At 51.1% G+C, this 57,671-nt stretch carries 50 protein-coding genes, 1 tRNA gene and 2 pseudogenes (1 of these 53 running past the window's edge); 22 read left to right on the top strand and 31 right to left on the bottom strand.

Features of this window, described 5'->3' with window-relative positions:
* Nucleotides 1-114: 114 nt before the first annotated feature.
* Nucleotides 115-1,497 (top strand): LCP family protein, encoded by a 1,383-nt coding sequence (locus C1752_RS11095; protein ID WP_233501525.1) that lies wholly within the window; start codon nucleotides 115-117, stop codon nucleotides 1,495-1,497.
* A 124-nt stretch (nucleotides 1,498-1,621) separates the two neighbouring features.
* Nucleotides 1,622-1,693: transfer RNA gene (locus tag C1752_RS11090), tRNA-Asn, on the top strand.
* 34 nt (nucleotides 1,694-1,727) lie between these two features.
* On the opposite strand, the gene C1752_RS11085 is transcribed toward C1752_RS11090, so the two are convergent.
* Nucleotides 1,728-2,210, bottom strand: a complete 483-nt coding sequence (locus tag C1752_RS11085; protein ID WP_110986122.1) for a cytochrome b-245 chaperone 1/Eros family protein — start codon at nucleotides 2,208-2,210, stop codon at nucleotides 1,728-1,730.
* Between the two features lie 339 nt (nucleotides 2,211-2,549).
* Here C1752_RS11085 and C1752_RS11080 point away from each other — a divergent pair, with 339 nt between their 5' ends.
* Nucleotides 2,550-4,199: a serine/threonine-protein kinase gene (locus C1752_RS11080; protein ID WP_110986121.1), complete on the top strand. Its 1,650-nt coding sequence runs from the start codon at nucleotides 2,550-2,552 to the stop codon at nucleotides 4,197-4,199.
* Nucleotide 4,200: 1 nt separating this feature from the next.
* Here the strand turns inward: C1752_RS11080 and C1752_RS11075 are convergent, their stop codons facing one another.
* The 8 genes from C1752_RS11075 to ppk2 all read right to left on the bottom strand — a co-directional run bounded on the left by C1752_RS11075 (nucleotide 4,201) and on the right by ppk2 (nucleotide 14,455).
* On the bottom strand, nucleotides 4,201-4,791 hold the full coding sequence (locus C1752_RS11075) for a Uma2 family endonuclease (RefSeq protein ID WP_110986120.1): 591 nt from the start codon (nucleotides 4,789-4,791) through the stop codon (nucleotides 4,201-4,203).
* A 37-nt stretch (nucleotides 4,792-4,828) separates the two neighbouring features.
* Nucleotides 4,829-5,764: a homogentisate phytyltransferase gene (locus tag C1752_RS11070; protein WP_110986119.1), complete on the bottom strand. Its 936-nt coding sequence runs from the start codon at nucleotides 5,762-5,764 to the stop codon at nucleotides 4,829-4,831.
* Nucleotides 5,761-6,600 (bottom strand): methyltransferase domain-containing protein, encoded by an 840-nt coding sequence (locus C1752_RS11065; protein WP_110986118.1) that lies wholly within the window; start codon nucleotides 6,598-6,600, stop codon nucleotides 5,761-5,763. Before C1752_RS11065 ends, C1752_RS11070 begins: the two co-directional genes overlap by 4 nt.
* A gap of 115 nt (nucleotides 6,601-6,715) precedes the next feature.
* Nucleotides 6,716-8,137: a type I glutamate--ammonia ligase gene (glnA, locus tag C1752_RS11060; RefSeq protein WP_110986117.1), complete on the bottom strand. Its 1,422-nt coding sequence runs from the start codon at nucleotides 8,135-8,137 to the stop codon at nucleotides 6,716-6,718.
* Nucleotides 8,138-8,402: 265 nt separating this feature from the next.
* The gene (locus C1752_RS11055) at nucleotides 8,403-10,574 is read right to left on the bottom strand and encodes a glutamine synthetase III family protein (RefSeq protein WP_110986116.1); all 2,172 of its coding nucleotides are present in this window, start codon (nucleotides 10,572-10,574) and stop codon (nucleotides 8,403-8,405) included.
* A 215-nt stretch (nucleotides 10,575-10,789) separates the two neighbouring features.
* Nucleotides 10,790-12,373 carry an ammonium transporter gene (locus C1752_RS11050; protein ID WP_110986115.1) on the bottom strand — a complete coding sequence of 528 codons (1,584 nt, stop codon included), beginning with the start codon at nucleotides 12,371-12,373 and terminating at the stop codon, nucleotides 10,790-10,792.
* Nucleotides 12,374-13,429, bottom strand: coding sequence for a potassium channel family protein (locus C1752_RS11045; RefSeq protein ID WP_110986152.1), 1,056 nt, complete (start codon nucleotides 13,427-13,429; stop codon nucleotides 12,374-12,376).
* Between the two features lie 144 nt (nucleotides 13,430-13,573).
* The gene (gene ppk2 / locus C1752_RS11040) at nucleotides 13,574-14,455 is read right to left on the bottom strand and encodes a polyphosphate kinase 2 (RefSeq protein WP_110986114.1); all 882 of its coding nucleotides are present in this window, start codon (nucleotides 14,453-14,455) and stop codon (nucleotides 13,574-13,576) included.
* Nucleotides 14,456-14,836: 381 nt separating this feature from the next.
* On the opposite strand from ppk2, the gene C1752_RS11035 reads away from it, so the two are divergent.
* Nucleotides 14,837-15,754: a malate dehydrogenase gene (locus tag C1752_RS11035; protein ID WP_110986113.1), complete on the top strand. Its 918-nt coding sequence runs from the start codon at nucleotides 14,837-14,839 to the stop codon at nucleotides 15,752-15,754.
* A 69-nt stretch (nucleotides 15,755-15,823) separates the two neighbouring features.
* Here the strand turns inward: C1752_RS11035 and C1752_RS11030 are convergent, their stop codons facing one another.
* Nucleotides 15,824-17,248, bottom strand: a complete 1,425-nt coding sequence (locus tag C1752_RS11030) for a sodium/proline symporter (protein ID WP_110986112.1) — start codon at nucleotides 17,246-17,248, stop codon at nucleotides 15,824-15,826.
* A gap of 159 nt (nucleotides 17,249-17,407) precedes the next feature.
* Between C1752_RS11030 and C1752_RS11025 the strand changes: the two genes are divergently transcribed.
* The 7 genes from C1752_RS11025 (at nucleotide 17,408) to C1752_RS10995 (ending at nucleotide 27,022) form a co-directional block, all read left to right on the top strand.
* Entirely contained in the window at nucleotides 17,408-17,749 is a 342-nt protein-coding gene (locus tag C1752_RS11025; protein WP_199464355.1) for a cupin domain-containing protein, read from the top strand.
* Between the two features lie 154 nt (nucleotides 17,750-17,903).
* A complete protein-coding gene (gene fbp / locus C1752_RS11020; RefSeq protein ID WP_110986110.1) occupies nucleotides 17,904-18,965 on the top strand; it encodes a class 1 fructose-bisphosphatase in 1,062 nt (353 codons plus the stop codon).
* A gap of 120 nt (nucleotides 18,966-19,085) precedes the next feature.
* On the top strand, nucleotides 19,086-20,228 hold the full coding sequence (gene tal, locus C1752_RS11015) for a transaldolase (protein ID WP_110986109.1): 1,143 nt from the start codon (nucleotides 19,086-19,088) through the stop codon (nucleotides 20,226-20,228).
* Nucleotides 20,229-20,413: 185 nt separating this feature from the next.
* Complete coding sequence (zwf, locus tag C1752_RS11010) at nucleotides 20,414-21,943, top strand: glucose-6-phosphate dehydrogenase (RefSeq protein ID WP_110986108.1); 1,530 nt, start codon at nucleotides 20,414-20,416, stop codon at nucleotides 21,941-21,943.
* Nucleotides 21,944-21,988: 45 nt separating this feature from the next.
* Nucleotides 21,989-23,338 carry a glucose-6-phosphate dehydrogenase assembly protein OpcA gene (gene opcA / locus C1752_RS11005; protein WP_110986107.1) on the top strand — a complete coding sequence of 450 codons (1,350 nt, stop codon included), beginning with the start codon at nucleotides 21,989-21,991 and terminating at the stop codon, nucleotides 23,336-23,338.
* A gap of 489 nt (nucleotides 23,339-23,827) precedes the next feature.
* On the top strand, nucleotides 23,828-24,271 hold the full coding sequence (locus C1752_RS11000; protein ID WP_110986106.1) for a hypothetical protein: 444 nt from the start codon (nucleotides 23,828-23,830) through the stop codon (nucleotides 24,269-24,271).
* A 300-nt stretch (nucleotides 24,272-24,571) separates the two neighbouring features.
* Nucleotides 24,572-27,022 (top strand): two-partner secretion domain-containing protein, encoded by a 2,451-nt coding sequence (locus tag C1752_RS10995; RefSeq protein WP_233501520.1) that lies wholly within the window; start codon nucleotides 24,572-24,574, stop codon nucleotides 27,020-27,022.
* Between the two features lie 58 nt (nucleotides 27,023-27,080).
* On the opposite strand, the gene C1752_RS10990 is transcribed toward C1752_RS10995, so the two are convergent.
* Entirely contained in the window at nucleotides 27,081-27,464 is a 384-nt protein-coding gene (locus C1752_RS10990; protein ID WP_233501518.1) for a DUF423 domain-containing protein, read from the bottom strand.
* Nucleotides 27,465-27,599: 135 nt separating this feature from the next.
* Between C1752_RS10990 and C1752_RS10985 the strand changes: the two genes are divergently transcribed.
* Complete coding sequence (locus C1752_RS10985) at nucleotides 27,600-28,190, top strand: type III secretion system chaperone family protein (RefSeq protein WP_110986104.1); 591 nt, start codon at nucleotides 27,600-27,602, stop codon at nucleotides 28,188-28,190.
* Nucleotides 28,191-28,399: 209 nt separating this feature from the next.
* Here the strand turns inward: C1752_RS10985 and C1752_RS10980 are convergent, their stop codons facing one another.
* From C1752_RS10980 to C1752_RS29705, 3 genes are all read right to left on the bottom strand, one after another.
* Nucleotides 28,400-29,137, bottom strand: a complete 738-nt coding sequence (locus C1752_RS10980; RefSeq protein WP_110986150.1) for an NnrU family protein — start codon at nucleotides 29,135-29,137, stop codon at nucleotides 28,400-28,402.
* The gene (locus C1752_RS10975; protein WP_110986103.1) at nucleotides 29,130-29,942 is read right to left on the bottom strand and encodes a YaaW family protein; all 813 of its coding nucleotides are present in this window, start codon (nucleotides 29,940-29,942) and stop codon (nucleotides 29,130-29,132) included. Before C1752_RS10975 ends, C1752_RS10980 begins: the two co-directional genes overlap by 8 nt.
* Nucleotides 29,943-30,088: 146 nt before the next feature.
* The gene (locus C1752_RS29705) at nucleotides 30,089-30,223 is read right to left on the bottom strand and encodes a hypothetical protein (protein WP_274704510.1); all 135 of its coding nucleotides are present in this window, start codon (nucleotides 30,221-30,223) and stop codon (nucleotides 30,089-30,091) included.
* On the opposite strand from C1752_RS29705, the gene C1752_RS10970 reads away from it, so the two are divergent.
* Nucleotides 30,218-31,027, top strand: a complete 810-nt coding sequence (locus tag C1752_RS10970) for a sulfotransferase domain-containing protein (protein WP_110986102.1) — start codon at nucleotides 30,218-30,220, stop codon at nucleotides 31,025-31,027. The two genes, C1752_RS29705 and C1752_RS10970, sit on opposite strands and share 6 nt — an antisense overlap.
* Before the next feature lie 94 nt (nucleotides 31,028-31,121).
* Here C1752_RS10970 and C1752_RS10965 read toward each other — a convergent pair whose 3' ends face one another.
* Both C1752_RS10965 and C1752_RS10960 read right to left on the bottom strand, forming a co-directional pair.
* Nucleotides 31,122-32,480 carry a DUF3747 domain-containing protein gene (locus C1752_RS10965; protein ID WP_110986101.1) on the bottom strand — a complete coding sequence of 453 codons (1,359 nt, stop codon included), beginning with the start codon at nucleotides 32,478-32,480 and terminating at the stop codon, nucleotides 31,122-31,124.
* Nucleotides 32,481-32,770: 290 nt separating this feature from the next.
* The gene (locus C1752_RS10960; RefSeq protein ID WP_110986100.1) at nucleotides 32,771-33,313 is read right to left on the bottom strand and encodes a gamma carbonic anhydrase family protein; all 543 of its coding nucleotides are present in this window, start codon (nucleotides 33,311-33,313) and stop codon (nucleotides 32,771-32,773) included.
* A gap of 365 nt (nucleotides 33,314-33,678) precedes the next feature.
* On the opposite strand from C1752_RS10960, the gene C1752_RS10955 reads away from it, so the two are divergent.
* The 5 genes from C1752_RS10955 to C1752_RS10935 all read left to right on the top strand — a co-directional run bounded on the left by C1752_RS10955 (nucleotide 33,679) and on the right by C1752_RS10935 (nucleotide 38,279).
* Nucleotides 33,679-34,494: a hypothetical protein gene (locus tag C1752_RS10955; RefSeq protein WP_110986099.1), complete on the top strand. Its 816-nt coding sequence runs from the start codon at nucleotides 33,679-33,681 to the stop codon at nucleotides 34,492-34,494.
* 148 nt (nucleotides 34,495-34,642) lie between these two features.
* The gene (locus C1752_RS10950; RefSeq protein WP_110986098.1) at nucleotides 34,643-35,155 is read left to right on the top strand and encodes a TIGR02652 family protein; all 513 of its coding nucleotides are present in this window, start codon (nucleotides 34,643-34,645) and stop codon (nucleotides 35,153-35,155) included.
* 7 nt (nucleotides 35,156-35,162) lie between these two features.
* Nucleotides 35,163-35,609 carry a VOC family protein gene (locus tag C1752_RS10945; protein ID WP_110986097.1) on the top strand — a complete coding sequence of 149 codons (447 nt, stop codon included), beginning with the start codon at nucleotides 35,163-35,165 and terminating at the stop codon, nucleotides 35,607-35,609.
* A gap of 43 nt (nucleotides 35,610-35,652) precedes the next feature.
* Entirely contained in the window at nucleotides 35,653-36,195 is a 543-nt protein-coding gene (locus C1752_RS10940) for a hypothetical protein (RefSeq protein ID WP_110986096.1), read from the top strand.
* 422 nt (nucleotides 36,196-36,617) lie between these two features.
* Complete coding sequence (locus C1752_RS10935) at nucleotides 36,618-38,279, top strand: matrixin family metalloprotease (RefSeq protein WP_110986095.1); 1,662 nt, start codon at nucleotides 36,618-36,620, stop codon at nucleotides 38,277-38,279.
* A gap of 252 nt (nucleotides 38,280-38,531) precedes the next feature.
* On the opposite strand, the gene rpe is transcribed toward C1752_RS10935, so the two are convergent.
* The 4 genes from rpe to C1752_RS28065 all read right to left on the bottom strand — a co-directional run bounded on the left by rpe (nucleotide 38,532) and on the right by C1752_RS28065 (nucleotide 42,476).
* Nucleotides 38,532-39,227 carry a ribulose-phosphate 3-epimerase gene (rpe, locus tag C1752_RS10930; protein ID WP_110986094.1) on the bottom strand — a complete coding sequence of 232 codons (696 nt, stop codon included), beginning with the start codon at nucleotides 39,225-39,227 and terminating at the stop codon, nucleotides 38,532-38,534.
* 102 nt (nucleotides 39,228-39,329) lie between these two features.
* Nucleotides 39,330-40,814, bottom strand: coding sequence for a site-2 protease family protein (locus C1752_RS10925; protein WP_199464354.1), 1,485 nt, complete (start codon nucleotides 40,812-40,814; stop codon nucleotides 39,330-39,332).
* A 72-nt stretch (nucleotides 40,815-40,886) separates the two neighbouring features.
* Nucleotides 40,887-42,263 carry an EAL domain-containing protein gene (locus C1752_RS10920; protein ID WP_110986092.1) on the bottom strand — a complete coding sequence of 459 codons (1,377 nt, stop codon included), beginning with the start codon at nucleotides 42,261-42,263 and terminating at the stop codon, nucleotides 40,887-40,889.
* 30 nt (nucleotides 42,264-42,293) lie between these two features.
* On the bottom strand, nucleotides 42,294-42,476 hold the full coding sequence (locus C1752_RS28065) for a hypothetical protein (RefSeq protein ID WP_233501515.1): 183 nt from the start codon (nucleotides 42,474-42,476) through the stop codon (nucleotides 42,294-42,296).
* 98 nt (nucleotides 42,477-42,574) lie between these two features.
* Between C1752_RS28065 and C1752_RS10915 the strand changes: the two genes are divergently transcribed.
* Nucleotides 42,575-43,237, top strand: a complete 663-nt coding sequence (locus tag C1752_RS10915; protein ID WP_199464353.1) for an NAD(P)H-dependent oxidoreductase — start codon at nucleotides 42,575-42,577, stop codon at nucleotides 43,235-43,237.
* 42 nt (nucleotides 43,238-43,279) lie between these two features.
* On the opposite strand, the gene C1752_RS10910 is transcribed toward C1752_RS10915, so the two are convergent.
* The 5 genes and pseudogenes from C1752_RS10910 to bchM form a co-directional block, all read right to left on the bottom strand.
* Nucleotides 43,280-45,256 carry a tetratricopeptide repeat protein gene (locus C1752_RS10910; protein ID WP_110986091.1) on the bottom strand — a complete coding sequence of 659 codons (1,977 nt, stop codon included), beginning with the start codon at nucleotides 45,254-45,256 and terminating at the stop codon, nucleotides 43,280-43,282.
* Between the two features lie 8 nt (nucleotides 45,257-45,264).
* Nucleotides 45,265-46,527 carry a P-loop NTPase family protein gene (locus tag C1752_RS10905; RefSeq protein WP_233501513.1) on the bottom strand — a complete coding sequence of 421 codons (1,263 nt, stop codon included), beginning with the start codon at nucleotides 46,525-46,527 and terminating at the stop codon, nucleotides 45,265-45,267.
* Between the two features lie 159 nt (nucleotides 46,528-46,686).
* Complete coding sequence (locus C1752_RS10900; RefSeq protein ID WP_110986089.1) at nucleotides 46,687-47,223, bottom strand: DOMON-like domain-containing protein; 537 nt, start codon at nucleotides 47,221-47,223, stop codon at nucleotides 46,687-46,689.
* A gap of 22 nt (nucleotides 47,224-47,245) precedes the next feature.
* A pseudogene (locus C1752_RS30250) lies at nucleotides 47,246-47,371 on the bottom strand (Rpn family recombination-promoting nuclease/putative transposase); the annotation flags it as partial.
* Nucleotides 47,372-47,503: 132 nt separating this feature from the next.
* Nucleotides 47,504-48,184, bottom strand: a pseudogene (gene bchM / locus C1752_RS10890) (magnesium protoporphyrin IX methyltransferase); the annotation flags it as partial.
* Nucleotides 48,185-48,372: 188 nt separating this feature from the next.
* On the opposite strand from bchM, the gene C1752_RS10885 reads away from it, so the two are divergent.
* A complete protein-coding gene (locus C1752_RS10885; RefSeq protein ID WP_233501512.1) occupies nucleotides 48,373-48,741 on the top strand; it encodes a DUF2614 family zinc ribbon-containing protein in 369 nt (122 codons plus the stop codon).
* A 231-nt stretch (nucleotides 48,742-48,972) separates the two neighbouring features.
* Entirely contained in the window at nucleotides 48,973-49,899 is a 927-nt protein-coding gene (locus C1752_RS10880; RefSeq protein WP_233501509.1) for an alpha/beta hydrolase, read from the top strand.
* Here C1752_RS10880 and hpnA read toward each other — a convergent pair.
* From hpnA to C1752_RS10860, 4 genes are all read right to left on the bottom strand, one after another.
* Nucleotides 49,896-50,891, bottom strand: a complete 996-nt coding sequence (gene hpnA, locus C1752_RS10875; RefSeq protein ID WP_110986086.1) for a hopanoid-associated sugar epimerase — start codon at nucleotides 50,889-50,891, stop codon at nucleotides 49,896-49,898. The genes C1752_RS10880 and hpnA overlap by 4 nt on opposite strands.
* A 70-nt stretch (nucleotides 50,892-50,961) precedes the next feature.
* Nucleotides 50,962-51,732 (bottom strand): ABC transporter ATP-binding protein, encoded by a 771-nt coding sequence (locus tag C1752_RS10870; protein ID WP_110986085.1) that lies wholly within the window; start codon nucleotides 51,730-51,732, stop codon nucleotides 50,962-50,964.
* Nucleotides 51,733-51,802: 70 nt separating this feature from the next.
* A complete protein-coding gene (locus tag C1752_RS10865; protein WP_110986147.1) occupies nucleotides 51,803-52,978 on the bottom strand; it encodes an FtsX-like permease family protein in 1,176 nt (391 codons plus the stop codon).
* 125 nt (nucleotides 52,979-53,103) lie between these two features.
* Entirely contained in the window at nucleotides 53,104-55,056 is a 1,953-nt protein-coding gene (locus C1752_RS10860) for a DNA polymerase III subunit gamma/tau (RefSeq protein WP_110986084.1), read from the bottom strand.
* A 466-nt stretch (nucleotides 55,057-55,522) separates the two neighbouring features.
* Here C1752_RS10860 and C1752_RS10855 point away from each other — a divergent pair, with 466 nt between their 5' ends.
* On the top strand, nucleotides 55,523-56,377 hold the full coding sequence (locus C1752_RS10855) for a hypothetical protein (protein ID WP_110986083.1): 855 nt from the start codon (nucleotides 55,523-55,525) through the stop codon (nucleotides 56,375-56,377).
* 760 nt (nucleotides 56,378-57,137) lie between these two features.
* Here C1752_RS10855 and arsC read toward each other — a convergent pair.
* Together arsC and arsB are read right to left on the bottom strand one after the other, a co-directional pair.
* Nucleotides 57,138-57,527: an arsenate reductase, glutathione/glutaredoxin type gene (arsC, locus tag C1752_RS10845; RefSeq protein ID WP_199464351.1), complete on the bottom strand. Its 390-nt coding sequence runs from the start codon at nucleotides 57,525-57,527 to the stop codon at nucleotides 57,138-57,140.
* Between the two features lie 20 nt (nucleotides 57,528-57,547).
* Nucleotides 57,548-57,671, bottom strand: the final stretch of a protein-coding gene (arsB, locus tag C1752_RS10840) for an ACR3 family arsenite efflux transporter (protein ID WP_110986081.1). It continues 1,028 nt past the right edge of the window; the window shows 124 of its 1,152 coding nt (coding positions 1,029-1,152); the start codon falls outside the window, past its right edge; the stop codon is at nucleotides 57,548-57,550.

The following is a 57,671-nucleotide window of genomic DNA, read 5'->3' as shown; positions in this document are numbered from 1 at the left end:
ACTTAATTGTGTAGGATCATACCGTCATCTTCCAGGGAACTGGAAGTATTCAGTCACGTCACCACAATAGGCACCGCCCCAACGATCAACGGCGGTCAAGGAGTCATCACAGCGATGGGGTCTAATTCATCCAGTTCGGGCCAGAGAAAGCCACGACCACAGGGCGCAGCACCCGCTCGCATGGGCACAACCATGCGGCTACTCACCTGGGGTCTAACCTTTACCTTTGTCACCAGCCTGTCCGCCGGTATTGGAGCCACTATTGCATTAGTCACGCCCCTCCGATTTATTCCAGGCTTATCTAACGATGGCGCCGTCCCCATTGCCGATTTATTCCGGTCTGGTCTGCAATATGGCCTATCGCGCCCCGTCAATGTCCTGGTCATGGGCGTTGATCTCAATCTTGAAGACGAAGAAGAAGACGGCTCCCTTGATCCCTTCAAAAGCCGCAGCGACACCATGCTGCTTGCCCGCATCGACCCCAAAGCCAAGAGCGTGAGCCTGCTGTCCATTCCCCGCGATACCCGCGTCAGAATTCCCGATGTGGGCATTGATAAAATTAATGCCGCTAATTACTATGGCGGTGCCGAACTCGCAAGCGAAGTGGTAAGTGAGACCCTCAATGAGGTCACGATCGATCGGCACGTGCGGGTGAGTACGGGCGCTTTTCGAGAACTCGTCGATGTCGTGGGCGGCGTGGAAGTATTTGTGCCTCACCGCATGGTCTATGAAGACAAGACCCAGGGATTGAGCATTGACTTAGAGCCAGGGCTGCAAACCTTAGATGGCGATCAAGCCGAAGGCTTCACGCGCTTTCGCAACGATAATTTAGGTGATATTGGACGCGCTCAGCGACAGCAGGTCTTAGTCAAAGCGCTGCAGAAGCAATTAGCCAACCCCGTTACTTTGACAAAACTGCCCCAACTGCTTGAGGTAGTGAAAAAGAATGTAGATACGAACCTGAGCGTAGGAGAGATGCTAGCGCTGATGCAGTTTGGACTACAGCTCAAGCCAGAACAACTCAAAATGGTCCTGCTTCCTGGTCGCTTCAGCCAGCCAGAGGAGTACGAATACAGCTACTGGATTATGAGCAACAACGGTCGAAATCGGATTATGGAGTCCTATTTCGATATCCTGCCCGATCCAGATGCTTACCAAGCGGATGAAATCGAGCGATCCTTTGTGGACAGCGTAAAGATCTCCATTCAAAATGCATCGGGCGACCCTGAGGGCGGCGCTAAAATGCTTGAATACCTAAATGAGCAGGGATTCTACCGCGTGTATCTTGCGGATGAATGGCCACAGGTTTTAAAAACGACGCAGGTTATCCCCCAGTGGGGCGACTTGGAGGCGGCTAAGTATGTGCAGCCTTTAGTAGAAGAAAGTGAGCTGGCCGTCAACTCCACCGGAGATCTGCGCTCAGATCTGACCATTCGCGTGGGTAAGAGCTGGCTGTCGTCAAGCCAATCACAGCCCGTCGAGCCATCTGACTTTTAGGCTGAGAGCGTCACAGGAAGCGGCTTCGTCCCCAAAATGAGCGAAGGACACTAAAGTTTTTTGCCTTTGATGGCCCTAATATCTTGCCAAAGGGTGCTAGTTATCGTTAGGATAAGATTCGCTATCCTCAGTAGCTCAGTGGTAGAGCGGTCGACTGTTAATCGATTGGTCGTAGGTTCGAATCCTACCTGGGGAGTTTAGTAGTAACCATTGAGCTGTTTGCAATTTTTCTACCGCGTCGCAACGGCAGCGGAGAGAGAATTTTGCTTGAGGCTTAAAAAGTGTTGGATATGCTGGGCAAGGTGCTGCTGGGCAGCTCTGTCAGTGCTAGCTGAGCGGGTCAATGCAATCGTCTGGCCTGAGGACAACACGAGACTGACTCGAAAAAACTGAGTTCCCATCACCGTATACGGCTCCACCATTACGTCAGCAATCTGGGCGATATTTTGCTGCTGAATGCGGTGACTAAACCATCGCTGTCGTCGCAGTGTAATCAGGCGAGTTGTTTTATCAAAGATACAGGTTTCAGTGGGGCTGAGCGTGGCCACTAGAGCTGCGATCGCAATACAAACTCCGCCAAACAAATCAACAGGAGACTCAAAAGACATAACGATAAAAAAACCCGTTGCCGCAGTCCCTAACCCCAAAATCCAGATTCCCAGCAGTTTTTCCTGTAAAACTAAAGTATCGGATGTTTTTTGAATGATTTTCATAGCGCTCCTAAGGAGGATAAGGCAAGTCTGCTCTTGACCTTAGTATTGACACCGAAGAGAGTGAGGTTAACGTGTGTCCCCGTTTTTAGACGTTCAATTTAGAAACGAAGGAATCTCTGACTACAATTGAAATAGAAGCCTTGCAGCTCATTGCGCAACGTAGTCGGCCACCCTTTCACGGCGCTATACACCCATTTGCAATGGATAAAGTGAGCACAATAGCAAGGCTAGTCTCAACGAAATCTAGTAAGCATGCTTGTGATCCAGTAAAAACAGGGAAGAATAAAGAGTAGGAAGCAGCTCCCTGTAATTTTTGATTGACCCCGCGAGATATTTTGAATGAGCTACTGCTTGAATCCGGCCTGTACTAATCCCAACAATCCCAACGAGAATGTAGACTGTCAGGCTTGTGGCTCTCAGTTACTGCTGCGAGATCGCTACCGATCAAGCCGCATTCTAGGCAGAGGGGGATTTGCGACCACGTTTCTAGCCATCGATGAAAGTCTGCCAGGGGAGCCGACCTGCGTGATCAAGCAGCTCAGACCTGTGTTGACGGCTGAGCATATTTTAGAAATGTCGCGGGAACTGTTTCAGCGAGAAGCTGCCACCCTCGGAAAAATTGGCAATCACCCCCAACTTCCTCGCCTGCTGGACTACTTTGAACTCAAGAATGACTTCTATCTCGTGCAGGAGTACGTGAGTGGTGCGACACTGCAGCAAGATGTGCGGCGATCGGGTGCCTTCGATGAAGCTCGGGCAAAGCAGGTGTTGCTTGAGGTATTGCCCCTCTTAGATTACCTACACCAGCAACAGGTCATTCATCGAGACGTGAAGCCCGCCAACGTCATTCAGCGCTCCCTCGACAGCAAGTATGTTTTGATTGATTTTGGAGCGGTGAAGGACCAAGTGAGCCAAACTGCGATGCTGGGAAGTGATCCAGATGAGGCGTTTACTACCTTTGCGGTGGGCACTCCTGGCTTTGCTCCGCCAGAGCAGATGGCAATGCGCCCCGTCTACGCCAGCGATATCTATAGTTTGGGCGTCACCTGTCTCTATCTGCTCACGGGCAAGTCACCCAAAGATTTGAACTATAACCCGACAACGGGAGAACTAGACTGGCAGAACCTGGTAAACATCAGTCCTGCATTTGAGAAAGTCTTAACCACAATGATGGCAACCTCTCTACGTGATCGCTATCAATCAGCCAAGCACGTCCTACAGGCGTTGGAGCAGCTAAATCAGCCGACACACTCGCCACTTGCCCCCTATCAAACGGCACCTTCAACCCCCTCTTCTGGCCTCCAAAGAACACCCCCACCGTTGACGACGCCTCGATCGCAGATCAGCTCTCGTCAAGAGAGTGCGGCTGCCAGAAGACAGAAGTCGTCTCCTACCTCTCGGATTGCATCTCGAATTCGTGCCCAGAACCAGCGCTTGGGCGATCCGCTAGATGAGTCTGTCGGATCGCTATCCCGTGGACACAATCGCGCGGGTTCGTTCACTGCGGGCCAACCTCGTTCAGAGGTTACCGCTGCTCGCTCGAAGCAGGCAAAGGTTACGCCGAAGGGACTGCTGCATGCCTACAGTCGGGGGAGTCGAGATTTTAGCGGCCGTGATTTAAGAGATCTTGATCTACGTAAAGCCATCCTCCCGGAAATTAATTTCCATGAGGCAAAGCTGCAGGGAGTTAATTTTAAGGGTACTGAGCTGCACAAGGCCAATTTTGGGCGAGCAACTTTGACCAATGCCAAGTTTACAGATGCCAACCTGAGCGAAGCCTACCTCAGCTATGCCGATTTAGAGGGGGCTGATCTGCGAGGCGCCAACCTCATTGATGCCCACCTCACCAATGCCAATTTGCGCGGGGCCAATCTTTGCGGGGCAAACTTGACGGGGGCTTCCGTGTCTGTGTCTCAGCTTGCCTTTGCTCAGGTGAACTGGCTAACGGTAATGCCTAACGGCAAGCGCGGCAAGAAGGGACTACGGTAAGTCAATTCCCCGCGTTCAGAACTTTTGCCGCCGTTAGACTCAGTTCTGAGAATGTTAGAGAAGCAATCTTGTTATTCCCAGTGAAACCTTGAAACTGATACGCACCATCTATCAAATTGCCCACCTTGACCAGCGCTAGATCGGGGTCAATAATCCAGTACTCAAGAATGCCGATCTCCGCATATTCAACGGGCTTTTCAAGATAATCTCGATCGTGCGATCGCTTGTCTTCCTTGCTATTAGAAACCACCTCCACCACTAGCAAGGAGGGAGGCGATCCGGCTCTAAGGAGTTTTCCATCCGCCACAATTGCTGCATCCGACTGATCGCTATGGACAATCAAATCCGGCTGCCGTGCAGTGGCCTTCGTCGAACTCACGCCAATCTGATGCCCGATGGCTAAACGAGAATAGGGAAAGTCCATTTCTTGAAGGAAGTAGGCCAGCAGGAAGACAGCAATTTTTACATTGAACGGATTTTCAGCACCCATTTCGGCTAACATTCCATCCACTAACTCGTAGCGAGTATTGGTGCCGTCGTCATAGAGCAGATACTCCTCAAGGCTCATGCGTTTCTGCGTGGCGACAGTCATGGGGGCCTCTCCATTTTTTCACCTGGGTAGCTCTATTTTATCCTCCCCAGAAGCAGGCTAGGGGGAACAAGATATATTCGGCAAAAAAAAGCTTCCAGATCAGCTGATAAAACTGACGGACTGTGTTTTGCTCTCGCAAATTTACGTTCTTGCTGGATCGCCATAGGATGAGCAGCAGCCCTATGTGGGAGACGCCAATTAAAAGTGCGGGATAGAGAGAAAGTATCAAGCTGGCGGCGATAATCATGCCGCTGTAGCAAAAGATGATGGTAGCTAGGGCAAGCTTGAAAACGGTCTGACTGCCCAGACGGACGGTGAGGGTACGAATGCGAAACTTGAGATCGCCTTCTAAGTCAGGGATATCTTTAAAAATTGCGATCGCAAAGGTATATACAACAATAAACGCCGTCAGCATCCACACCTGCGGTGGCACCACACCGGCCTCCCCGGTCCAGCGCTGATGAAAATGCCAAAACAGGCCCAGATTCACGATCACACCCCGCACCCCAAAAATGCAGAGAGCAGCCCAAAAGGCAAACCGCTTGAGACGAATAGGCGGCAGTGAGTAGGCTGTCCCAATCGCTAAACTAGCAGCGACCATTCCCAACAAGTACGGTCCCTGGAAACCGGCAAGCAGCAGCGCCAGCAGGCCCGCGATAGAGACAATGCCAACCCCCTCACGCTGGGAAAACGCACCAGAAGCGAGCGGTAGATTGGGCTTATTGATCCGATCAATGCCGACATCCGTGAGCTGGTTCAGGCCAACGATGTATACATTGCCACATAGGCAAGGAATCCAGGCTCCAATAATTAGCGGTAGCCATTGCCCTAGAGTCTCTAAAAACCCTTGAGAGAGAGACAACACGGATAGGGTAATGAGCGCGAGTCCCCAAACGCTCAGAGAGGTTCCAATAATGGTGTGAGGCCGCGAAAACTTCCAAAGAGCAGCCAGCCACTGACGCATCTGCTTCATTCTTTAGTGCCGCACAGCAGGCCAAACCGGACGATGCCCCGCCGGTAGCCCTGGGACATATAGCGCATGGCGAGCGCCCCCTGCAGCGTTCCCCAACCCGCCTTGAGGATGCCCCAGATCACTTTGGGATTTAAAGAAGAGCGGATCACTTCACCCCAAAAGGGAGCCACAGCATCAGACCAGTCGGTGGTGCGAACGTTTTTGAGCGGGAGTTGAGTTGCGATCGCAGCGTATTCCGGCAGCGAAACAATATAGGGCAGGTGATAGACCTTATAAATTTTGTTCAATAAAGCCTGCTCTTGAGGCTCAAGAGGCTTCGCCTCAATCGAACGGTGGCACCAAGTCGCCATCAGCAGCGTTCCACCCGGCTTCAGAACCCGGTAACATTCCTGCAAAAACTTGGGTTTCTCTGGCATGTGCTCACCACTCTCTAGCGTCCAGACCAGATCAAAAGACTCATCGTCAAAAGGCATGTGAAGGGCATCCGCCACTTTGAACGTTGCCGGAAGATTAGCTTCTTCCGCCCGTTCAGTCGCACGTCCAGCCTGCACAGGACTGAGAGTAATTCCCGTCACACTCGCCTGAAATTTCTCAGCGAGATAGAGCGTACTGCCCCCAATCCCACAGCCTACATCTAAAATTTGCTGGGCTTCTTGGACCTGTCCCCACTGCAGCAGCTCCTCAATCAGATCGATCTGCGCTTGGCGACGTTCCGTCGTTCGCTTCCCCTCCAAGCCATAAAACCCATGATGCATATGCTCGCCCCATACGCCTTCCCAGAGCAGTGAGGAGGCATCATAGAACTGGCGAATATTTTCAGAAAGAGTTGCGGTCATTTAAAGTTTTCCGGGGTAAGCCATGCTCTTGATTTTGACATCCTGGCCTTCTTCTTGCATAAAAATAGCTGCCCGCGAAGGCAGCTATCACTAAATTAGGGCAAAACAGAGCACCCTAACAGTCGTAGTAAAGCGCCACCTCATAGGGGTGAGGCCGCAAACGCATAGGATTCACTTCATTATCTAGCTTGTACTCAATCCAATTTTCGATAAAATCTGCGGTAAACACACCAGAATCCGTTAAGAAAGAATGATCGTCCCGCAGAGCTTCTAGCGCATCTAACAGAGAACCTGGCGTAGACGGAATCTTTGCCAGCTCCTCAGGGCTGAGATCGTAGATATCGACATCCAGCGAACTACCGGGATCGATCTGATTCTTAATCCCATCAATCCCAGCACAGAGCATTGCCGCAAAAGCAAGATAAGGGTTACAGGTGGCATCCGGGCAGCGGAACTCCATCCGCTTAGCCTTAGGATTGGGACCAGAGAGCGGAATTCGAATCGAAGCCGATCGGTTGCCCTGCGAATAAGCAAGATTCACCGGAGCCTCAAAACCAGGCACCAAACGCTTGTAGGAGTTGGTCGTGGGGTTTGTGAGCGCCAACAGAGCCGGAGCATGCTTGAGCAAGCCACCGATATAGTGCAGTGCCATCTGGCTTAAGTTAGCGTAGCCATCACCCCAAAACAGCGGATTCCCATCTCGCCAGATGGACTGGTGAGTGTGCATCCCAGAGCCATTGTCGTTAAAGAGCGGCTTGGGCATAAAGGTGGCAGACTTACCATGCTTCATGGCGACATTCTTGACGCAGTACTTATAGGTCATCAAGAAATCAGCCGCCTGAATGATCGGAGCGAACTTGATACCTAGCTCACACTGACCGCCGGTTGCGACCTCATGGTGATGCTTCTCAATCGGCACCCCGCACTTCGCCATCGTCAGCAGCATTTCCGTGCGAATATCCTGCAGGGTATCGGTGGGCGCTACGGGGAAATAGCCTTCCTTATAGCGAGGCTTGTAGCCAAGGTTTCCACCCTCTTCAACCTTGCCACTATTCCAGCGGCCCTCTTTGGTGTCTACATAGTAGTAACTAGAATTTTCAGTCTGATCGAATCGAACATCTTCAAAGATGAAAAATTCTGCTTCTGGCCCGAAGAAGGCTGTATCACCAATACCCGAGGCAGAAAGATAGTCGAGAGCCTTCTGGGCAATAGAGCGCGGGCAACGCGAATAGGGTTCTCCCGTGCGCGGCTCTTGGATGCTGCAGATCATACTCAGCGTTGGCTCTTCCATGAACGGGTCGATCCAGGCCGTGTTGGGATCAGGCACCATGGCCATATCTGATTCGTTAATCGCTTTCCAGCCGCGAATGCTGGAGCCATCAAAGGCGACGCCGCTGGTGAAGCTGTCCGCATCAATCTGATCTTGATACAGCGTCAAGTGCTGCCAGATACCTGGCATATCGATGAACTTCAGATCAACAACTTGAATATTGTCGTTGCTAATCCAGTTCAGGATGTCTTGGGCAGTTTTAGCCATGGATGAATTGCTCCTTAAGATACAGACGACCCATTGCTTCTCAAACCAGAATAAGGTTTTGGGCTACGCACTCAGCACATTTGACCCCGTAAAAGCCTCGAATCTTAACCAAGAATTCAGGTTCACCTATCGAGGTGCAACAGTGAAGACATGTCTAACCAGGAAGATAACGGCCAGACTTTGCCAAACAGCAGCAAGCACCGCACGCCGACAAAAAGGGGCACCTGCTTCCAGATACCCCCTCAACAGATTGAGATAGAACGCGTTACTTAATGAACAGCATCTCTTGATACTTGGGTAACGGCCACAGCTCGTCTGCGACTTCACCTTCTAGGGAATCTGCATAGCCTCGAACTTCATCCATCAAAGAACGAATCGTCTGAGCAAAGTACTGCATATGCTCTTCCATCGAGGAAAATTCCTCTTTATCCAGGGCATCCTCTAGCTTTTGGGTTGATTCACTCAATCCGTTGACTAGACTTGCAACTTTTTTGGCAATGGAATAGTTAAACTCAATCCCCATTTCCTTCAGACTAGAGGCGGTTGCCGACAGGTCTGAGATGTACTTGACGGCTGCCGGATAGATTTGAGTTTTGGCGATATCGACCACCAAGTTAGCTTCCACCTCCACTGAGAGCACATACTGTTCGGAATAGACCTCAAAGCGGCTCTCTAGCTCAACGGGCGAGAGAACACCTGTTTTTTCAAACAGCTCTTCAATATACTTCTCCTTAAGAACAGGCAGTGCATCAGCAGTGGTGGGGAGATTGGCAAGACCTCGCTCTTCAACAGCCATCTTGTGCCATTCTTCGGAGTAGCCATTGCCGCCGAACACAACACCACCATGCTCATCCATAATTTCTTTGAGGATGCCATACACTGACGCTTTAAGGTCAGCACCTGACGAGACTTGGCTCTCAAGTTTATTCGCGATCCAGTCTAGAGAGTCAGCCAAAATAGTGTTCATGGCAATCAGTGGCCCCGAAACAGACTGACTGGAGCCTACTGCACGGAATTCAAAACGGTTGCCGGTGAAGGCAAAGGGCGACGTTCTGTTTCTATCACCAGAATCCTTCATGAAGGTGGGGACCGACTCTACCCCTAGATCCATGAGGTCACCGGGTTTGCATCCGGTCACGTCGCACTTCTGAATCTGCTCATAGACATCTTCGAGCTGAGACCCTAAATAGACAGAGATGATGGCCGGTGGCGCTTCATTTGCACCTAGTCTGTGATCGTTGCTAGCAGTCGCAATCACGGCTCGCATCAAAGGGCCATACTTATGGACACCGCGAATAATCGCACCACAGAACGTCAAAAACTGAAGATTCTCGTGGGGCTGATCGCCCGGATCAAGCAAGTTGCCTTGGGTTGCATTACTGACGGACCAGTTAACGTGCTTTCCTGAACCGTTGATGCCCGCGAAGGGCTTTTCGTGCAGGAGACAGACGAAACCGTGGCGCTTCGCGGTATTCCGCAGGATGGTCATAATCAGCTGCTGATGGTCGGCAGCAGCATCAGCAGCTTCAAAAATTGGCGCAATCTCAAACTGTCCAGGTGCCACTTCGTTGTGCCGGGTCTTGGCCGGAATGCCCAGACGATACATGCTGCGTTCAACTTCCTGCATGAACACCTGCACCCGCTCCGGGATCGCTCCGAAGTAGTGGTCATCGAACTGCTGACCCTTTGCCGGTGGCTTCCCAAACAGGGTACGGCCAGCCAAGAGTAAATCAGAGCGAGTGTTGGCAAAGGCTGTATCTACTAAGAAGTATTCCTGTTCTGCTCCGCAGCTAGAGTTAACGCGGCTAACCTCATTACAACCGAGCAGCTTCAAAACCTTGGTTGCAGACTTATTCATAGCGCTGATGGAGCGCAGCAGTGGAATTTTTTTATCGAGGGCTTCGCCGGTCCAAGAGACGAAGACGGTGGGAATACAGAGGGTAACGCCATTATCGGTTTCCATGACGTAGGCGGGGCTGGTGACATCCCAAGCCGTGTAGCCTCTGGCCTCAAAGGTGGAGCGGATCCCGCCGTTAGGGAATGAAGATCCGTCCGGCTCTCCTTTAATGAGTGTTTTGCCTGAGAATTCTGAGATGACGGTGCCGTCACTCTGCACCGATATAAAGCCGTCGTGCTTTTCTGCTGTGCCGTTAGTCATGGGGTAGAAGACATGGGCATAGTAGAGTGCGCCTTTCGAGAGCGCCCAGTCTTTCATGGCCGATGCGACAACATCAGCGGCGGCAGGGTCGAGTTTGGCGTCAGATAGAATTGTTTCTTTCAGAGACTTGAAGACACTTTTGGGAAGGCAAGCCTGCATCTTGCTCAAGCTGAATACATCTGTGGCCCACAGATCTTGTAGAGATTCTGGGGGCTTTACCGGGACAGGGTCTCTGTGGGTAACTTGATAAATCGCTTGGGTTCTAGGCTCGTATCCCATGAAATTGGTTCCTTTCAGATTCAGATCAGGTGTGAGGTCTGTAAATCGTACAGGGTTGTGATCTGCAGAAATGTAAAATTTGTAACCGTATAATTTTGGGCGCGGTGGGGGCTTCGGTCAGAATAAAGATAGGTTCGAAGTGCAGGAGTTGCGATCGCAACCTCATTCAAACGCATGTTGAGTAAAGATTTCGGTTCTACTTAATCCGCATTCAATTATGGACGCGGGGTATCTTTTGAGCCTGTATGGAGTTGTGCATCCGTCAAAGCAGGATTAAGCTCAGCTAGCGCCTGTTCTCGCTGGTGGACCGCTGCCACAAGCTGCTGCAAAACGCGGGCAAGGGTTCCAAGTTCGTCGTTGCGATCGCACATCCCATCGAGTTCCAAAGCCTCAGGATCAAACCGATTATTCTCAATCACTGCTGCTGCCGCCGCTGTCAGGGTATAAATTTGCTCTAACGTATCGATATTATCGTCATGGTTACGAGCCAAGGAATCCATCACCTGGTTATAGCGAGTGGCGATATGCCCCACCTCTGTAAACGGTTCGACGGGAACTCGAAGGCTCAGATCAGAGGTTTTGGCCTGATAATCCATCACCTGAAACAAATCATAGGTATCGGTTTTGGCCCGATGTTCTGAGATGTTTAATCCCATGACTTCTTCTTCTTCCGTGACCCGTAGCGGGAAGAAATGATTGACTGCTTTTAAGATCAACCACGGGAGTCCGAAGGCCCAAGCAAAGCAGACTCCCACGCCCAGTAGCTGTATTGATAGCTGACTGATTCGGTTGACGTTTTCTAGCTGACCAAAGAGAGCAACGCACAGAGTTCCCCAAGCGCCCGCACCGCCGTGGACGGCGACGGCATCGACGGCATCATCGATTTGCGATCGCATCAACCCATAAGAGACCAGTAAAGCCACAGAAGCCCCAGTACTGCCCACAACAAAGGCTAAGGGGGTAGAAACCACATCGCAGCAAGCCGTCACCGCCACCAACCCCGCCAGCATTCCATTGATCAGCGGCTCCACCTCCAGCAGACGATGCTGTATCCAGCTTAGGATGGCTGCTGTAATCATCCCAGCAACCCCCGCCAAGATGGTGTTGAGGATAATTCCGGGCACCTGATCATTGAGCGCTAACGTACTGCCGCCATTAAACCCAATCCAGCCAAACCACAGCAGCAAAGCACCCAGCATCGAAAACGGCAGATTTGAACCCTGAATTTTATTAGGTTTACCCTCAGCGGAGAAGCGACCTTGGCGTGCCCCAACAATAGTAAGCGTCGCTAGGCTGACCCAAGCGCCCACGCTATGCACCACGGTAGAACCGGCAAAGTCAATAAAGCCGAGATTGCCTAGCCAACCGCCAGAATTATCCTCCAGGAGACTATTCCAAGCCCAGTGGCCAAAGAGAGGATAGATCAGTCCTGACACTAAAATTACAATGATCACGTAGGCCGAAAACTTCAAACGTTCCGCCACGGCTCCCGAAATGATCGTCGTGGCCGTGCCGCAGAACATGGCCTGAAAAAGGAAGAAGGCCACAAACTTGGCATTCACCCCGGTGGAAGGGAAAAAGTGAGATCCGCCCATCCAGCCCCACTGCGAGGCCCCAAACATGAGTGCGAAGCCAAACATCCAAAACAAAGCGACCGAAAGCCCGAAGTCGGCCATGTTTTTGACGACAACGTTGATGCTATTTTTTGATCGCGTCAGGCCCGACTCGACGCACATAAACCCCGCCTGCATCAGAAAGACTAAGCCAGTACAGAGTAGAACCCAGAGCAGATCAACCATCTAGACTGGGCCTCCTTGATAGCTCAGCTCACTCTGATACTGATAGCGGTGGGCAAATTTTGCGATCGCGCCTTCATGCCCCAAGAGAACCAAAACATCTCCGACATTGAGTGATAAAGAAACACCGGGACGATTGATGGTTTCCCCGTCTAGCTGCCGCAGCGCCACCACAATGAAAGCTCCCTTGGCCCGGACCTCGACCTCTCCGATAGTTCGCCCCAGAAGGCGAGAGTTTTTCTTGACCTCTAGTTCCTCCATCTGCAGGTCAATCTGAGTCAGCAGCTCATTCAAAGCCGTCCGCTCATTATTCTGGGCCAAAACATCTAAAGCGGTGGGTTGTGTAATCAGATTCGCGATTCGATGACCGCTGACGCTGGAGGGTAGCACCACATGATCGGCTCCCGCCAAACGCAGCTTTTTCTCTGTAGTGATCGATTCGCCCCTCGCCAGAATCAACAATTCCGGGTTGAGTTCATGGGCCGTCAAGGTGATGAAGACGTTCGTGGCGTCGTCCGGTAGCACCGTCGCTAAAAATTTGGCCCGCTCAATCCCCACATCTTGCAAGCAAGCTTCATCACTGGCGCTACCGGTATGGACAAGATATCCCCGAGTCTCTGCCATCGCCACCCGTTCTGGGTTGTTATCCAGCACAATAAACGCCTGTTTCGCCTCGTCAAGCTGCTGTGCAAGGACTCGACCAATCCGTCCAAAGCCGCAAACAATGACGTGATCATTAAGTTTGGCAATGGTTCGAGACTTGCGTTGGGTATCAAAGGCTCGATTGAGTTCACCTTCAGTCACCATTTGCACGAAGCCTCCCACAATGTAGATAACAGACGATGTACCAGCAACAATCACGAAAATGGTGAAGATACGCTCGGCGGTTGTATCTAGGGGTTCAACTTCTCCATAGCCCACCCCAAAGATAGTAATCACGACCATATAGACCGCATCTGAGAACGTCCAGCCCAAGGCAATGTAGCCGATCACGGCGACGATGATCGTGAGCGCAAATAATGCGATCCCAGTCCAAATGCGTTGGAAGGCTCTGTGAATCAATGACTCTTTACCGCAATGAACTATGAGTTAGGGGCTGCCCTGGCCTCGACATTGAAAATGAGTGAGCAGCAACAACTGTACAGTCTCGCTGTAGATCAATATTGTGTGCGTTGCTTCATAGTGACAGTCAAAATGTGACCATCAAAACTTACTAGGAACGAAGCTTTGCATCGACATCGGCGGTCGAACGTAGTCTATTGCCTCTTGCCGAGGCGGTAGCTTAATAGGTTCGGGCGTCAAATCTTCATAAGGCACCATGCTCAGAAAATGCGTAATGCAGTTCAGCCGGGCCCGTTTTTTATCATCAGCCTCTACAACATTCCAGGGCGAACGCGTTGTATCCGTGGCTCCAAACATATCGTCTTTAGCCTTGGAATATTCCACCCAGCGGGCGCGGGCTTCTAGATCCATGGGGCTGAGTTTCCAACGCTTAGTGGGATCTTTGAGACGCTCTTTAAAGCGCTTCTCCTGCTCCTCGTTGCTGACGGAGAACCAGTACTTAATCAAAATGATCCCGGAGCGCTGCAGCATATGCTCAAACTCTGGGCAGGAACGCAGAAATTCAACGTACTCAGGATGGGTACAGAATCCCATCACTCGTTCAACCCCGGCCCGGTTATACCAACTGCGATCAAAGAGCACAATCTCTCCGGCTGCGGGCAGATGGGCAACGTAGCGCTGAAAGTACCACTGGGTTTTCTCGCGTTCGGTAGGGGTCCCTAAAGCTGCCACTTTGCAAATACGAGGATTGAGGCATTCGGTGATGCGCTTGATCGCGCCTCCTTTTCCGGCAGCATCGCGGCCTTCAAAGAGAACGACAACTTTTAAGCCTTTGTGTTTGACCCATGCCTGGAGCTTGACTAGCTCAATCTGCAGACGCTTCAGCTCTTCTGCATAGATATCTTTTTTGAGCTTCTTCGGAGGCTTACTTTTGTTTGTGCTCGTGGCTTTTTTCTCAGCAGCGGGTGCTTTGCCGTTAGCCAAGCTTTTCGGCAGTTTTTCTTGAGCCTTGTTTTTAGCCATCGTGCTTAGGGCGCAACTGTACTATTTAGGATAAGCGTCAATCTTAATAGAAACCGTTACGTTAACAACGCTTTAAGGGCTGATGAATAGTTTTTGCATTGAGAAGGGAGTATGGGATGCGATCGCAAACGCTCTCCAATCCTCCGTGAGTCAGATGGGAATCCCATACCTAGCCTGCTTGATCTAAGCTGTAGGCCCTATCAATTCTGAATGTCCCCCTAATCCCTAACAACCCCGTCCCCACGCAACAAGTTTAGCGACATCAAATACGACAAAAACACGATGAGGAAGCTGAGATCGTTTTTAAAGCTGCGATCTCACAGCGGTTTTATTCAATCCGTCGTCTTTATAGGTGAGCAGCCAGCATTACAGGATCTATGTATGAAAATTTCTGTCATCGGCATCGGTAACGTTGGATCAACGATCAGCTTCGTCCTGGCACAAGACGGCTTGGCTACGGAGTTAATTCTCTACAACCGCACACGAGATATTGCTCGTGCTGAAGCTACTGATATTCAGCAAGCATTAGCGCTGACGTCCTATCGGCTCATTGTTCGGGATGGAGAGCTGGAGGATACGGCTGAATCCGGCATTATCATCATCGTGGCGAGTGCCCCCATGCCTAAACAGATGCAAAATCGCAGTGAGCTGCTGTCGCACAACAGTCAAATCATGCGTACCCTGATTCCTCCTCTTGCTAGCTACAGCCCCAATGCCATCTTTATCAACGTCAGTAACCCGGTTGATGCCTTGACCTACGAGATTTTACAAATTGCTCGGCAACACACTGATCAAATCGACTGGCAGCAGGTTATTGGAACCGGCACCTTGATCGACTCAGCACGATTCCGCGACCTTTTATCAACGCAACTCGGCATCCACCCCTTAGATATCAACGCCTATATTTTGGGGGAACACGGAGACAGCCAGTTTGCGGCCCTCAGCTCTGCCACTATCGGTGGTGAACCAATTAATGCAGATCCTTTACGCCAACAGATGGTAGAAGATGCTAAGCATTCTGCTTGGAAAATCTTCCAAGCCAAGGGCTATACCAACTACACCGTGTCTTTAGCTGTCAAACTAATTGTTCGCAGCATCGTAGAGGATCTGAGATACACGCTACCCGTCAGTGTCTTGATGGAGGGGTACTGCGATGTCTTTAACTGCTGCTTGAGTGTTCCTTGTGCTGTCGGTCGCTCAGGTGTACATCGCCGCATTGAAACTCGGTTGAATGAGAAGGAAGTGCTGGCATTCCAAAACTGCGCTCGTACGGTTCAGCAACAAATCCAGCAGTGTTAAGCAGAGGGCTGACATCAAAGTTAGTCGATCTAAGGACTGAACAGGGTCAAAGCCGTGGGCATCAATCGCTTAGATCTCAGACTCCTGTACATGCTGTCTCTTCCACAGCCAAGCAAGCAGGTAGACTGCCCCCCCCGCCAGCATCCCTGGCAAGACTTCGTAGACCGATCCCGAGAACTTAAGGACAGCATTCCAAATAGCTGCGACGGCGACACCTGTCGTCATCATCGCAGCTCCCACGGCTGGGCTAACGGGCAACGCAAAAACGCGCACCATCAGCAGCGGCCCGAGGCCACAGGCAAGGGCCGACCAAGCAAACACGCCGAGGGCAAACATATTTTTGTTGCTGGAAAGTGCGATCGCAACTATCAGCCCCGCTGAAATCACCGTCGCCCGCTTCGCCCATCGATAAGACCCCGCCCACTGGGGAAACAAATCCTGGGTCAAAGCCGCCGAACAAGACAGGATCTGTGAATCCGCCGTTGAAATGACGGCGGCGAAGACCCCGGCCAAAATCAGCCCGACCAGAAGCCCCGGTAGCAGCTCAGTGGCCATCAAGGGCAGCGCTAACTCAGGATCGCCACCCTCAAGCAAGCCTGGAACTAAGACCCGAGCCGTCAGCCCTGTAATCACCGCAGCAGTAGAGAAAATAACGTACAGTCCCGCATAGATATTGCGTGAGATGCCCATCTGCTCACTGGACTTCAGCACCATCGCCCGCACCATAATATGTGGCTGACCGACAACGCCAACACCGCCCATCAGCCAGCTCAATAAGAACAATACAAAGCCAAATTGCAGATCTTTCGGCACCGGATCAACCAATGCGGGATCAAGTCCCTGGAGCTGAGTCCACAGACCGCCAAAGCCGCCGCAGGCTGCAAGAGCGATGCCCATCAATAAAAACATGGCACCCATCATGACGATGGACTGCACTGCATCGGTCCAAATCGAGGCTCGGATGCCCCCAGAAAAGCAGTAGAGAACGACAATGATGGCCCCCAAAATGATGCCGATGGAGTAGTCCCAGCCAAAAACAACGTGGAGGGCTTTGCTACCGGCGAGGAGTTGAGCAGCAGCGTAGCAGCCGAGGAAAGCGAGGGTAATTAGAGCGGAGAGAGATGCGATCGCACGATTGGGTTTTTCACCCTTTGTAATAGCACCGAGAAAAGAACCAAAGGTATCTGCCCCTACTTCAGCCGATTGCAACCGTAACCGTTTATGGATAAAGAACCAAGTGAGATAGTCCCCCAAAAACCAGCCCACCAACAACCACACCGAAGAAATGCCAGCGGTGTAGGTATAGCCAATTGTGCTAATAAACATGCCGCCACTGTGGGCAGTGGCAAAAGCAGATAGACCTGTCAGCCAAGGATTAACGCCTCGACTCGCTAATAAATAGTCAGCGGTCGTGCCTTGTTTTTGGGTTGCTGAGTACAAGCCTACGCCAGTGAACAGCAGTAGAAACACAACAAAGCTAATTGCAACTAGCATGTTCACACAGAGTTATTGAACAGATCACGGGGTGGACAGCCACCTTGGCGATTACTGTACAGCTTAATCACAGTCCAAAGCTGAGAAACCCTCCAGAGTAAAGTTACAGACCCAATGTTGACTTTCTAGACTTGTCCTCGTGACCGCGCAGGTAAAATCATGGCTCAAACATTCCAAGACTTGTCAGTACAGGAATATTCAGCGTTAGATGCATTTCCCGGTAGCAGTTGGGCTGTTCTAGCAGAGCCAGTCCCAGAAGGATCTATTCATCGCCTCAGGATGAAGCAGGGAACCATTATTCCAGTCCACACACATCCCGCTGACGAATACGTTTTTGTCGTTTCAGGCAGCATCCAAACAGGAGGTAGACGCTGTGAAGCAGGCTGTTTTTGGACAACACCTAAAGAAACACGACAAGGACCACATGAAGCACTAACAGACGTAGAACTAATCACAATCAGACTCGGAGCCATGGGGACATTTGCAGAAGCTCCAAGCTGAGTGACCTTCCTCGACCGTTATCACCTCAGAATCTAAAGGTTTCCTATAGTTCAGACCTGACTCAGCCCATTCTCAAAATGCCTCCTTAAGATAGGAAGTTGGAAGGGTAACAACTGTTCACGACGGTGACGCAATACCCATACGGGGAGGCTGAATGTCAGACAACACCCATTTAGATATCACTTACGACTACGCATTAGATCGGGACTGCACGACGCTCTCTCGTCATATCTTGGAGCAGCTCCAGAGCTTTGGCCCTGACGCCCAAGACCTCAGTGCGCTGATGACGCGCATTGGTCTCGCCGGGAAGCTGATTGCCCGCCGTCTCAGTCGAGCCGACCTCGTCGAAGGCGCTTTAGGGTTCACAGGCGATACCAACGTCCAGGGCGAAGAAGTTAAAAAGATGGACATCTACGCCAATGAGGTGTTTATTGCCGTCTTCAAGCAAAGTGGCCTCGTCTGCCAGCTCGCTTCAGAGGAAATGGAGAAACCCTACTACATTCCTGAGAACTGCCCCATTGGCCGGTATGCGCTGCTCTACGATCCCATTGATGGCTCTTCTAATGTAGATATCAACCTCAATGTCGGCTCTATCTTTTCGATCCGGCAGCAGACCGGCGAAGACCCGGATCAAAATGGTGCGAACCTGCTGCAAGATGGTCATCAACAGTTAGCGGCCGGATACATTCTCTATGGCCCCAGTGTGGTGCTGGTGTACTCCATTGGTAAAGGCGTCCATGCTTTTACGCTAGATCCTAGTCTTGGTGAATTTATCCTATCTTCTGAGAGTATTCAGGTGCCGAAGCACGGTCCTGTCTACAGCGTTAATGAAGGGAACTTCTGGCAGTGGGACGAGGCGCTGCGGGACTTCACTCGCTATGTCCATCGCCATGAAGGCTATACCGCTCGCTACAGCGGTGCACTGGTGGGTGATTTTCACCGAATTTTGCTGCAGGGCGGTGTGTTCATTTATCCCGGCACAGTAGAGAAGCCAGACGGCAAGCTGCGCTTGCTCTATGAGTCCGCACCTTTGGCATTTTTGCTAGAGCAGGCTGGTGGTGCAGCTTCTACCGGGAAGCATCCTCTGTTAGATGTCGTTCCGGACTATCTTCACGCCCGCACACCGCTAATCATCGGCAGTACCGAAGACGTTGCTTTGGTGAAGTCGTTTATTGATGAACGGGTGCGAGAGCAGGAGCCTGTGCTGAAAAGTTAGTCGTTGAGATATTGCTGTGTTGCAGAGCGCCTAGAGATTCCCCCTAGCCCCCCTTCTCAAGGGGGGAACGGATGTGTAGTAAAAACCTAGCTCACAATTATTATTGACTTGGAGAGAACGATGGCAGTTAATCACTTACTCGAAATCAAAGAATTCGGACAAAGTATCTGGATGGACAATCTCAGCCGCGACATCATTGAGTCCGGCCAACTGAAGGAGATGATGGAAAACCAGGGTGTTCGTGGCATCACTTCAAACCCAGCTATTTTTGAAAAGGCGATCGCAGGTAACGCCACCTACGACGGTGACATCAACATTGGCATCAAGGCCGAGCAATCGGTCATGGATATCTATGAATCGCTAATTTTTGACGATATCCGCAATGCCTGCGATGTTTTCAAACCTCTCTATGAACAATCCGGTGGTTTAGATGGCTACGTCAGTATTGAAGTGCCGCCCAATATTGCCAACGACACTGCGGCCACGATTAAAGAAGCCCATCGCTACTATCAAGAAATTGGGCGCGAGAACGTCATGATTAAGATCCCGGGTACAGAGGCGGGGCTACCAGCGGTGGAAGAGGTGATTGCCAGCGGCATCAACGTGAACGTGACGCTGTTGTTTGCTGTTGATAGCTATGTAGAGACCTTCTACGCCTATATTCGCGGGCTAGAGGCCCGGGTGGCGAAGGGCGAAGACATCAGCAAGATTGCGTCGGTGGCGAGTTTCTTTTTGAGTCGGATTGACTCTAAGGTGGATGGCCTGCTGGATGAGCGGATTGCAAAGGCCGGAACAGAAGCGTTTACAGAGCAGTTGAAAGGGCTGAAGGGGAAGGTTGCGATCGCAAACGCCAAGATCGCCTACGAAAAGTACAAAGAGATCATCCAAACCGACCGTTGGAAAGCACTCTCAGCCAAGGGAGCCAACATCCAGCGCCTGTTATGGGCCAGCACCAGCACCAAAGACCCCGCCTACAGCGACGTCATGTATGTCGATGAACTGGTCGGCCCTGATACCGTCAACACACTCCCCCCCAACACTCTAGAAGCCTGCGCCGATCACTGTGACGTTGATAACCGCGTTGAGCAAGGCTTGGCTGAGGCGCATCAGGTCATTGATAGCCTTGCCACCCCAGAGATCGGCATTGATCTCGATCAGGTGATGGCCGAACTACTAAACGAAGGCATTGATAAATTCGTGCAGCCCTTCGACGTACTGTTAAATTCCCTGGAAGAAAAGGTTAAACAACTAGCCACGGTATAGGTTGGCACGGTTCACTATTACTCATTGGTAGTTAGCTAAAGCCAGCGCTTTCTCAATAGGCACTCACTCCCTTCGGGAAACCAGACCAAACTTTTGGTACTCTCCCCCCAAAATTGGGGGGTTGGGGGGGCCAGTGCAGCACCTCTGTTTTGAATTCCCCGACGTTACGAAAGCCCTCCGCCTCTATGGTCACACTTGCAGAAAACCCCCTTCGCGTTGGCCTCCGCCGAGAGCGCACTCCCGAACCCCTGATCATGGTGATCTTCGGAGCCTCCGGCGATCTCACCCAGCGTAAGCTCGTTCCCGCCATCTATCACCTCAAGCAACAGCGACGATTACCTGCAGAACTCACCATTGTCGGCGTCGCTCGTCGTGACTGGAGCGACGAGCACTTCCGTGAGCAGATGCGCGAAGGTGTCGAAGAATTTTCCGACGGCATTCAATCAGAAGAACTCTGGGAAAACTTTGCCCAAGGGCTGTTTTACTGTTCCGGGAATATTGACGATCCCGAATCCTATCAAAAGCTCAAGAATCGCCTCGAAGAAATTGACGGCATGCGCGGCACAATGGGCAACCGCGTATTCTACTTATCTGTCTCACCGAAGTTCTTTGCCACAGCCATTCAGCAGCTCGGCAAAGCTGAAATGCTGGCTGATCCGGTGAAGACCCGACTTGTCATTGAGAAGCCCTTCGGTCGTGACCTCAGCTCCGCTAAGACCTTGAACGAGGTTGTCCAAGAGGTTTGCACCGAAGAGCAGATCTATCGCATTGACCACTACCTTGGCAAAGAAACGGTTCAGAACCTGCTGGTGTTCCGGTTTGCCAACGCCATTTTTGAACCGCTGTGGAACCGTCAGTTTGTCGATCATGTTCAAATCACCGTCGCTGAAACGGTCGGCGTCGAAGATCGAGCCGGTTACTACGAAAGCTCTGGCGCTCTCCGCGACATGGTGCAAAACCACGTCATGCAGCTTCTCTGCTTGACTGCGATGGAACCGCCCAACGGTCTGGATGCCGACAGTATCCGCACCGAGAAGGTAAAGGTAATTCAGGCCATGCGGCTGGCCGACACCGATCAGCTGCAAAACTCAGCCATTCGCGGTCAGTATTCTAAGGGCTGGATGAAGGGAGAACCCGTTGATGGCTATCGTGACGAACCCGGGGTTGATCCCAACTCTACAACACCCACCTTTGTCGCTCTCAAGCTGCTGATTGATAACTGGCGCTGGCAGGGTGTGCCCTTCTATCTGCGTTCAGGCAAACGGATGCCCAAGAAAGTCACCGAAATCTCGATTCACTTCCGCGAAGTTCCTTTCCTGATTTTTCAGTCCGCAGCCCAGCAGGCAAACCCTAACGTCCTGACCATGCGAATGCAGCCCAACGAAGGCATTTCGCTGCGCTTCGAAGCCAAGATGCCCGGTCCCGACCTGCGGACCCGTTCCGTAGATATGGACTTCAGCTACGGCAGCTTCTTTGGTCAATCGAAGGGGGATGCCTACGATCGCCTGTTGCTAGACGCAATGCTCGGCGATCAAACCCTGTTTACCCGCGCTGACGAAGTAGAAGAATCCTGGCGTGTCTTTACGCCCGCCCTAGCCGCCTGGGATGCCCCGGCGGATCCTAATTCTGTGCCAACCTACGAAGCAGGTACCTGGGAGCCAGTGGAAGCAGAGCTGCTTATGAATAAAGATGGCCGTCGCTGGCGTCGTCTCTAGTCCTATTTTCTATCCCCCTTAACGCAAGCCCCTTAACGCAAAACTATGGCTAAATCTTCTCCCTTAGTTTCACTACAGTCCCCCAAGGATGTCTCCCTCAACGAAATTACGGCAGAGCTGGGCAAAATTTGGACGGGTTATAACGCCACTGGCGATGACAACAGTGCTCCGGCAGCAACCCGAGCCGCCACGTTCAGTTTGGTGGTTTATGCGCCTCAAGAAGTGCAGCAGCTGCTGGCGGCTCTGGGTTTCTATCAAGGCCCCATTGACGGTATTCGTGGCCCTCGCATGGAAGTGGCGCTGCGCTCAGCCCAGAAAGCCTATGGCTTAGAAACGACAGGGAAAGCAACACCAGAGACCAAGGAGCGACTGCAGCAGGCGATTCTTGAGAAAAGAACTTCTGGCGATCAGCCGTCGATGGACTATGTTCTTGATGCGAGTGGGTCAGGGCTGGCAGATGCGATCGCAAGCCAAAATCCCTGCCGCGTGATTACGCTCTGCCCCATCTCTGGCGAGGATGAAGGCGTCACTGCGCAGGTTTCAGCCTATTGCCCAATCAAAAAGCAAAAGCGCAGTTCTTTAATTTGCTGTGAGTACATTACCCTCACAGGCACCGAGGAAGCCTTGGCCCGCGTGGCTGGCCTAGTCCAGTCCCTGATGATCGGTGGGCTACCCAAGTTCCTCTGGTGGAAAGATACCCCCAACAGCAATCCTGAAATATTCAGTCGACTCGGCTCAGCCTGTAACTCCATCATTATGGACTCCAGTGAGTTTGATGATGCTGGGACTGAGCTAGTCAATATTCAATCCCTGGTTGAAGCAGATCACAATATTGCCGACTTAAACTGGCGACGACTGGCCGCTTGGCAAGAGCTAACAGCAGAAGCCTTTGACCCACCGGAGCGACGAGATGCTCTGATGGAAGTCGATCGGGTCACCCTTGATTACGAGAAGGGCAATCCTGCCCAGGCAATGATGTTTTTGGGATGGTTGGCAAGTCGCCTACAGTGGACTCCTGTTTCTGTAGAATCTGAGGGGGGTGACTACGACCTCAAACGAATTAAGTTCAAGAGTCAAGATCAGCGATCGATTGAAGCTGAATTAGCGGCAGTCCCGGTCGGTGATGTCGGTGATGTTGCGGGTGACATGATTGACCTGAAGCTAGCTTCAACAAATTTGCAGGCAGACTGCTGCACAGTACTGTGTTCTGAAACGCGGGGTTGTATGCGTATGGAGGCTGGAGGCGGCGCTCAGTCCTGCCGAATCCAGCATGTAACTCCGCTCCAGGATCAAAGTGCAGAGACCTTATTGAGTCAGCAGCTCCAACGCTGGGATCAGGATGTTTTATACAATGAGAGCCTGGCAGTCACCTCTCGAATCCTTCAACTTAGTTGAGCTCTTGTTCTCCTTCTAGAATGCTGACTCCCACCACAATCATCGCTATATTGCAGGATTGACACTAGACAGAACAACTTTTGTCAGCCAACTAGGGCCTCGATCCTGCCGGGTTTAGCACGTAACGCTTTTACAAGACCAGAGTGCAGAGACTTTTCTGAGTCAGTAACTAAACTGGCATAGGATCTCTTAATATTACGAGAGGCTGGACTCCGCAGCTCAGAACTTAGAGTCGGGAGCAGAAACTTAAGCTAATGTTACTGCCTAGGGCCTGAACTTCTCGACAATATTGAGAATACGAAGTTTTATCAAATCCTGCATATAACTTGTCCATTTATCTGAGATTTTAGTGGTTGGGGGATAGGAGTAGTTCTAACTGCTGGCAAACAAACTGTGTCCAGCTTTTATTCTGGCGACTTCTAAACATATTCTAGATAAATGGAAAAAGATACGCAATGAATTGAGTAGCACTAAGGATAGGTTAATTCTATGACGAGACAAAATGATACCTGTGGTGACCTCAGTGAAGTTCCAGGGCAACGCTTAACCCAATTTCTACACGAGCATGGGGGGAGAGAGATAATTCAGAAATATGGCCTTTTTCATTCCAGCGAAACTATTAGTGTTGAAGTCAGCTGCAACGGGGATAGTCTTGGTAAAGCTGCATGTTGTTTGGGCGAGGTTCAAGATAACTTCAACTCCTCAGAGTTTGACAGATCCAAGTTTCAAGAGGATTTTGTTGGAAGATTTAATGAGTTAGAAGCTGCACTTCCAGAGAATGGGATAGAGGCACATCTTACGTCACAAGGTATCGCTCAAGAAGATTTAGAGCTGGATTTCTCTCTAAAGTCAGGCGATGGGCTAATTCAAGTTAAAGCAGTTTGTAGAATCTGTCCTTGGTGGCCGGGCAAAGGACCTAAATGGTGTTGCTAGTATTATCGATATCGATCTGAAGAGTGGATGTGTGGGTAAAAGATCATATAAGTCCTGCACATCTCTCTTCTAATTAGAAGAGAGAGAGTAAAAAATAGTGATTACAGTTTCTAAAAGACTTGATGATAGTGAATGCTGCATTACTCTCACTGTCCTTCTTCATATTTTCAATACTTGCCTGTCTAAGCTTAAGTATGGGTTGCTCATTTCAGGCAGATGATGCATTTGTGATTTCATGGAGAGCTATTTAGATAAAAACATGCTCTGCCAAAGAAAAATTCAGGAAAACTTTAATTGATATTGTTGCTTGAATCACTTTATTCTGAAGTTATTCTTCTTGGATTGTTTGAGATACGTGATCTTAGTAAGGATGTAGTGGAAGACATGTCTAAGTATGTTTTTGGGATATCTAAGTCTTCGTACCTTTATTGCCTACTTATAATCTTCTCAAGTAGCTTTTCGTTCTTTGCAAGTAGCTTTTCGTTCTTTGATAGATTGGCCTCTGCCCAGCAGGTGGTTCCAGATAATACTCTCGATTCGGAAAGAGCTATTATTGAACAAACAAGTATTAATGGTCTTCCAAGTGATCAAATCTCTGGAGGAGCAATTCGTGGAAAGAATCTATTTCATAGCTTTGAGAATTTTAGCGTTAGTTCGGGTAGGGGCGTCTATTTCGTTAATCCTGCTGGCGTAGATATTATCTTAGGTAGAGTCACGGGAAATCAGTTATCTGAAATTCAGGGTAGATTAGGTGTCTTAGGTAACGCGGACCTTTTTTTGATTAATCCCAGCGGTATTTTTTTTGGCCCCAACGCTTCACTAGATCTCAATGGATCTTTCATTGGCTCTACAGCTCGTGGGTTTAGTTTTCCTGGAGATTTAACCTTTGATGCGCGTTCCTCATCTCCTCAGGAGATACTAAGTGTAAATGCTCCAATCGGCCTGTTTTTTGACCAAGAAGCTAGTCCTATCACTCACCAAGCTGACGAAAATGGTTTTGGGCTTGAAGTATCATCTAATCAAACAGTTGCACTTCTGGGAGGAAATATTGATATACAGGGAGGAGGCTTTACTGCATCAAGTGGTCGAGTAGAAATTGGTAGTGTATCTGGAAACAGTATTGTTAGTTTGCAGGGAATCGAAAGAGGCTGGTCTTTAGGCTATGATGACGTGCAAGAATTCCACGATATCACGCTATCTCAAGCACTGGAGTCAATCGGAGATTTTGGTACTGGGCCAGTTTTTCTACCATCTTTTATTCAAGAAATGGGTAACGGTAGTAATGTACAGCTTCAAGGCAGAAAAATATCATTAACTGGCGGGTCTCAAATTCAAGCGGCTGGCGGGAATATAAATGTATTCGCCTCTGAATCTGTCAACGTTATCGGTGTAGGTCCATTTTCTCGTAGTGGATTTATTGGGCAAACTAATCCAGATCTCGATGCGGCTAACCTAACAATTGATACAAAGAGGTTAGTTGTAAATGGAGGAGGGATAATTTCAACAGGCCCCAATATTTTTGTAACCAATTCAGGTGAAGTTGTTCCAACCGGAGGTGGCGGTACGCTGACCGTTAATGCTTCAGATCTGGTGTTACTTGAAGGAGAAGGAGTTAATTTTTCTGGAAGTCAACGCTCAGGTCTTCTAAGCAGTGCTGTCGGATCTGCACAAGCAGGAGACTTAGAAGTTAGCACAAACAAATTAATTGTTCGTGCTGGTGCGCAGGTATCTGCATCTACCTCTGGAGAAGGTTCAGGTGCAACAATCTTTATCACAGCTAATTCCATAGAACTAGACGGTTCTACTTCGAATGGTCAATCTCCAAGCGGAATATTTACGCAAACACAAGGATTGGGTGATGCAGGTAGCATTGAACTCAATACCGGAGCATTGTTAGTTAAAGATGGTGCAGAAGTAAGTGTTAGCAGTCAGGGTTCAGCTCCAGCAGGTAATTTGATGGTTACTGCTCAATCTGTTTTCCTGAACAACTCAGGACGACTGAGTGCAGAGTCTGACAATGGCGGTGGCGGGAACATTATCTTGTCTGATGTTGATTTCTTATTCCTCAACAATGAAAGTCAAATTTCTACTACGGCAGGTGGGAATAGTACGGGTGGCAGTATCACTATTGATGCCAATGTGATTGCAGCTTTGCCTGGAGGTAACAACGACATCACAGCAAACGCTTCCGAAGGTCCTGGAGGACTGATTACCATCAACACTCAGGGAATTTTTGGTTTTCAAGAACTGACATTGGAAGAACTTCAAGCGTTACTGCCTGGAGATCCAGAGCCAACCCCTGACAAGCTCCTCAGCAATGACATAACAGCAATTTCTCAGAGCGGTGATCCTAACCTCAGCGGTCAAGTCATTTTCAACACCCCCGAAACTGACCCCAGCGATCGCACCACTGAACTAACGGAAAGAATCGACATCCCGCCCAAGCTAGCTCAAAGATGCCGACCCGGCCAGGCACTAGGCAACGGTCAATTCGCCAACGTAGGTAACGGCGGTCTGCCCCCTACCCCCACTAGCCTTCGCAGTTACCCTGCGGTCTGGCACGATATTCGACCTCCTGCAGCTCTGCAGCAGGCCAGCACAGACGTGAAAATTCCTTCAGCAATTCCAGCACCTAAAACTCGGCCGATTATTGAAGCTAACGGCTGGTTAGCGACCTCTAAGGGACTAATGCTGGTTGCGCCTAAGCAAGCTTCTTCAACGACTACGCTTACCGCGTCCGGAAGCTGCTAAGTTCCTGAGGTTTATACAAGGTTAAAATCGAGCTGTTTTCGACCTATATTGTGGGACTTTACGCAGAGGGGCCAGTCTTTAGAGATGCGATCGCAAGACATCCCCAACCCACCAGAAACGCAACACCTCCCAACGGCGTAATTGCCCCTAAAATCTTAATACCAGTAAAGCTAAGAGCATAGAGACTCCCAGAAAAAAGTAAAACGCCTAGCGTCATGCTCGTCCCTGACGCCACCAACCAGCTCTGGCCCTCCGTGGCACGACTGAGCAACAGCGCCACTAAGATTAGCGCCAGTGCGTGATACATCTGATAACGAGTGCCGGTCTCGAAAACCTCTAACATGCGATCACTGAACTTACCCTTCAGCGCATGGGAAGCAAAAGCCCCCGCCGCCACCGATAGCCCCCCAAACACGGCCCCTAAAGCAAGGAATAAACGCATTATCATGTTGCTGTCCTTGTGCATGAACCATTACAAGTTATTACAGGGATTACCATCTGTGTGCTTCCACTCAGATTAATCACAGAATTCGCCCTTATCCTTAGAGAGGTAAGCGGTTTTATTGGGCCACCTCGCATGAAACATCTCAGCTCTTGGGTGCTAGGCATCGGTATTCTATCCGTGGCCACAGGAATAGCCTGGAGAGATATACAAGGGCAAGAGCTATCGCGCTCCTTCGCTAGAACCAGTACAGCGCAGCTTCAACCCATACAGTCTCCAGAACCACCGCCACGGTCTGAAGGCGCAACAACGATTCAAGATCTAGAAGAGATTCTAAAAACAGAGGCTGAGAACCTACAGGTCGAAGGTGGGCAACTTGCCTTTAGTTATGACGGACGAACAATGGTTATTTTGACCAGTGAGACCCACGACCGCATGCGCATCATTGCCCCCATCGCGTCCGAAGATACCCTAACAGACGAGCAGCGCAAAGAATTACTGGCCGCTAATTTTAGTTCAGCACTCGATGGGCGTTATGCAGTCAGCAATGGCGTTATCTTTGCAGCATTCTTGCACCCACTCTCAACTCTCGATGAGTCAGAGTTTAAGTCAGCCCTTCGTCAAGTTTCAGCTCTAGTTGCAAACTATGGCGGCAGCTACTCCAGTGGTGAAATCCAGTTTGGCGCTCAGCAAGAAGACCCATTGCAGGGTTTGCCCGAGATCTAAGCTCAATTTCACAGCACAACAATACCTTTGCTCAATGTAATTTCAGCCCATCCAGCAGATAGGCGCGTTGGACTGATGAGAACAACATCTTTAGGGATGCCAAATAGGTATTTATCAAAATTCAAAACTGATGTTTCAGGCTTGAAAAGGGTGCCAAGTTTTTGATAGGACTCTCGACAGCTATAAATCAGGCTAAGGCATCTACATTCTTACCCGGTTAGCTGGCTGACTTTTGCCGCCCCTGACATCATGGCTGGATGTGCCCACCAAATTAAACCGACAAAGAATGCCACGCCTAAATAGGAAGGACGAAAAAACTCTTGCAAGGCAAGCCGCTGACGGCCTTGCCAAATCGCCAAAAAGGGCACGATAGATGTTCGCGCTTTAGCCGCTTCAAAGGCAGAACCATAACGCTTGGCTAAACGGCGATCGCCATGCCAAACCGCAAATAAGTGGTACCCGACAAGGCCAAAACAAGTCGCTAACGTAAAGGTTGACCCGATCCAAAGGGCGTGGGCAATACACCAGATCACTTGTCCCACCATCTGCGGGTGGCGGGTAATGCGGATAATGCCGGTTTCGAAGAGGTGAACCTGGGGCTTTTGAATTGCAGCAATCTCTAGCAGGTTGAATGTAGCCGGATACAAAAACAAGAAGGAAATAACCGATAGGGTCCAAACGAAGGGTTTTACACCCGGTACGCTCTGTGCATGCCACAACTGCACGCCGTCATACCGATGGTTCAAGAAATAGGTAATCAACACCAGCGCGAGACTAATGCTGGTGAGGGCAAAGATAACGCGGTACCCCCGCGCCCCGATCTGTTTTTCGGCCCACATTCGTAGAGCGGCTAGTCCACTATGTGCGATCGCAAAAAGACCCAAGAGACCCAGAACAATAAAGTGAGAGGGTGCGTACCAGCTATGGGAATCGGCGAAATTAAGCAAGCTGCCAAGCTCCACCACGAATTAGGCGAATTTGAGCCAGGGTAAAAACAATCGGAATCACGCGACTGTAGTTCGTTGAGATTGTCCGCCATCCTAAATCAACAGCAAAACCGGCCCAGAGAGCCGATCCAATGACCGCACAAGCACCCCGAAGTGCACCATATCGTGCGGCATTAAGCGCCATTCCCTTCTTGGCGGCCTGCAGTACCATCTGTCCTTGGAGAGTCGCGGCAGTTCGACCGGCCTGATAAGTGGCGAAATGAGCCGCAAATTGACGGGCGACCTGCTGCAGAAGCAGCGGCCTGACGATAGAGCTAAGGGCTAGGGCGCTCCCGCCTTCTAAAAATAGCCGCAGGGAGTCGTCGTGGCAGTTGAGGGGAAGTGGCTCGGTGGCAGAGGCAGAAAGAGCCTCACGGATTCTACGCACTAAGCCCTGACGTTCTGACTGGGGAAGCTGTTTCCAGGTGCGACGCACGAGGTGTAAAAAGATTTCTGATTCTAATTCTGTGGTTTGCCAAGTGGGGGAATAGCGGAGCTTCAGGTAACGACACACCTGCACCAGAACCTGTCGATAGGTCACAAACTCAGTTTGTCCCTTAAGGACGGTGATACCGTCTGCGGCGAGGAAGCGGAACCGCTGTTCGATGGCCATCAGCCAGCCGTGGCGATCGCTGCACTGAACCGTATCGGCGCTGACCCCGTTGAGATAGTCGAGGGGGTTGAATTTGCGCTGAAAGAGAATTGTGGTCAGATCTTGAAGCTCGTCTTCGGTCGCTAGCTCAAGAGCCGATCTCAGCTCATCCATGTCCCGACACCCTTTGGGCAACTGCTCGATGCTATAGAGAATAACTGATTTGCGATCGCAAATGCGACTCTCTCTTGTCGCGAGTAATAATAAACAGCCATCGCCCAAGACACTTCGCAGATGCCGACACCACCACTACAATTGTTTCATGCCAGAAACGGCACAATGCTGGCGTTTTCATCAAGTCTGACTTGTGCCACCGTTTGCAGTGGCTGGTCGTGCATCACCTTGAGCAGATCCTTAACGGCTGGGGTTAGGGCAACAGAGAGAGCATCATGCATTTGATTTCTAAGATTTCTAACAAGGCACTCAAACAAGTGAGAGCTGCCAGAGCACAAAAGCCAATGGTTGGCTTCGTCATTGCCGGAACCCAGAAAGGTGGAACCACAGCTCTTGATTCCTTTCTACGACAGCACCCTGCAGTATGCATGCCAGCCAACGTCAAAGAGACTCATTTTTTCTACGAAGATCAGCATTTTGAAGGATTGAACCATCTCTTCGGGCCGGCCTATAGCCATTACCACAAATACTTCGTCCCTTCGCCGCAAACAAAAATAGTGGGTGAAGCAAGCCCCTCATATATGTGGTACGAGAAAGCACCTGAAAGGATGTACAAATATAATCCTGCACTGAAAGTAATCTTGATATTGAGGAACCCAGTTGAGCGAGCTTTCTCGCATTGGAATATGGCGACCATGAGAGAGTCAGAGAGCTTTGATTTTTTTGAGGCTATTCGGACGGAACGAGAACGCGCTCGCCCAAAACAGAATAGAACCATTTCATACATAGAGCGAGGTTTCTACGTTGCTCAAATACGAAGGATTCAACGATTTTTCCCGGACAGCCAAATCAAGATATTTTTGTCTGAAGATCTTCGATTATCGCATCAAGAAACTTTGCAGAAAATATATGAATTCCTAGAGATCTCTCCCGCCTCAGTGCCGCCACAAAAGATCGTTCACGAACGAACGTATGCGAAGAAAATCTCGGAAGAATCAGTCTCTTACTTACGTAAGATTTTTGAACCCGAAATCAAGCACCTTGAATTGATTATAGATAGAGATCTATCAGCTTGGTTGGCATAGCGACCGCTCTGCTGAGAGTGACAAATCGAAGGTCAGCGCAAATGTACTCCAGGCTGAACTTTGCCCCCCTCATCTATCAAAAATTGCGATAAAGCTAGCGCTGCTCTATTACACCATCAAAGCCGTTCTGAGACAGGAACTGAACCATGTTATCGGCCTCTCCTTGACTCTTGTAAGCGCCCACCTGCAGCATTGATTTCCCCTGATAACTGGCGCGAAACGCATCAGGAACCAGCGACTTCAGCGCGCCGTGCTGGGTAGAGTCCGCTGGGTTAACCAGCACCCGATAGCGATGGCTCACCCACGCAACTTGAATAGGTGGAGCTGGAGGACTGCCATCAGCCGGAATAACGCTGGCGAGTGACTGCCCTTGATAGACATTGGACCGACTCTGGGCATTCCCGAGGGGAATTTTACCGCCGGGAACTGGCAAGACGCCAGCCGTTAAGCGAGGGAGACCAGCTTGAGCGGACGACGCAGGTGCAGGAGGCTGATACTGGCGAGGGGCACGCGGCTCCAGTTGACGGGGCTGAGGCACCGGAATTTGAATCGGTGTGGTAAAGGGAGAGGCTGTCTTCGACGCCTGGGCAGGACGAGCAGCAGAGCTGCTGGAGCCAGCGAGACCGGGAACCTTGGGAGGAGAAAGCGGAATGCCCGCTTTCTTAGGCAACCCCGGTGTGGGCACAGGGATGCTAACGGGTTTCGTAAGGGCAACTTTAGAAGAGTTCTGCTCTTTTGATTTCTTCCCTGTCGCTTCGATGGCGATATTCTCCGCATCTTTCTCTGAGACATCAGACTGAGCATCCTTAGGCCGGTCGTATTCGACAGCAGCCAGCTTAGACTTCTCATCTGACGCGTTAGCGGTCTCCTTCTCTACTTCTTGAGCCGCAATATGAGTGGTCTCGGGGAATGCATCACGGGTGAGATAGACATGCCCAAGGGTTTTGCCGTCGTAAGCCCGCTTAGCAAATCGCCATCCCGGAGCCAGCTCAATCTTAAGGAATCCAGACCCAGACTGGGTTGTGCGTCCAATTTCTAGCTCCGGCGCCCGTGAGTCTTTATAGGAATAGCCCACTAAGGCCAGAACATCCCCCCGTTTTTTAACGGATAACTTGTAGTCCAGCCCTAAATCTTGACCGGCCACGCGGATGGAATAGCCATTGCTATCGGTGCTGCGACCGCAAATGCCTGTGAAGTCAAAATTGAGCAGCAGTGGATCAACAACGCCCTGAGCTGTATCTTCTTCCCAGCATTCTTTCTCGGCTGAGATCTGTTCCAAAATCAACAGGTTATGGCTGTTGCCCTGGGTCAAGGGAACTGCGATCGCAACAAATTTTTCCTGACTCACCTCCGTCTGTTCGAAAGTGAAGGCCGTAGCAGGCTGCGAACTAAATAAGAAGCCTAACAGCGAGCCAGCCAATCCAGCGACAACGCGCCCTGATAGATCCTGCATTTTAAAGTTACCCCTCTAATTCCACTGAGATGGATTTGTCGCTACACAAACTGTCCCGCAAATCAGTACAAAAGTAGGGATGCCTGTGGCGGGCCGATACATGCCGATTTATGCTATGGGATTTTACCCTACTTTTGGTAGAACGCAAGACCAGAAGACAAAACGTTAGCCTTTAGCATGCCCTTACAAAAACTCAATTCAACAAAATCGTGGGTAAATCAATAAATTACTGCTCTCCCTAAAGCAAAATAGCGCTGTTTTCAGCATTCATCTTGCTTCAACAATCCTGACTAACAAAATCCTAGATTTGTGCCCCGATTACTATGAACTAGCGCCAATTGCTCATAGCGGTGGGCATGTTCTATTAACTCTTCTGATTCGCGCTCGCCAAGGGTTCGCAGGGGCTTGGCAGGCACCCCCACCCAAAGAGATCGAGGCGGCACAGATTTAGACACCACGGCCCCTGCCCCAATAATGCTGCCCGCTCCTACACGGACGCCGTTTAAAATAATTGCCCCAATGCCGATCAAGCAACCTGTTTCAACATGAGCGGAATGAATCACAGCTCGATGCCCCACCGTGACGTAGTCTTCAATGATTGTGGGCTGTCCGGGATCGCCGTGGCAAATCGCGCCATCTTGAATGTTCGTGCAGCGGCCAATGGCGATCCGTTCCACATCGCCCCGCAGAACGGCACCGTACCAAATGCTGGCTTGGGATGCGATCTCAACCTCTCCCATCACCGTTGCATTAGGTGCCACAAACGCAGCCTGCGAGATATCCGGTGCGGGCCAGTAGCAGGGGGAATCGAGAGGCGACGGATTAATTGACATCACTTAAACACAACCAGCCAACGGCTCTAGCATACGAGACTTAGACAGCTCTCGTAATTCGTCATTTTCATTAACGGAAAGGAACTTCTTCAATTAGACATTTGCGGCATCAGATTAAAAATTTCATATGAGTTTTGGCCACCGTTGTAGAACTCACGCCGATACAAGGATAGTCGTCGTCTAACAGCTATGGCTTGAATCGGGACTAGATGGGTACCCTAGTACAGGTAAGCCCAGAAAATTCAAGGAAAATTGCAGGATTTTAGTTTTAGATTCCTCTTTGACCTGCTTATGAGCACTTCAGTTCATTCCCATCGCGATATTCTGACTAGGCTTGCAACTCAGATGTGTAGCTGTTTCAATTCATGCACTCAGACATTATCAGAGAAGCGCTCAAGCTCACCAGTGTTGTCGGTGTCGCCCTACTTCAACAAAATGCAGTTCCCTACTTCTGTGCCAAGGATCAATATCTCAATGGACAGCAGCAGCAGACCTTAGCCTGCCTGATTGGCAACATCATTGACAGCACGGCCAGTGGCCGGACAGCTTTTGAATTTCAGGTGATGGAGTATTACGCCTACGCTTACCCGCTCAAGCTTCAAGTGAATTTTGTTATTCTGGCTCGACAGCCCGATGTACGCATTAAGTTGTTGGGCGTGCAGCAATGGCAGTCTGTAACGGAAGACAATACGGAGCAGTTCATTGACTTCTTCAAAGCAGTGGAGCAGGAGAGTGAACTGAAGCGCAAGCAAGATGTTGAGGTCACTCAAGCGCCTCCTTCGCAGCCGGCTGATGCGACTGGCACTATTGAAGCATTGCTGCAGAGGCTCAACAGTCTGAGCCAGTCTGTGAGCAAATTCCTGGGCCCCCAGTTAACTGCTAGCTACTGGAAGGCCTCTCGACCTAAGTACACCTGGATCGAGAATTTTGAAGTTAACCACTTGGCTGAATTTACATTTACCGGTAACACTCAGGCTCTGGCCACTCCTGTCAATCATCTTTGCATTCGCCAGTGGACCCACGCTTTTATGTATCGGTGCTCTCAGATTATTCAGGATTTGCCTCAAAAGGTAGCACAGCACCAAGCCAGCCTTGGTCAAGAGCACCTATCCATTGTCCCCATTGGAAATCTCGCGAAGCTAGCCAGCCTTGAGCAAGAGAGCAGCCTTTTCTGGGACTAAAAAGTGCTGGATTTTCTACCTTCTCTGAGTGACCAGCGTCTGCCAATGGTCTATAGGTAAAGACCAATGGAGGCAGCAACTTTCGCCTTGAGGGTCAAGCAACACGGTTATAATGGGGGCAAGGCAGCATTTTTAGCCCTATTTCACTATGGCTTCGGCAAGCTTGCACTATCCTATCTTTGGCCCAGAAGTCTCCTGTCCGCATTGCCGACAGACAATTGCTGCACTGACTTTAACCGATACCTATCTCTGTCACCGGCACGGTGCGTTTGAAGCCGATCCAAAGACAGAAGAGCTGATCCACCTGCAGTCTGGGCGGCAGTGGCGGCAGTGGGAGGACAAGTGGTACCGCCAACATACGCATCCTGATGGCATTCGGTTTGAAATTCATGAAGCGTTAGACCGGCTCTACGCCCAAGGACAGCGAGCAACCCGAGTTATTATTGCCCATCGTTACCAACAGTTGATCAGTGCGTATTTAGAACGAACCACGCCTTGGTCAGGACCGAGTGACGATCAGAAGCCTTGTCTCTATGGTTTACCGGTGGTGTTTAGCCCTGATTCTGAGACAGCGCACCGGTGGCAGGTGATTAATTTCGATCTAGAGCATGAGCCTGGAGCACCTGTGCATTCACCCTATTCACGCTTTTTTGAGCCGTAGCTCTCCTATGCAGGGCCATCACACGTCTATCCGTACTGCTGATATTCACAGAGCCATTACGTTTTATCAAGTTCTTGGATTTGAAGTTCAAGAACGGTTTACGACTGGGTACACTTTGGCTTGCTGGCTGCAGGGCACTGCGGGACGTCTGGAGCTGATTCAAATCCCTCAACCTCACCCGCCCCCAGATGCCTTTAATGATCCCCATTATGTTGGATATTATCATCTCAGTTTCGATCTCACAGAGGCACTCAGGTCGACCGGCGATCTCACAACTTGGCTCACGCAGCTCACACAGCAAATGCATAACCAAGAGATAGATCTGCAGGTGCTGTTGCCGCCCTGCCGTCAAACGATTTGCGATCGCAACTATGAGGTCACATTCATTGCCGACACGGACGGCTTACCCCTAGAATTTTTGCTAGACCTAGGCCCTTGTCCCGAGGCTGACTGACGCGCCCCCTTGCTGACTCGGCTCTCTTACTGGAACATCAATCATGCTTGAAAGCTGTCCCCGCTGCTCCAGTCGCCTGGGGCCTCCACTCAAAACGGGTCGCCAGGTCTGCGCCGAGTGTGGCTGGTCCAGTGCACCGATGAGATCGCGAACGACACCACCCCCACCCCCGAAAACAGGCGTTGCCCACATTGTGCAGCTCTGTTGGCGAATTGTGCAGCGAGTCGTGCGGCTGAGCATCGCTTGGTTGAAAGAAAAATTCCAAGGCTATCAAGAGACACGGGCCAACAATTCAGTCAAACCGGGTCAAGTGATGGCCGGACTGAGCGATCGCCTATCGGCACTAGAGCAGTCTATTCCCACCTCCCCAAAAGCACCTTGGATCACCCCAGAAGAAGCCTTTGAAGCATTAGGAGGACAGATTGACAACCCCAACTCAGTGGTGCGAACCGTAAACGGACAGGCCGCCGTCTCCTTTGCTCGCTTTCGCGTACTGAAATCCGAGGCCGAGTGGCGCGCCTTCGGGTTCGAGATCGACAGCATCCGACGGGATGCAGGAAAATCCTGGATACGGCAGCTAGGCTAGAGAAATGAAGTCCTCTATCCTCAGTGAAAATCGGCAGACTGATACCCTATCACCCCGTCTATCAACAGAGTCAGAAAAGGGAAGATCAGGACACCACAAAGCCCGTTTCGGTGAATATACTCTCACGGAAAATTCACACTATTATTTTATTATTTTGCAGGAGTTAGAAAGCTCATTTTAACGCGCTAACTCCATGCCTAAGATCCTTGGGGGATTTAAGAGGCAAGGCATTTTTGTGATACTGATCCACAACATCTCATTAGCGAGCGCCAACAGAGTCAAAATCTAGTGCTTGCCTATGTTGCTGTGAGGCAGTATCAGTTTCCTGATATAGCTTGTTACCATCAAAGCGGTTTTTGTTGACATCAAAGACGCTTCGATATTGCAAGCGATTTTTTGTGGTGTTCTTAGGACATGAGGGTATGATTTCAGAAAGTTCTGTACTTGAATCAATTTCTCAAACATCAGAGACGATTGAATCAATTTTTAGAAGGTCGAATAATATCGATTTATCTGACGTATTACAAGAATTAGAAACGATAGATTTTAAAGAATCTGATACGTCAGATCTGTCAGATACACTATCTAGCTCCCTTGCAGCGGTAGAGACAACTTTTAACGACGTGAGTCAGGTCGATCTGTCGGATGCATTTTCATTCAAAGGCCTAGAGGCATTAAATACTCAAACACCAAATACTCAGACGCCTAGCCTTCACCTCAATGCCTGTAGCTGTGCGCAATGCTGTGGAGCCATAGACGCGGTCAACAATGGTGGCATCCCTAGCGCCAACTTCAATGCTGGGGGATCTAAATGGAACCAGCCCAATGGCAGCGGGTCTGCCGTCAACATCAGCTACTCCTTTGCCAATAGCTTTAACAACTTCAATGGCGTGAGCAGCAATGCCGCTAAAGATTTATTTGAAGAAGCCCTGGAAGTCTGGTCGGAGGTCGCGCCCCTAAACTTCACAGAAATTACAGACCCCGGCAACGGTAATGCCGTTGATATTCGGGTGCAAGGTGACTTTATTGATGGTCCGAGCAACACACTTGCCTTCGCCTTCTTCCCGCAGGGTGGAGACATTACCTTTGACAACGGCGACAATTGGAATGCCAGCCTGTTCCTAGAAACAGCCGTGCATGAACTGGGACACAGCTTGGGCCTCGGTCACGAATCAGGGGTTAATGCGATTATGAACCCCTCTATTCAGAATCGCTATAGCGGTCCTGGTACGGCTTTTCTATTGCAAGATGATATCAATGGCGTTCGTAGTATTTACGGCAGCGGCACAGGATCGGTTGATCCTCTAGGAGGGTCGCCAGCACCGACCCCAACACCACCGACCCCAACACCAACGCCTCCAACGCCTTCGCCGTCTCCCGATGTCATTAGAGGGAATGGTGGCAACAATCGCATCGTAGGAACCTCAGGCCGCGATACCATCCTTGGCTTAGGAGGGAACGACGAGCTACTTGGGCGCGGAGGCAATGATTTGCTGACCGGCAATCGTGGTAACGATACCGTACTGGGTGAGGCTGGCAACGACACGCTTTTGGGGGGCGACGGGCGCGACCAGCTCAGAGGTGGGGCCGGCAATGACCAGCTGCGAGGACGCTTAGGGAATGATTTGCTGAGAGGCGACCAAGGCCGGGATCAGCTCATTGGGAATCGGGGCCGCGACACTTTAGTCGGTGGCGCCCAGAGTGACCAACTCTTCGGCAATTCCGGCAATGATTTCCTGATCGGCGTTAATCCCAATGCGAGTCAACCTGGGGCAGGGGAAGTCGATACGCTGCGAGGCGGTAGTGGAGCGGACATCTTTGCCTTGGGCAATCGCCGCACGGTTTTCTATACCGACGGCAGTGGACCCGATTATGCTGAGGTCAAGGACTTTTCCATCGCTCAAGGCGATATCCTCCAGCTGAATGGAAGAGCCAGCAATTACTCTCTGGGTAATTCTAATTCCTTTAGCGGACTCCCAGCGAATGGGACTCTCATTATCAATGAGGTTGGTAATAGAGAGCTGGTGGCTGTAGTCCAGGGCGACGACTTCTCGCTCAATAGCAGCGCTGTGCGTTTCGTATAAATGCTCTGCTCAAGGTAAATAGGGGGTTGAGTCCACCGCGACACGTTTAAGACCCAATTGGCCCGCGCAAGATAGTCTTTGTATGAGGGTCAGTTGGGTCTCATTTGTTTCAGGAACGATAAAACAAAAAAGGAATGGGGCTATCCCCATTCCTTTAGAAATACTGTACGGCAGCAACCGGCTGAGTTAGAACAGCCTTTCAAAGCCATCAATAGAGTTTGGCCCTTGAGATGTTCTAATCAATGCGTCCCGCTAGACTGCGGCAAGCTCCGGTGCTGGCTGCTTGCTGTTACGGATCGACTCAATGGTGCTAGCGTAGTCGTCTGCCTTGAACACAGCAGATCCGGCAACAATGGCGTTGGCCCCCGCTTCTAGCACCTGCCAAGTATTGTTAGGCTTCAGACCACCATCCACTTCAATCCAGGGATCGAGTCCCTTTTCGTCACACATTTGACGCAGCTTACGAATTTTAGGAAGCACTTCGGGGATGAAGCTCTGACCGCCAAATCCAGGGTTAACGCTCATGATCAGAACCAGATCACAGAGGTCAAGCACGTACTCAATGGAGTCGAGTGATGTGCCAGGGTTGAGAACAACGCCCGCCATTTTGCCCAAGTTTTTGATTTGGCCCAGCGTACCGTGCAGGTGAGTGGTAGAGCTACTTTCAGCATGGACGGAGATAATATCGGCTCCGGCCTTAGCGAAGTCGTCGACATAGCGCTCAGGCTCCACAATCATCAGGTGAACGTCTAACGGCTTTTTAGTGACGGGCCGCAGCGCTTCAACAATTAAGGGACCAATGGTGATGTTTTGGACGAAGCGACCGTCCATGACGTCAACATGGATCCAGTCTGCACCAGCTTGATCAACCGCGCGAACTTCTTCGCCCAAGCGACTGAAGTCAGCAGATAAAATAGAAGGAGAAACAACGGTGGATTTTTGAGACATAGCGGCAACCTATGATTAAGGGGCTTTTTTATTAGCTTTTGTTGTAGCCAGTTTAACAAAATCTTCAGCATTGCCCTAGGGGCACAGGAAACTTTCATTGATTTAGCCACCCACACCCAGGCGACCCGCGACGCTGGAGCTGAAGGGGATCAGAACTGCGGCCATTAAGAACAGGGCAACAAGGCCAAGAACGGCTCGAGTGTCGTCTGGTTCTGACAACTCATTGAGGCTGGGGCGCTCTAGATCGCGCTGCAGGAACAAAACAACAATGGCCCAGTACAGCGATAGCGGATTGATCAGGGATGCGATCGCAAGCACAATTAGGGTCACGGCAGTGGCTCTCCCGGTGACGCGGCGGCCATAAATGGCCTGGGTAATTCGTCCACCATCAAGACGACCGGCAGGCATCAAATTGAGGGCCGTAATAATCAATCCAATCCAGCCCACAATCACCAGCGGATGCACGAAAACAGTCTCAGCCTGCAGCGTATCGCCCAGGCCCAGGCGAGCCAGTGTGCCCACAAGGATAGAGCCGCGAAAGAAGGGAGACGGCACCGCCAGCGGGCTGCTTTCACCAGAGAGCGTGAAGCCAAACATTAATAAGAGTAGGGAAAAAATGCCCCCGGCAGCAGGGCCAGCGATGGCAACATCGAAGAGAGCCGTCCGGTTAGGGACGAGGGATTCAAAGCGATTGAATGCACCAAAGGAGCCAAGCTGCAGGGCCGGGAAAAAGAACGGCCAGCTTAGTTTTACGTTGTGGCGGCGGGCTAACACTTGGTGCCCCACTTCATGCACCACCAGAACGCTGAAGATTCCGAGGCCGATGGGTAGCGCTTCTGATAAACGCTCGGGATGCTCAATGGGATTGAACGACATCAAGAGTGAACCCGTGACTAAGCAAGTGCCGAAGGTTGCGATCGCAAGTAACACCGCAAAAAACTTTTGAATGGTGTTGGCCACCTGCGGCTTGTTGCGGCTAGGCAGCACGATCACCACCGGTTTACCGTCAGGATTAGCGACCAGAAAGAGATAGTACTGCTCTCCCAAAACATCGGCGAGCTTTTGGGTCAGTTCTGCATAGACCGCATCAGTCTCACCCCGAAGATTGCCCTGAAAAATAACGCCGTCCTGGTAGGGAATGGTCTCCGTCGAGAAAAACGTATCTACGCCGAAGATTCCCTGCATTGCCTGTAGATCTTCTGCTGGAACCGGTGGGGGCTGCTCTGGCTCAATCGTGATGATCGGTTTGCGCGCCCGCACTTGGTCATCACTTTGGTCAGCCTTGCTCGTCCCAGAATCACCTTCTGTCTTGAGAGGAAGGGGGGAACGCGTCTGTTCTTCGTCAGCCAGCCGCCGCACCTTTTTCCCCAGCCAGATATACAGACCCAACGAGAGGACAGTCAGCCCCAGAACAGCCACAATACTCATCGGCAAGCCAAGGCTGAGTAAGCCAAAGAAAATCAGCCAGGGCCCCACCAAGGCCACGGACTGGAACCACGTCAATAGCCCCATCTCTCCTAAGGGTCTGGCGCGATAATACCCCCACCCCAAAAGCGCTAGGGAAGCTAAAAAAAGTACAGCAGTCATGTTGTTTAACGATCCTGGGCGCAGCATAGGGCTTCAGGCACATCTTACCCTGAGCCAGGATCAGCGAATGCCTTAGCGCAGAGTTTGCTGCAGCAGTGGCCCTAAGCAAGAGAGGTGATCCTGCCATCGCTTAGCTGGAGAGTGAGCTGCCGCCTCAAACGCAGCCGGTGACTCTAGGGCAAAAATAATCTTAACCGCCAGCCGGTCACGGTATTGCTGGATCCACTGCTCTTGCCGGGGAGAACCCACCGCCATTGCTAGCACCGTTGCCCCCGACCGGTTGATGCGGTCCACAATTTCAAGGCATTCTTGCTCATTCTGCTCAAAGTCGACCGAGGGGATATAGGTATCGCGCACCATCTGACGGCCCATTTTCTGATTGATGCTGTCCTTGGCATCTGCCCCTAACAAAAACAGGGTGATCTCTGGATTTGTCTGATGGTAGGTACAAAAAGCAGGGAAAACATGGGACAGCTCGGATGCGCTCGACGGCCCAAGGAGCTGGTTAGCGAAGGGGAGAGAATTGCGATGGCCAAAGGCCGGTCGGAGACCATCGCAAACCCGATAGTCCGCCACGCTATAAGACTGGGCAAAGGCAGGGTCTTTCCGCAGGTTTATAATCTGCTCACGGCTGGGCACGCACACCACCCCAGCCGTGAGCTGCTCAAAGAGTTCTTGCTGCGAGAGATGATCCATCGGGACACCCCAAACATCGATCTTTCCCGTCTGCCAGGGCTGACAGCTGGGGGGCTTGAAATGATACCCCTGAGCTGAATCAAAGCTTAACTGATGCATCGCACTGCAGCGACGGGCATCAATGGATTTCGCCCCGGCAGATTGCTCAAAGAGATCACTGGTCTCAATAATAGTTTGCGTCAGCTGGGACTGCTGCCAACATTCATCAGCGGCTTCAATTAAGTGCCCATCAACCTTGATCGAGCTAACGTTAAGCTTTTCCCACTCCAAAAAAGTCAGGTACTCATTGGAAAAACCATCCAGAATGACAGCACAGCCAATTGTTTTTAAGTCTCGGATCAGTGCGATCGCATTGGCAAGATTTTGGGCAATGCTTTGCTCTGACAGCTCAAAGTGAAGCTGCCCCGGATGCACCTGAAAATGAGTAAGCTGCGCGTAGAGGTGCTCCACAAACGCACTGTCTTGACACACCTGATCAGAAAGATTAATCGAGAGGCTGAGTTGGGGATGGGCCACGAGCGTTTGAATCGCCTTCTGAATCACCACGCGATCGAGCCAGCCAGGGCGCTGATCGTGGGCAAACAGAGCCATAAAATCATGGGGCCGATAGAGCTTCCCAGCAGTATTCCGCCACCTGAGCAGAACTTCGTTGTAGAGAACAGCCCCGCTGTTGATGTCGTAGATCGGCTGATACCACAGCTCAAATCCCTGCGTATTAAATCGAGGCAAGGAGGGGGCTTCGCTTGCTAACATCTCAGTTCACTCATACCCAGCAACCCCACCCTAGCCCCTTGCCGTGGCTATCGCCTGAGTAAATTCACCTAAATCACTCTGGTCAGAGGTTGTTTTCGATGCCGCTTCATGCTGAGTTGTCTCAACACCGCTCCCAGACAGACAGTCTAAAGCTTGAGTTGAGGGCCGAAGAGAACTTAAAACGGCTGTGGAGATTGTGACGACTTCGGGCACTGCTTTTTCTCTAGGCTTTGACATCCAGAATACGGCAGGAACCATGCCACTCGAATATAATCAGCACCAGTCCCTATCTTTGGTTTTGGAGTCCCCCATTGTCTGAGAATCAGCCCCAATTCATCTCAACTGAGCAACTTCTTGCTCATCTACAGTGGCGCTATGCCGTTAAAAAGTTTGACCCAACCCGCAAAATCGCCTCAGCCGACTGGCATGTTCTAGAGCAAAGCTTGATTCTGTCGCCTTCTTCCTTTGGACTGCAGCCCTGGAAGTTTTTCGTCATCAACACGCCAGAGATCCGTAAGCAACTCGTCGAGCATTCCTGGGGGCAAGCGCAGGTGGTAGATGCTTCTCATCTTGTGGTACTGGCGCTGAAGACAGGTGTTGATGAAGCTTATGTGGATCAGTTCATTGCCCGCACAGCAGAGGTACGCCAAACGTCTGTAGAAGATCTAGCGCCGTATGCCAAGGTGATTAAGGACTTTCTTAACCGCATGTCACCGGAAGATCTCAGTGCTTGGGCACTGCGGCAGGTCTACATTGCCTTGGGGCAGTTAATGACAAGTGCGGCCCATCTGGGGATTGATGCCTGCCCGATGGAGGGGTTTGTTCCTGACCAGTATGATCAGGTGCTGGGTCTAACCGAAAAGGGCTATGCGGCGGGGGTTGTCTGCGCGATGGGCTATCGTGACCCGGCTGACCCCTATGCTGATTATGCGAAGGTGCGCTACACCCAAGATCAGATGATTGAGGTGCTGTAGAACGGATCTCTGCTGATAGCAATCACCTCGTATCTGAGTGGGTTAAGCATCGATGATTTCTTTGAGCTGCTCAGGATGTTTGTTCAAGAGCTGAGACACTTTTGCAAGAAAGTCATCATCGGGATACTCCTGGCAAAAGCGCTTCAGATTTCTAGAGGAAATCTCTAAGCTATCTGGGTCATTAAGCTCCATTGTAATTCGTAAGTCTTGAAGATATAAAGCTTGTGCAGCTGCGATGTCAGCTAAGGTCTCAGCAATTTTACCCATCTGAAAATAAGTACTCGCCTGTCCATTACGATTATTGGTTTCAATCTTGGTATCGAGTGCTTGTTGGTAATAAGCACGGGCTTGCTCATATTTTCGTAGCTCTTCAGCCACCCGTCCTAACTGGTGATAGGTGCTTGCTTGTCCATTGCGATTGTTGGTTTCAATATCGATCTCAAGGGCTTGTTGGTAATAGGCACGGGCTTGCTCATATTTTCGTAGCTCTTCGGCCACCCGTCCTAACTGGTGGTAGGTGCTTGCTTGACCATTGCGATTATTGGTTTCAATAGCGATCTCAAGAGCTTGTTGGTAATAGGCACGGGCTTGCTCATATTCCCGTAGCTGTTGGGCCACCATGCCTAGCTGGTGATAGGTGCTTGCTTGTCCATTGCGATCATTAGTTTCGATTTCAATATCGAGAGATTGTTGGTAATAGGCACAAGCTCGCTCATATTCTCGTAGCTCTTCGGCCACCCGTCCTAACTGGTGGTAGGTGCTTGCTTGACCATTGCGATTACTAGTTTCAATGGCGATCTTGAGGGCTTGTTGGTAATAAGCACGGGCTTTCTCATGTTCTCGTAGCTCTTCGGCCACCATGCCTAGCTGATGGTAGGTGCTTGCTTGTACATTGCGATTATTAGTTTCGATCTCAATATTGAGAGCTTGTTGGTAATAGGCACAAGCTCGCTCATATTCCCGCAACTGTTGGGCCACTATACCTAACTGGTGGTTGGTGATCGCTTGTCCATTACGATTATTGGTTTCGATCTCGATATTGAGAGCTTGTTGGTAATAGGCACGAGCTTGCTCATATTCTCGTAGCTGTTGGGCAACTATGCCTAGCTGATGGAAGGTGATAGCTTGTAGATTACGATTATTGGTTTCAATAGCGATCTCGAGGGCTTGTTGGTAATAAGTCCGCACTGATTGATAGCGTCGGCAATCGAGGAGTATGCCTCCCAGTTTGAAAAAAGTCTCAGCTTCTGTTGAGCGCTGCTTATGAATCCTTGCCTGTTTGAGTACCTGTTCGTAAGCATCAAGGGCTAACGCATAGGCTGCCTGCTGATGATAGGCATCTCCTAGGTTGCGATAGAGCGTTGTCAAAAGGGGAGATTGCTGATTTTGGTGACGTAGCTCAGCAATTTGTTGCTTTAAGTCTTCGATTTTACGAGCTGCCTGGTTGTCTAGATTCTGTTCACTGGAGACATGATGGCCTGATGGCACAGGGTAGAAAGTTTGGTCAATTTCACTCTTATTAGCTTCAAACTCAAAAACCCCACTGCGCCAGCTCCAGAAATCGGGTGCCTGCTTGGCTAAACCCGTAGCGACAGCATCAGACAACCAAATCACCACCGGGAAATCGAATTGCCGTAGGGATTCCCGAGTCCACTGCAGCGAGAAAAAAAACTTTTCCTGTTCAGACTTATCCTCAGCTAAGCGGACCTCAAACAACTGCGACGCCCCCAGAACGGTCACTACGGCAGAGACCTCTGATTTAAGGGCCGGGTTACAGCTGACTAACGTCTCTAAGGCTACTTTGAGGCTAGGGGCCTTGGGATTAAGTCCCGTTCGATAGGGGGTAATCCCCTGATCAGAAAGAGTCGTTTCATATTCGTGGATAAGCGTTTCTCGAAGATCGCGATGATCACAAATCGCTAAAAACAAATCGAGCTTCTGCACACTGGCCCGAATCGAAAGCACTAGCTTGGTCAGTTCGCGCTGATTGAGAGAACTTAATTCTGTTTGCATCACCATGACAGCACCTATGGCGTCAACAACTTCTTGCGTTGTAATAAATCAGTCACAAATGGATGCAGGTCATACCATAAATCATCATTCTCATATTCCAAAACATAGAGCCCATGCAGCAATTCTAGAAATTCTGGACTCCGAGCATCGGGTGGCGTAAAGCCTGCGTAAATCTTCACCAACAGATCATAGAGTTCGCTCCCTAAACTGCGAGCGAACTGATTCCGCAACGTTTTGACGGCTGAATCTAGAATGTCCGTATTGATCACCAAATCAGGCTGATCTGGCTCCAGCTCTAGCTCCAGCATGCATTCACGGCAGCATTCTTGCCCTAAGCGGATCAGTTCTCGCAACACGCCACCACTCAACAGCACCAATTGCTGCATCACATTGGGGTCAATCAAATCCTGAGGGATGCGTTTTGCCAAGATTTTTTGCAAGATCTCAACATTCTCGGCAATGGCTTTACCGTTGGGTAGATGCGCTTGGTCTTGAGGATAAAACTTTGTGACCGATAACAGAACAATCTGACAAAAAGATTGCAAAGTTGCCAACAGCCTTGGCTCTCTGACCACAGAGATAGGAATGGTGAACACTATGCGAATATTCGGCGAGAAAAGAGCGTTGATATTATCCCGATAGATAGCTTCAACAACAGACAAATCAAGCTTGTCAAGATCATCAATAATAACCAACACTTCTTTTTTAGTAGCGACCTGAATTGCCGCAGCAATCCGATCGATCATATTGGTCAACTCAGACACGCGACGCTCAAAGGTAATCTTGATCTCTTCTCGGAACGTATCTTCCTTTTTGAGCTTTGCAGACAGGAAACTTAAGAGATCGCCACCCGCTCCCACTTCCTGCTTGAATTGGTCGGTATATGTCTCACTCTTCGTGGTTATAAACCAGTTCAGTAGCTGCTCTTTTGTAGGCTCAGGAATAGAGACGCCGCTTTTTGAAGCCTTGCTCAACAGCGTCAAGGCAATAGCATAAAGAATATTGATGTGGTTAACATCCGACATTTCCACCATGTCAGCAATTGAAAACAGCGCGACAAAGTGCTGCTGCTTTTGCATCAAGATATTGAGTTCGTACAGGAGCGTTGATTTTCCACAGCCCCGATGTCCCGTAAAGATGACTTTGCCGTTGGCTTCAGAGGCTTGTACCTCCTGCTTCAAGCGCGCTAACGTCCGACGACCATACTGCACCCTAAAGTCTTCAATTTCTTGAGGTGCCAATAATGGAAACAGCCCCAGGTTCCGGGATGCTTGCATAAAGCGCTCGTATCGGTCGCTTGGAGCCATATAACGTGTCACAAAGTGGGCTAATTTACGGAGCGGGTGAAGCAGCTACCCTGATAATACCGAAACGAGCAATAGAATCACTGCCTCTGCCTGCTAGCGATCGAGGGTTAATCTTTCAGAAAATCGTGTTTACGCTTTGAGGATGAAGCTATCCCGCCGATGGAAGTCTGCTTCGGCCCCCGGATGCGTCAGTGCCCAGTAGCTCATTAGGTTGTTTTTGGATTGGAGAACGGTTGCGATCGCAACCTCCAACTCCCCCTCCCCAATCCCAAGCAGCGTTAGATCAAGGTCTAGCGACAAATGTAGTCGACCGGCTGGGCGTTCCACCTTAAAGGGAAGGACCGTCACAGAAGCTTCTTCCCGCATCCCGGAACGATAGGCATCAAACCGATAGACATTCCAGTGACCAGCGGTTGATAAGTTGATCTCCCAGTAATTCTCAGAACCGGCCGGCCCAAAAAAGAGCTCCAAACAGGTGGTTGCCCACAGGTCATCCTGTCGAGACGGCGCATCGCTAGGGGGCAAAGCCACAACCTCACCCAAGGGATCAACGACAACATAACGGATACGCAGGCATTCGGGGTTGCGCGTCAGCTCTCCCTTAACCTGAATGGAGGATAGGGCGCTTGAACACAAAAAGGGCTGCAATTCGAAAAGCTGAGTCATAGTGCAGACAGTAATATTAGCCCTCTGCCCGAATTGGCTCTAGCGACAGTTCTGAGAGCTGGAGGTCTGTTAAAGCGATTGGCTCACCAACAGCTGCAAGATCCGTGGTGAAATTTTCCGCCAAGAATCGGCAAACATTATCAAACATTCTGGGTGCTTAAAGAGCACTCCAGAAGGCCAGTGCAGCTAGCCCAGCGATCAAGACAAAAATGGCCCAAGCTAGGGTAGCAGAAGATTGTGACTCCATAGTAGAAGCAGGTGCAGTCACGCCCTCCGGGAGACGTTTAGCCTCCAATATCCGAGAGAAATAAAAGCTGGTCTTGGTCATGCCGGTGCGTTCCACCTGCCAACCTGCAGCCTGCAGAGCCGCCACCACATCCTGCTCTCGATGCAGATAGGCCCGCGTCGCTTTACTCGGCCCAGGGAAGAAGTCGCCCACCTTTTTGAGCAGCGTGTACGCCACTGTCTTAGGCGCGAAGCTCAAAATCACCCGGTTAGTGGCCAAAGAACTCAGGTGCTTGATCATCTCCGCCGCTTTTTCCTGCGGATAGTGAATCAAGACGTCGAGGCAGACCACGGTGTCATACTGTCCCGATAGCTGCTCCAAATCCTGCACAGAGAACTGCGGCAAATTGGCCTCTCCCAATGCCTGTTTAGCTCTATCTTCGGCCTCACCCACCATTTTGGCCGAGATATCGCTGCCGGAAACCTTGGCTCCCATTTGAGCCAGCGGAATGCTGAGGCTCCCGACTCCACACCCAGCATCGCAAATGGTGCGGCCCTCTAAATTATTGTCGGCTCGGAACCAGCCGAGAACCGTATCGACGGTCTGCTGATGGCCTTCCCGGATATCAAGCTGAACCTTATTGACCTCTCCGCCACCATAGATGCGCCGCCAGCGGTCGAAGCCTTCTGCATTGAAGTAATTCTGAACAATGGTTTTATCGTCGATAGTAGCCATAGATTTGGGGTGACAGGGCAGAAAGAGCTTGACCGATAAAGAATGACAAGATTTATCTTAATACTTGCTGAGGCCCAGAGCGAAGGCTAGCTAGCGGAGATCCGTACTGCTGCTGCATAGACGCCCTACGGGGGCTTGTTAAAATAAACTATAGTGAACTCCAGCTTGGCGGTCTTTAGGAGGCTTTTGTGAACCAGCGCTACGTTATTAATTTCCCAGCTTTGCGCTCGTGGATGTTTGCGATCGCATTTATCTGCTTGCTCAGCGTTGTGGGCTTGGGCTGGCTGGTGAAGTCTTTCTTTGTGTTGCTGGCGCTATTGTTCATCACCCCCATCATTGCCTTCTTTGGCATTCGCTGGTGGATCAATCGCAATCTGGTGCAGGAACCTTGTCCTTCCTGTGGCACAGCGGCGGTGGGACTCAAAAATCGAGTGACCCAATGTCCCCAATGCGGCGAGAGCCTTGAAGTAGAAGGACAGCATTTTAAGCGATCCACTCCTCCAGGAACAGTCGATGTCCAAGCGGTTGAGGTCACAGCTCAAGTGGTCGAAGACTAGAGCGCAGCTAAGCAATCATAAGGATTAGTGCAATCTTCCTATGGTGAATCACAGGACGCTATCGATATTTTTGAAGTGATGGCTACACGTCATAATTTTCAGGAGTCTATGCCTGTGAGCGGGGGAACTCTCGCGGTATCTACTCCGTCTTTCTTGCCGTAGGGGGCAACGGCAAAACCGTTAGGGTCAGCTTCTCTTGAGCTTTTATCATTGTCTGAGGGTTACCAATTCGTGGGTCGAGTACGTCGGTTAGCGCCGCGATGGATGCTGATGGGGTCAATGGGAGTTGCGATCGCATATATCCTCTTCTGCCTTTATCTTTTCCAGCAGCAGCGCACCATCGTCTTCGACCCCAATCGTCCCATCACCACACTGCCCAACGACCCCACCTTCAAACTGCCCTACGAAGACATTACGATTCCAGTCGGTGATCAGCAGCAAATGCAGGGCTGGTGGATTCCAGCACCCACCGCAGATGAAGCCATTGAAGCGATCCCCAACGAACCGACTCGCATCCTTTCATCGCCAATGGTGGTTCTAATGCTGAAGGGCAGGGGAGGCAATCGCAGCTCTCGCAGCCATCTCGCCAGAACCAAAGGACTCCGACAGCTCGGGTTTGCGGTTCTGCTTGTGGACTATCGTGGCTACGGTGATAGCGACGGCGATCTGCCCAGCGAAGCAAATCTATATCAAGATAGCCAAGCGGCTTGGCACTACTTAACCCAGGTTCGCAGAATTCTACCAGAGCAGATCGTGATCCACGGCGAATCGATGGGCGGCGCAGTTGCTATCGATCTGGCGACGCAGCAGCCCCAGGCGGCGGGTCTGATCGTGCAGAGCAGTTTTACCTCGATGTCAGCGGCGATCAAGCAGTTCGAATGGCTGAATCTATTGCCCATTGATCTATTGCTGACCCAGCGGTTTGACTCCATTGCCAAGGTGAGATCGCTCCAGATGCCCGTTCTCTACCTGCACGGCACCGCCGATCAGATCGTACCGGCTTTTATGAGCGAACAGCTCTATAAGGCAACGCCAACCCAAACCCCAAAGGAATTGCTGCTCGTCCCCGACCGGACCCATTACCGTATCTACCGTCCGGGTCAGACCTCCTATCTGCGGGCAGTGCAGCGGCTGGCGAACAAAATCGAGGCGCGTTAGCCCTGCCAGTTGGGCACATAATCGTGATGAATAAACCAGTCCACGGCCTCACGGAGCGCTACCCTCACATCGGTCTGCGGCAGTCCCAAATCCTGCACGGCTTTAGAGGCGTCATAAAACATCTTCTGTTTCGCCATTTTTACGCCAGCTAAAGGCACAGAGGGCGTTTTGCCCAAGGGAGCCAGCACACATTCATCAATCCAGGCAGCCGTCAGCGGAATCCAGGCCGGCAGACCACTACGCGGCTCTGGGAGTCCCGTAATCTCAGAGAGCTGCGCCAGAATTTCCTGTAGTGTCAGGTTGCGGTTGCCAAGGATATAGCGCTCTCCAGTTTTGCCTTTTTCCAGGGCTAATAGATGCCCCTGAGCAACGTCTCGCACATGGATCAGATTCAGCCCCGTATTCAGATAAAAAGGCATCTGACGCCGGAGAAACCGCAGAATCATATCTCCCGTTGGCGTGGGCTTTAGATCCCAAGGACCGATGGGAGTACTGGGATTGACGATCACAATATCCTGACCAATGCTGATGGCGTGGAAAGCCTCCTGTTCAGCTAAATACTTGGACTGCTTGTAGGCCCCAATCAGTTTTTCAATGGAGCTTTGATAGGTCTCATTGGCAATGGCCCCTGAGTCTGGCACCCCAATGGCCGCGACAGAGCTGGTATAAACCGTCCGTTCAATGCTGGCATCGCGTGCAGCCTTCAGAATATTGCGGGTACCCAGCACATTATTGCGGTAGAGCTGATCTCGCTCCGTCCGCCAAAGACTGTAGTGGGCTGCCACATGAAACAGCACCTGACAGCCACGCAGATGCTTGACCACGCCGGGGTCAAGTAAATCACCCGTGACGATCTCGACATCAAGATCTTGCAAATTCGTTCTCAGGCTCTCGGGACGAACCAATACGCGCACCTGATAGCCCTGCTTGAGCAGTAACCGGACTAAATTAGCGCCGACAAATCCTGTTGCCCCCGTCACAAATACCTGCACGTCAGTTGGCCTCAGTAATGATGGAGAACTGGACTTTGCTCATGGGAGGTCGAATTTAACGCTGGTGTGATTATGCCATCTTCACTGAACTTTGCTCATGGGCAGTTGAATTTAATGCTGGCGTGATCATGCCATCTTCGAGGTATACAACGCGATCTGCCACGTCAATAATGCGCGGATCGTGGGAAACCATTAAAACGGTACAGCCCTCTTCTTTTGCCAGCTTACGTAGCAGTTCGATGATGGCGCGCCCGCGCTGAGAGTCTAGGGCTGCAGTGGGTTCATCGGCGAAAATCAACCGAGGGTTGGCCGCTAGGGCACGTGCGATCGCAACTCTCTGCTTTTGCCCCCCAGACAAATCACGGGGCAGATTCCGCTCCTTATCTGACAGCCCCACCTGATCTAACAGCCGCCGCGACTCTTCCTTCGCTGCCTTACCGCGCACGCCCTTGAGATTGAGCGCTGCCTCTACATTTTCCGCTGCGCTCAGGGCAGGAAACAGATTAAAGCCCTGAAAAATAAAGCCGATCTGCTGCAGGCGAAACTTTGAAAGCTTAGGCCGCGATAGGCCCGTAATCTCCTGCCCTAGAAGCGAGACTCGCCCTGCTGTTGGCGTTAAAATACCGCCCAAGATAGAAAGCAGCGTCGTCTTGCCCGAGCCTGAAGGCCCCATCAACAACTCAATATCCCCCGAAAGAATTTCGAGATCAATCCCCTTGAGAGCCTGAAACTTCTGCTCTCCCGCCTGATAGGTCATCTGCAAATTTTGGGCCACAATCGCAGGGGGTGACGCAGGAGGCGAACGATCAGGCTGAGTTTCTGTCATGAATGAAACTGGCATACAATACCTTCAGCTCAAAGCTTACAACTTAATAGTCCGGCAAAGATCGGCGTTCTGGAGCCGTGATCGCTCACGACTTGAACACCATCGCCGGATCCAGACGCGTCACCTTTTGAATAGCAAAGATCGCCGCTCCACTGCACATCACCACCGTAATCAAGAACACCCCCGCCGCAATACCAGGATTAATCAAGATTGCGATCGCCTGGGCCTGAGCTGTCCAAGCCCCCAAACCCGCAGATAGAGCAATACCGGGCACGTATCCTAAAACCGCCATCCAGAGCGCTTGCTCTAAAATCACCCGGTAGATATACCAGTCCGGCGAGCCCATTGCCTTCAGCGTTCCAAACTCCTTCAGGTGATCGCTGACCGAAGAATAGAGAATCTGGCCCACTACAACAGTCCCGACCACGACACCCACCGCAGCCCCTAAGCCCAAGATGTAGCCCACACCCGTACTGTTGCGCCAGTAAGTTTGGGTTAATTCAGTTAGCTCAGGCTGCGTCAATACCCGCACATCGAGCAGCTCAGACTCCAGCCGTTTCTTGAGAACCTGCAAATTCTGACCCGGTTCAGCTCGCACCAGCACAAAATTAATGCGTCCCTCCGGCGTTAGCGCTGGCGGATCTGCAGGATTGGCTTCAGGAGAAGCGACGGGAGACTCCAGATAGGCCAGCGCATTAGGCAGCGACGTAAACACGTACGGACTCGATACGATAGAACTAAGCCCTGAGGTCATTCCAGACACCTGCGCCTCGAAGGAGCCAATATCAGCCGTGGCCCCAACGCCTTCGATATCTAGCGAACCTAACTCAAGTTCATCCACAATAATGTGATAGGGCTGCTTGACCTGGTTGAAATCACCCTCAATCAGGGGAGCAGGCCGAAAGAGTTCACCGTCTGGATCGAACCCCACAATTTTGATTGGCGCAATCTGATCAGAGGCATAGCGCCAGACAGATCCCTGAGAGATTAGCGCCTCAGCCGTCTTCACCCCCTCAACGGCTTTAGCCTGGGCCACTCGCTCGTAGGGCATCGGCAGCGTCAGGTCAAGATAGCGCATATCCTCTGAGGCAACCCACAAATCGGCATTGGCATTGTCAATCAGCAGGGTTGTGGACTTCGTAAACCCATTGAGCAGCCCCGTCTGGATGGTAACCAAACCCACGGCAAACATAATGCCAGCCTGGGCCACGATAAAACGAGGCAGATCTTGAAACAGATTTTTGCGCGCTAGAGAAACCATAAACAATCAACAAGAAGAACGGGTGCAGTCAGACATACCCTGCCAAGCCTGTCCACGACTCAATTAGCCTACCGGATTCTGCTGGGACCAACGTGAGGCGGACTGAAAAACCCCCTGAGAAAAACTTAAGCTTTTTCTGAAAGGGGTTCAGGTTCGGGAGCATCCGCCACGATCGCTCCACCAAAGAAGTTCGCAAAGCTACGGGTCGTTTGGGTCAGCTCATCCTCAGTTTCCCAGAGAACAGGTGCAGGGCCTAAATCAGCCTTGGCAGGCATCGCTGCTGCCATCGATGACTCAGGAGGTGGGGAGACAGGAGAAGGGGGAGCCGCAGGCGAGGGGAGCGGCTCTCTCAATGACTCAGGAGCGGCTGCTTGGGTCGGGGCTGCAGGCTGTGAAGAAAATGACGGTGCTGGCGATGATTGGGGAGAGTGCGCCGGAGCTGCGGGTGGCTGAGCCGTGGGCGTATTAATGACTAAGTTAGCTTTAATAGGTCGATGAAACAGGGTCTGGAATGCAGATTCCACTTCTTCGAGCTTCCTCTGGGCGGTGGGGACTAGTCCCTTCGGGACGCCAATTCTGGCTTGGTTACCGCTGAACGACAGGAGCTGTCCGTGCTGATTAAAAAGCGCGCGGCCTGCGGGATGAAGCTGGCCGAGCATTTGCTGCCACACCTGAGCAAGATCGCTAGACGGCTCTGCTGCAGGGGGTGGGCTAGCAGGGGCCGGACTTGATGCGACAGGACTCTCTTGAACGGGGGGATCAGCTTGGGGCTGAGATTGTGGAGCAGCCGCAGACTGAGACACAGCAGGCTGAGGCACGGTAGCAGGCTGCTGTACAGGAGGCTCCTCTAGTACAGCGGCGGGCACAGCAGCGGGCGCAGGAGAGGCCGGGAGAGGAGAGGCAGCATGTGCTTGAACGGTAAGCGGGAGCGCAGCTTGCGGCGGACGCTGTACAAAAGAATTAACGGGAGAGGCTGCCACAGGAGCGGTTGCACCAGGCAACAACCCGAGCAGGGCCACCTCTAGCCACAGGCGGGGCTGCGTTGTGTTTTTGACCTGCGGCTCACAGGTGCGCAGATGCTGCTGGCCCGTCAGGATGGTTGCCATCTCTAATTGTTGGGCCACATCACACAGTTCTGCCCAGGTTGCTTCGGTAATTGTGACTAAATCACGTCGATCAGGTGCGGTTTTAGCAATCAGCAAATCCCGATAAAAGCCCGTCAGATTCTGCAAGACGATCAGCGGATCTCGACCGCGATTGAGAAGCTGGTGTGTTTGACTGAGTAACGCATCCGGCTGCTGGGCCATAATTGCCTGCACTAGCGACAGCAGTTCGCGTTCAGGCACAGATCCCGCGAGATCCCAGATTTGTTCAGGGGCAATCTCGCCCGATAGCAGGCTGAGCTGATCAAGCAGGCTTTCGGCATCGCGCAGCCCACCTTGAGACAGTTGCGCCACCAGTTCGACGGCAGCACCAGTGATGGGGATCGACTCCTGCTCAGCAATATGAGTGAGATGGGACACCATCGGCGCCAGGGGAATCCGGCGGAAGTCGAAGCGCTGGCACCGAGAAATAATGGTGGCCAAAACCCGCTGGGGATCGGTGGTGGCTAGAATAAAGACGACTTGAGCAGGCGGCTCTTCTAAGGTCTTGAGCAGGGCGTTAAAGGCTGCCGTGCTCAGCATGTGTACTTCGTCGAGGCAGTAGATTTTAAACCGACACTGGACGGGGGCAAACTGGGCCCGCTCAATCAGCTCGCGGATATTATCAACGCCGGTATTGCTGGCGGCATCGATTTCAATCACGTCTAGAGAGGTACCCAAAGCTATCTCTCTGCAGACAGAGCAGGTACCGCAGGGGCTGGGCGTGGGTTTTTCGCTATTGAGACAGTTGAGAGACTTGGCTAAAATGCGGGCGCTAGAGGTCTTTCCGGTGCCCCTAGGGCCTGTGAACAGATAGGCCGGAGCAATCCGCTGAGAGTCGATGGCGTTAGTGAGGGTAGTTGCGATCGCATCTTGTCCCACCAGATCGGCAAAGGTCTGGGGACGATACTTATGATGCAGCGGCTCGTAACCCACGGTGGCGTCAAAACTCAGAGTACTGTTCCACTGTAGAGGATCTGCGGAGTCGCCAACTAAAACCTAAACGGTCTCCACAGGTAGCGTGGACAACCCATAAACAAAGAGGCGTAACCTTACCAGTCTTGATGAGGAGACTGGAGAGAGAAATAACAGCCGAAGGCGCAGGTGATCACCCAGAAGCTGAAGAGCTGGATTAGAAACGAATCCCACATGGTCAAATAACTGTTCGTGAACATATGTTAACCAATATTAACGCACGATTAACTTCGTTGGCAACCTCTTATGAAGGGAGTGATTTAGGGCTTAAGTGAGCAGCGTCTAGCGAATCAATTGGGGGCATGGATGTGAGGAGGAACCTTTCTAATCATCAAGAATTACAGCAGAAAGACAGCGCTGTAGGATGATTGGAGGATTGACCCTATAATCTTTCTAGACTCAAGGTCTCGCTGAGACTATAGCAAATATGCAACTGGGAAGCTACGAGCACCAAAAACTATTCTGTCACGCTCTGACGGATCATCATGTCAAATACAATCTCGACCAGATCCCCTGGCCGCAGCTGGCAGACGATCAGCTGCAGCGACTCCGCGAGATTCCATTTTGGGCCGAGGTGCTGCAGCAAAAGCGGCAGATGGCTCTAATTGTCGGTGCCCTTGCGGCCCAGACGAAGCCGACGCGGCTGAAGGGGGGGATCCTCTTGCTGTCTCAGGAAACAGAGCGGCAGGTGAAGCTGCTGGAGCAAATGATGGCGTTCTACCAAATTCCGAAGGCCAACATTCCGGCTCGCCCCTTGCCGGGTGAGTTGACCCCCGTTCTGCAAGATTTAGCTTTTGACCAATACCTCAGCGCCTATATTCTGTGGGGTTGGTTTGCGATCGCAAGAGAACAGCAGTATCTGCCTGAAGCCCTGCTTGAGGTCTGGGAACCCATCCTAGACGAAGACGCTCGCCACAGCATTTTCTTCGCCAATTGGACAGCGGGACAGCCGTTTAGCCCTAGCAATAACTGGCGGCGGTTGCGCGCAATGTGGGAGCGCGGGCTTCAGTTTTTGGGACTATTTGACCGCTTTGGTCGTCAAATTGAAGATGCAACCCTACCCCCAACAGCCACAACAGCAGATATCTTCATGGGCCAGCTCACCGCTGCACGACTGCTTCAGTACTGTCTTGATGCGCACGAGCAACGGCTGGGTGAGGTAAAGCCCCCGCTGGTGAAGCCTAAGCTGGCCCCTGAATTGACCCACTGGCTACTGCGAATTCTCCGGGCATGGCCGCGGCGACAGGCTCCAACGGCAGCCAATCCTTCAGGCTCTCGATAGGAAAGGGGTGATTACGATCGCTCAAGCATCGAACATCGAGATTATAAAAGCTAATTGTCAGATAAAGCTGGGACGAAGCAGAATAACTCCTCCAGATGAAGCTAGACGAAAATGCCACGGAGAAAGCAATTCAAGGGAATAGCGAACAATCTCACTCAATGGGCACTCAGTAGAAACTTTGATTTGCAAGGGTATTGGGCTATTGGAAAGTTATACAACGTTGCAGAGCAAAACAACACAGACACAGTAGTTCTACATTTGACATTGAATACTGTACATCCAGAGGCAGGTAGCGAAACATTGAACACAGCTATCCAGTTGCTAACTCAGGCGCTGCATCGAGCGATGGCATCGAATAGGATGCCAGAATGCTGGCTCAAAGAGGCACAAGTAACATTTTGCTTCAACGTCCCTTATCAACATCAATATCACCATTGGAGGGCAGCTCTTGGTCAACCATGCACTTGCTCTGTCCATATAAAAACAGATATTGATAGCGTGTATTTTCACGAAAATGGGTGTAACTGTTGGACACATGACCCGAAAAAGGAACGGCGTCGCTATGGTTTCTAAAAAAATGACTGCAAATTAACGTCATGGTGGCATTACTTGTCCGCCTTCACAGCTAGCTTGATGATGGCAACTGTACGCATGTACAGCACTGATTTGTTGCCATGATGCTACAAGAGGAAGTTGCTCTCCCCCCAGAATTGGGGGGCCGGGGGGGCCAACGCAGGGTCGTGAGCTGTATGCAAGCAGTTTACTGACTAAGAAGCTTTTCAACATTGGCTTTCACCTCATCTCGAACGCGGCGAAACGTTTCTAGCGTTTCCCCGGCTGGATCGTCGAGCTGCCAGTCTTGAAAAATTTCTCGGGTCACCCACTCTTCGGGCAAATTCACGCCACATCCACACAGAGAGATCACCACGTCAAAGTCTTCAGCTTTGAAATCAGCTAGCGGCTGGGACTGCTGAGCACTAATATCCACACCCACTTCATGCATCACCTGCACCGTCAGGGGATCGACCTGACTGGCCTCTAGTCCCGCACTGGCAACCTCCGCCTGCCCCTGACTCATCTGTCGAGCGAAGCCTTCCGCCATATGGGAGCGCCGCGAGTTGTGCTTACACACAAACATCATTCGTTTCATGTTCAATCACCTTATCTTGATTAATTCAGCGGATGGATACAGCGAGGGTCAGTCAACGTCGCCTTTTCTGGCGAGCGCGGGAACCAAAAGGCGGTGCGTTTGCATAGCTCCACCAACATCAGCATCAAGGGGACTTCGATTAGG

The sequence above is a fragment of the Acaryochloris thomasi RCC1774 genome (assembly GCF_003231495.1).
Lineage (GTDB): Bacteria > Cyanobacteriota > Cyanobacteriia > Thermosynechococcales > Thermosynechococcaceae > RCC1774.
Note: the sequence above shows the minus strand (reverse complement) of the source record. Positions and strands in the feature narration are given on the sequence as shown.

Coding starts and splice junctions, on each gene's coding strand:
- C1752_RS10990 (WP_233501518.1), bottom strand. CDS start 27,464: ATGCGTTTATTCCTTGCTTTAGGGGCCGTGTTTGGGGGGCTATCGGTG.
- C1752_RS11025 (WP_199464355.1), top strand. CDS start 17,408: ATGGCTCAAACATTCCAAGACTTGTCAGTACAGGAATATTCAGCGTTA.
- C1752_RS29705 (WP_274704510.1), bottom strand. CDS start 30,223: ATGCATGATGCTCTCTCTGTTGCCCTAACCCCAGCCGTTAAGGATCTG.
- C1752_RS11030 (WP_110986112.1), bottom strand. CDS start 17,248: ATGCTAGTTGCAATTAGCTTTGTTGTGTTTCTACTGCTGTTCACTGGC.
- C1752_RS10865 (WP_110986147.1), bottom strand. CDS start 52,978: ATGGTTTCTCTAGCGCGCAAAAATCTGTTTCAAGATCTGCCTCGTTTT.
- C1752_RS10920 (WP_110986092.1), bottom strand. CDS start 42,263: ATGTTAGCAAGCGAAGCCCCCTCCTTGCCTCGATTTAATACGCAGGGA.
- C1752_RS10870 (WP_110986085.1), bottom strand. CDS start 51,732: ATGCCAGTTTCATTCATGACAGAAACTCAGCCTGATCGTTCGCCTCCT.
- C1752_RS10965 (WP_110986101.1), bottom strand. CDS start 32,480: ATGCAGGATCTATCAGGGCGCGTTGTCGCTGGATTGGCTGGCTCGCTG.
- C1752_RS10925 (WP_199464354.1), bottom strand. CDS start 40,814: ATGACTGCTGTACTTTTTTTAGCTTCCCTAGCGCTTTTGGGGTGGGGG.
- C1752_RS10900 (WP_110986089.1), bottom strand. CDS start 47,223: ATGACTCAGCTTTTCGAATTGCAGCCCTTTTTGTGTTCAAGCGCCCTA.
- C1752_RS11000 (WP_110986106.1), top strand. CDS start 23,828: ATGACGAGACAAAATGATACCTGTGGTGACCTCAGTGAAGTTCCAGGG.
- tal (WP_110986109.1), top strand. CDS start 19,086: ATGGCAGTTAATCACTTACTCGAAATCAAAGAATTCGGACAAAGTATC.
- C1752_RS10955 (WP_110986099.1), top strand. CDS start 33,679: ATGCACTCAGACATTATCAGAGAAGCGCTCAAGCTCACCAGTGTTGTC.
- opcA (WP_110986107.1), top strand. CDS start 21,989: ATGGCTAAATCTTCTCCCTTAGTTTCACTACAGTCCCCCAAGGATGTC.
- ppk2 (WP_110986114.1), bottom strand. CDS start 14,455: ATGGCTAAAAACAAGGCTCAAGAAAAACTGCCGAAAAGCTTGGCTAAC.
- C1752_RS11055 (WP_110986116.1), bottom strand. CDS start 10,574: ATGGGATACGAGCCTAGAACCCAAGCGATTTATCAAGTTACCCACAGA.
- C1752_RS10940 (WP_110986096.1), top strand. CDS start 35,653: ATGCTTGAAAGCTGTCCCCGCTGCTCCAGTCGCCTGGGGCCTCCACTC.
- C1752_RS11080 (WP_110986121.1), top strand. CDS start 2,550: ATGAGCTACTGCTTGAATCCGGCCTGTACTAATCCCAACAATCCCAAC.
- C1752_RS11065 (WP_110986118.1), bottom strand. CDS start 6,600: ATGACCGCAACTCTTTCTGAAAATATTCGCCAGTTCTATGATGCCTCC.
- arsC (WP_199464351.1), bottom strand. CDS start 57,527: ATGAAACGAATGATGTTTGTGTGTAAGCACAACTCGCGGCGCTCCCAT.
- C1752_RS10975 (WP_110986103.1), bottom strand. CDS start 29,942: ATGGATGAGCTGAGATCGGCTCTTGAGCTAGCGACCGAAGACGAGCTT.
- C1752_RS11075 (WP_110986120.1), bottom strand. CDS start 4,791: ATGACTGTCGCCACGCAGAAACGCATGAGCCTTGAGGAGTATCTGCTC.
- rpe (WP_110986094.1), bottom strand. CDS start 39,227: ATGTCTCAAAAATCCACCGTTGTTTCTCCTTCTATTTTATCTGCTGAC.
- glnA (WP_110986117.1), bottom strand. CDS start 8,137: ATGGCTAAAACTGCCCAAGACATCCTGAACTGGATTAGCAACGACAAT.
- C1752_RS10935 (WP_110986095.1), top strand. CDS start 36,618: ATGATTTCAGAAAGTTCTGTACTTGAATCAATTTCTCAAACATCAGAG.
- zwf (WP_110986108.1), top strand. CDS start 20,414: ATGGTCACACTTGCAGAAAACCCCCTTCGCGTTGGCCTCCGCCGAGAG.
- C1752_RS11050 (WP_110986115.1), bottom strand. CDS start 12,373: ATGGTTGATCTGCTCTGGGTTCTACTCTGTACTGGCTTAGTCTTTCTG.
- C1752_RS11095 (WP_233501525.1), top strand. CDS start 115: ATGGGGTCTAATTCATCCAGTTCGGGCCAGAGAAAGCCACGACCACAG.
- C1752_RS10905 (WP_233501513.1), bottom strand. CDS start 46,527: ATGCAAGCATCCCGGAACCTGGGGCTGTTTCCATTATTGGCACCTCAA.
- C1752_RS10945 (WP_110986097.1), top strand. CDS start 35,163: ATGCAGGGCCATCACACGTCTATCCGTACTGCTGATATTCACAGAGCC.
- C1752_RS10950 (WP_110986098.1), top strand. CDS start 34,643: ATGGCTTCGGCAAGCTTGCACTATCCTATCTTTGGCCCAGAAGTCTCC.
- C1752_RS10970 (WP_110986102.1), top strand. CDS start 30,218: ATGCATTTGATTTCTAAGATTTCTAACAAGGCACTCAAACAAGTGAGA.
- C1752_RS10985 (WP_110986104.1), top strand. CDS start 27,600: ATGAAACATCTCAGCTCTTGGGTGCTAGGCATCGGTATTCTATCCGTG.
- fbp (WP_110986110.1), top strand. CDS start 17,904: ATGTCAGACAACACCCATTTAGATATCACTTACGACTACGCATTAGAT.
- C1752_RS11085 (WP_110986122.1), bottom strand. CDS start 2,210: ATGAAAATCATTCAAAAAACATCCGATACTTTAGTTTTACAGGAAAAA.
- C1752_RS11070 (WP_110986119.1), bottom strand. CDS start 5,764: ATGAAGCAGATGCGTCAGTGGCTGGCTGCTCTTTGGAAGTTTTCGCGG.
- C1752_RS10910 (WP_110986091.1), bottom strand. CDS start 45,256: ATGGTGATGCAAACAGAATTAAGTTCTCTCAATCAGCGCGAACTGACC.
- C1752_RS10960 (WP_110986100.1), bottom strand. CDS start 33,313: ATGTCAATTAATCCGTCGCCTCTCGATTCCCCCTGCTACTGGCCCGCA.
- C1752_RS11035 (WP_110986113.1), top strand. CDS start 14,837: ATGAAAATTTCTGTCATCGGCATCGGTAACGTTGGATCAACGATCAGC.
- C1752_RS10855 (WP_110986083.1), top strand. CDS start 55,523: ATGCAACTGGGAAGCTACGAGCACCAAAAACTATTCTGTCACGCTCTG.